The 54,360-nt window shown below is 44.2% G+C and carries 58 protein-coding genes, 3 tRNA genes and 4 pseudogenes; 10 read left to right on the top strand and 55 right to left on the bottom strand.

Going from position 1 to position 54,360, the window contains the following annotated elements:
• Window positions 1-30: 30 nt before the first annotated feature.
• From GCA01S_RS11935 to GCA01S_RS11895, 9 genes are all read right to left on the bottom strand, one after another.
• Window positions 31-615, bottom strand: a complete 585-nt coding sequence (locus GCA01S_RS11935; protein ID WP_042410220.1) for a TetR/AcrR family transcriptional regulator — start codon at window positions 613-615, stop codon at window positions 31-33.
• Window positions 616-637: 22 nt separating this feature from the next.
• Window positions 638-1,807 (bottom strand): thiolase family protein, encoded by a 1,170-nt coding sequence (locus tag GCA01S_RS11930; protein WP_042410217.1) that lies wholly within the window; start codon window positions 1,805-1,807, stop codon window positions 638-640.
• An 81-nt stretch (window positions 1,808-1,888) separates the two neighbouring features.
• Window positions 1,889-2,290, bottom strand: coding sequence for a MaoC family dehydratase (locus GCA01S_RS11925; RefSeq protein WP_017437190.1), 402 nt, complete (start codon window positions 2,288-2,290; stop codon window positions 1,889-1,891).
• Window positions 2,287-2,736, bottom strand: a complete 450-nt coding sequence (locus GCA01S_RS11920) for a MaoC family dehydratase N-terminal domain-containing protein (protein WP_017437189.1) — start codon at window positions 2,734-2,736, stop codon at window positions 2,287-2,289. The genes GCA01S_RS11925 and GCA01S_RS11920 overlap by 4 nt, the downstream gene beginning before the upstream one ends.
• 21 nt (window positions 2,737-2,757) lie before the next feature.
• A complete protein-coding gene (locus GCA01S_RS11915) occupies window positions 2,758-3,522 on the bottom strand; it encodes a beta-ketoacyl-ACP reductase (protein ID WP_017437188.1) in 765 nt (254 codons plus the stop codon).
• A 39-nt stretch (window positions 3,523-3,561) separates the two neighbouring features.
• A complete protein-coding gene (locus GCA01S_RS11910) occupies window positions 3,562-4,740 on the bottom strand; it encodes an acyl-CoA dehydrogenase family protein (RefSeq protein ID WP_017437187.1) in 1,179 nt (392 codons plus the stop codon).
• Window positions 4,741-4,955: 215 nt separating this feature from the next.
• Window positions 4,956-5,723, bottom strand: coding sequence for an NAD-dependent protein deacylase (locus tag GCA01S_RS11905; RefSeq protein WP_042410213.1), 768 nt, complete (start codon window positions 5,721-5,723; stop codon window positions 4,956-4,958).
• A gap of 61 nt (window positions 5,724-5,784) precedes the next feature.
• Window positions 5,785-6,441 carry a YcnI family copper-binding membrane protein gene (locus GCA01S_RS11900; protein WP_042410211.1) on the bottom strand — a complete coding sequence of 219 codons (657 nt, stop codon included), beginning with the start codon at window positions 6,439-6,441 and terminating at the stop codon, window positions 5,785-5,787.
• A 24-nt stretch (window positions 6,442-6,465) separates the two neighbouring features.
• The gene (locus GCA01S_RS11895) at window positions 6,466-8,115 is read right to left on the bottom strand and encodes a copper resistance protein CopC (RefSeq protein ID WP_042410209.1); all 1,650 of its coding nucleotides are present in this window, start codon (window positions 8,113-8,115) and stop codon (window positions 6,466-6,468) included.
• A gap of 279 nt (window positions 8,116-8,394) precedes the next feature.
• Here GCA01S_RS11895 and GCA01S_RS11890 point away from each other — a divergent pair, with 279 nt between their 5' ends.
• Entirely contained in the window at window positions 8,395-9,819 is a 1,425-nt protein-coding gene (locus GCA01S_RS11890; protein WP_042410207.1) for an amino acid permease, read from the top strand.
• A gap of 60 nt (window positions 9,820-9,879) precedes the next feature.
• On the opposite strand, the gene GCA01S_RS11885 is transcribed toward GCA01S_RS11890, so the two are convergent.
• From GCA01S_RS11885 to GCA01S_RS21335, 4 genes and pseudogenes are all read right to left on the bottom strand, one after another.
• A complete protein-coding gene (locus GCA01S_RS11885) occupies window positions 9,880-10,479 on the bottom strand; it encodes an HAD hydrolase-like protein (protein ID WP_311638406.1) in 600 nt (199 codons plus the stop codon).
• Complete coding sequence (locus GCA01S_RS11880) at window positions 10,454-10,753, bottom strand: hypothetical protein (protein ID WP_042410206.1); 300 nt, start codon at window positions 10,751-10,753, stop codon at window positions 10,454-10,456. The genes GCA01S_RS11885 and GCA01S_RS11880 overlap by 26 nt, the downstream gene beginning before the upstream one ends.
• 1 nt (window position 10,754) lies before the next feature.
• A complete protein-coding gene (locus GCA01S_RS11875) occupies window positions 10,755-11,048 on the bottom strand; it encodes a DUF350 domain-containing protein (protein ID WP_042410205.1) in 294 nt (97 codons plus the stop codon).
• Window positions 11,049-11,114: 66 nt separating this feature from the next.
• Window positions 11,115-11,329: pseudogene (locus GCA01S_RS21335) on the bottom strand (phage holin family protein).
• 157 nt (window positions 11,330-11,486) lie between these two features.
• On the opposite strand from GCA01S_RS21335, the pseudogene GCA01S_RS11870 reads away from it, so the two are divergent.
• Together GCA01S_RS11870 and GCA01S_RS11865 are read left to right on the top strand one after the other, a co-directional pair.
• Window positions 11,487-11,721 (top strand): annotated as a pseudogene (locus tag GCA01S_RS11870) (helix-turn-helix domain-containing protein).
• A gap of 8 nt (window positions 11,722-11,729) precedes the next feature.
• The gene (locus GCA01S_RS11865; protein WP_042410203.1) at window positions 11,730-12,611 is read left to right on the top strand and encodes an IS3 family transposase; all 882 of its coding nucleotides are present in this window, start codon (window positions 11,730-11,732) and stop codon (window positions 12,609-12,611) included.
• A 62-nt stretch (window positions 12,612-12,673) separates the two neighbouring features.
• Here GCA01S_RS11865 and copZ read toward each other — a convergent pair whose 3' ends face one another.
• Genes copZ through GCA01S_RS11850 form a run of 3 tightly spaced genes read right to left on the bottom strand, consistent with a single transcriptional unit; the run spans window position 12,674 to window position 15,619 of the window.
• On the bottom strand, window positions 12,674-12,877 hold the full coding sequence (gene copZ / locus GCA01S_RS11860) for a copper chaperone CopZ (protein WP_017436658.1): 204 nt from the start codon (window positions 12,875-12,877) through the stop codon (window positions 12,674-12,676).
• 20 nt (window positions 12,878-12,897) lie between these two features.
• Entirely contained in the window at window positions 12,898-15,294 is a 2,397-nt protein-coding gene (locus tag GCA01S_RS11855) for a heavy metal translocating P-type ATPase (RefSeq protein WP_042410200.1), read from the bottom strand.
• Between the two features lie 13 nt (window positions 15,295-15,307).
• Complete coding sequence (locus GCA01S_RS11850; RefSeq protein ID WP_042410197.1) at window positions 15,308-15,619, bottom strand: metal-sensing transcriptional repressor; 312 nt, start codon at window positions 15,617-15,619, stop codon at window positions 15,308-15,310.
• A 275-nt stretch (window positions 15,620-15,894) separates the two neighbouring features.
• Between GCA01S_RS11850 and GCA01S_RS11845 the strand changes: the two genes are divergently transcribed.
• Complete coding sequence (locus tag GCA01S_RS11845) at window positions 15,895-16,305, top strand: DUF3888 domain-containing protein (protein ID WP_255212289.1); 411 nt, start codon at window positions 15,895-15,897, stop codon at window positions 16,303-16,305.
• A gap of 417 nt (window positions 16,306-16,722) precedes the next feature.
• Here the strand turns inward: GCA01S_RS11845 and GCA01S_RS11840 are convergent, their stop codons facing one another.
• The 6 genes and pseudogenes from GCA01S_RS11840 to GCA01S_RS19015 all read right to left on the bottom strand — a co-directional run bounded on the left by GCA01S_RS11840 (window position 16,723) and on the right by GCA01S_RS19015 (window position 20,277).
• A complete protein-coding gene (locus GCA01S_RS11840) occupies window positions 16,723-17,631 on the bottom strand; it encodes a PhzF family phenazine biosynthesis protein (RefSeq protein WP_042410194.1) in 909 nt (302 codons plus the stop codon).
• Between the two features lie 18 nt (window positions 17,632-17,649).
• A complete protein-coding gene (locus GCA01S_RS11835; protein ID WP_017436661.1) occupies window positions 17,650-18,027 on the bottom strand; it encodes a YunG family protein in 378 nt (125 codons plus the stop codon).
• Window positions 18,028-18,211: 184 nt separating this feature from the next.
• Window positions 18,212-19,450: an MFS transporter gene (locus tag GCA01S_RS11830; RefSeq protein ID WP_042410191.1), complete on the bottom strand. Its 1,239-nt coding sequence runs from the start codon at window positions 19,448-19,450 to the stop codon at window positions 18,212-18,214.
• Between the two features lie 170 nt (window positions 19,451-19,620).
• Window positions 19,621-19,758: pseudogene (locus GCA01S_RS21460) on the bottom strand (ArsR/SmtB family transcription factor); the annotation flags it as partial.
• Window positions 19,759-19,936: 178 nt separating this feature from the next.
• Entirely contained in the window at window positions 19,937-20,026 is a 90-nt protein-coding gene (locus GCA01S_RS21010; RefSeq protein ID WP_252120592.1) for a hypothetical protein, read from the bottom strand.
• Complete coding sequence (locus GCA01S_RS19015) at window positions 20,008-20,277, bottom strand: DinB family protein (RefSeq protein ID WP_051018353.1); 270 nt, start codon at window positions 20,275-20,277, stop codon at window positions 20,008-20,010. Before GCA01S_RS19015 ends, GCA01S_RS21010 begins: the two co-directional genes overlap by 19 nt.
• A 110-nt stretch (window positions 20,278-20,387) precedes the next feature.
• Between GCA01S_RS19015 and GCA01S_RS11815 the strand changes: the two genes are divergently transcribed.
• Window positions 20,388-21,095 carry a polysaccharide deacetylase family protein gene (locus GCA01S_RS11815; RefSeq protein WP_017436664.1) on the top strand — a complete coding sequence of 236 codons (708 nt, stop codon included), beginning with the start codon at window positions 20,388-20,390 and terminating at the stop codon, window positions 21,093-21,095.
• Window positions 21,096-21,300: 205 nt separating this feature from the next.
• Here GCA01S_RS11815 and GCA01S_RS11810 read toward each other — a convergent pair whose 3' ends face one another.
• The 3 genes from GCA01S_RS11810 to GCA01S_RS11805 form a co-directional block, all read right to left on the bottom strand.
• Window positions 21,301-22,140, bottom strand: a complete 840-nt coding sequence (locus GCA01S_RS11810) for an RNA-guided endonuclease InsQ/TnpB family protein (protein ID WP_255212288.1) — start codon at window positions 22,138-22,140, stop codon at window positions 21,301-21,303.
• Window positions 22,133-22,477 (bottom strand): transposase, encoded by a 345-nt coding sequence (locus GCA01S_RS21005; RefSeq protein ID WP_255212287.1) that lies wholly within the window; start codon window positions 22,475-22,477, stop codon window positions 22,133-22,135. Before GCA01S_RS21005 ends, GCA01S_RS11810 begins: the two co-directional genes overlap by 8 nt.
• A gap of 448 nt (window positions 22,478-22,925) precedes the next feature.
• Window positions 22,926-23,516, bottom strand: coding sequence for a cell wall hydrolase (locus GCA01S_RS11805; protein WP_042410189.1), 591 nt, complete (start codon window positions 23,514-23,516; stop codon window positions 22,926-22,928).
• A 241-nt stretch (window positions 23,517-23,757) separates the two neighbouring features.
• Between GCA01S_RS11805 and GCA01S_RS11800 the strand changes: the two are divergent.
• A pseudogene (locus GCA01S_RS11800) lies at window positions 23,758-24,237 on the top strand (IS1595 family transposase); the annotation flags it as partial.
• A gap of 1,160 nt (window positions 24,238-25,397) precedes the next feature.
• Here GCA01S_RS11800 and nfsA read toward each other — a convergent pair.
• The 7 genes from nfsA to GCA01S_RS11765 all read right to left on the bottom strand — a co-directional run bounded on the left by nfsA (window position 25,398) and on the right by GCA01S_RS11765 (window position 29,737).
• On the bottom strand, window positions 25,398-26,147 hold the full coding sequence (gene nfsA / locus GCA01S_RS11790) for an oxygen-insensitive NADPH nitroreductase (RefSeq protein WP_017436669.1): 750 nt from the start codon (window positions 26,145-26,147) through the stop codon (window positions 25,398-25,400).
• Window positions 26,148-26,238: 91 nt separating this feature from the next.
• Window positions 26,239-26,595, bottom strand: coding sequence for an ArsR/SmtB family transcription factor (locus GCA01S_RS11785; RefSeq protein ID WP_017436670.1), 357 nt, complete (start codon window positions 26,593-26,595; stop codon window positions 26,239-26,241).
• Window position 26,596: 1 nt separating this feature from the next.
• Window positions 26,597-27,031: an SRPBCC family protein gene (locus tag GCA01S_RS11780; RefSeq protein WP_017436671.1), complete on the bottom strand. Its 435-nt coding sequence runs from the start codon at window positions 27,029-27,031 to the stop codon at window positions 26,597-26,599.
• 222 nt (window positions 27,032-27,253) lie between these two features.
• Window positions 27,254-27,898, bottom strand: a complete 645-nt coding sequence (locus tag GCA01S_RS11775) for an SdpI family protein (protein ID WP_017436672.1) — start codon at window positions 27,896-27,898, stop codon at window positions 27,254-27,256.
• Entirely contained in the window at window positions 27,895-28,167 is a 273-nt protein-coding gene (locus GCA01S_RS11770; RefSeq protein ID WP_026078594.1) for an autorepressor SdpR family transcription factor, read from the bottom strand. Before GCA01S_RS11770 ends, GCA01S_RS11775 begins: the two co-directional genes overlap by 4 nt.
• A gap of 143 nt (window positions 28,168-28,310) precedes the next feature.
• A complete protein-coding gene (locus GCA01S_RS21000) occupies window positions 28,311-28,433 on the bottom strand; it encodes a hypothetical protein (protein ID WP_017436674.1) in 123 nt (40 codons plus the stop codon).
• A gap of 470 nt (window positions 28,434-28,903) precedes the next feature.
• Window positions 28,904-29,737, bottom strand: a complete 834-nt coding sequence (locus GCA01S_RS11765) for a pirin family protein (protein ID WP_017436675.1) — start codon at window positions 29,735-29,737, stop codon at window positions 28,904-28,906.
• A 482-nt stretch (window positions 29,738-30,219) separates the two neighbouring features.
• Between GCA01S_RS11765 and GCA01S_RS11760 the strand changes: the two genes are divergently transcribed.
• On the top strand, window positions 30,220-30,855 hold the full coding sequence (locus GCA01S_RS11760) for an FMN-dependent NADH-azoreductase (RefSeq protein ID WP_017436676.1): 636 nt from the start codon (window positions 30,220-30,222) through the stop codon (window positions 30,853-30,855).
• A gap of 124 nt (window positions 30,856-30,979) precedes the next feature.
• Here GCA01S_RS11760 and GCA01S_RS11755 read toward each other — a convergent pair.
• From GCA01S_RS11755 to GCA01S_RS11695, 15 genes are all read right to left on the bottom strand, one after another.
• A tRNA-Ser gene (locus GCA01S_RS11755) sits at window positions 30,980-31,072 on the bottom strand.
• A gap of 12 nt (window positions 31,073-31,084) precedes the next feature.
• A tRNA-Ala gene (locus GCA01S_RS11750) sits at window positions 31,085-31,157 on the bottom strand.
• Window positions 31,158-31,169: 12 nt separating this feature from the next.
• Window positions 31,170-31,243 (bottom strand) — tRNA-Pro (locus tag GCA01S_RS11745).
• Window positions 31,244-31,425: 182 nt separating this feature from the next.
• A complete protein-coding gene (locus GCA01S_RS11740) occupies window positions 31,426-32,406 on the bottom strand; it encodes an ABC transporter permease (protein ID WP_042410182.1) in 981 nt (326 codons plus the stop codon).
• Entirely contained in the window at window positions 32,399-33,313 is a 915-nt protein-coding gene (locus tag GCA01S_RS11735; RefSeq protein ID WP_017436678.1) for an ABC transporter ATP-binding protein, read from the bottom strand. The genes GCA01S_RS11740 and GCA01S_RS11735 overlap by 8 nt, the downstream gene beginning before the upstream one ends.
• Window positions 33,310-34,104: an SGNH/GDSL hydrolase family protein gene (locus tag GCA01S_RS11730; RefSeq protein ID WP_017436679.1), complete on the bottom strand. Its 795-nt coding sequence runs from the start codon at window positions 34,102-34,104 to the stop codon at window positions 33,310-33,312. The genes GCA01S_RS11735 and GCA01S_RS11730 overlap by 4 nt, the downstream gene beginning before the upstream one ends.
• Before the next feature lie 295 nt (window positions 34,105-34,399).
• Window positions 34,400-35,365, bottom strand: a complete 966-nt coding sequence (locus GCA01S_RS11725; protein WP_042410181.1) for an MBL fold metallo-hydrolase — start codon at window positions 35,363-35,365, stop codon at window positions 34,400-34,402.
• A 322-nt stretch (window positions 35,366-35,687) separates the two neighbouring features.
• Complete coding sequence (locus tag GCA01S_RS11720) at window positions 35,688-36,572, bottom strand: sulfite exporter TauE/SafE family protein (protein WP_017436682.1); 885 nt, start codon at window positions 36,570-36,572, stop codon at window positions 35,688-35,690.
• Window positions 36,573-36,736: 164 nt separating this feature from the next.
• Window positions 36,737-36,862, bottom strand: a complete 126-nt coding sequence (locus GCA01S_RS21330) for a TipAS antibiotic-recognition domain-containing protein (protein WP_369492344.1) — start codon at window positions 36,860-36,862, stop codon at window positions 36,737-36,739.
• Window positions 36,863-37,272: 410 nt separating this feature from the next.
• A complete protein-coding gene (locus GCA01S_RS11715; protein WP_042410178.1) occupies window positions 37,273-38,637 on the bottom strand; it encodes a glutamine synthetase family protein in 1,365 nt (454 codons plus the stop codon).
• Between the two features lie 300 nt (window positions 38,638-38,937).
• A complete protein-coding gene (locus GCA01S_RS11710; protein WP_235605536.1) occupies window positions 38,938-39,624 on the bottom strand; it encodes an ABC transporter permease in 687 nt (228 codons plus the stop codon).
• Between the two features lie 27 nt (window positions 39,625-39,651).
• Window positions 39,652-40,038, bottom strand: coding sequence for a gamma-glutamylcyclotransferase family protein (locus GCA01S_RS11705; RefSeq protein WP_017436686.1), 387 nt, complete (start codon window positions 40,036-40,038; stop codon window positions 39,652-39,654).
• Window positions 40,039-40,080: 42 nt separating this feature from the next.
• The gene (locus GCA01S_RS20150) at window positions 40,081-40,248 is read right to left on the bottom strand and encodes a hypothetical protein (RefSeq protein WP_017436687.1); all 168 of its coding nucleotides are present in this window, start codon (window positions 40,246-40,248) and stop codon (window positions 40,081-40,083) included.
• Window positions 40,249-40,260: 12 nt separating this feature from the next.
• Window positions 40,261-40,461 (bottom strand): cold-shock protein, encoded by a 201-nt coding sequence (locus GCA01S_RS11700; RefSeq protein ID WP_017436688.1) that lies wholly within the window; start codon window positions 40,459-40,461, stop codon window positions 40,261-40,263.
• Between the two features lie 197 nt (window positions 40,462-40,658).
• On the bottom strand, window positions 40,659-41,216 hold the full coding sequence (locus tag GCA01S_RS11695) for a thioredoxin family protein (RefSeq protein ID WP_042410177.1): 558 nt from the start codon (window positions 41,214-41,216) through the stop codon (window positions 40,659-40,661).
• Window positions 41,217-41,358: 142 nt separating this feature from the next.
• On the opposite strand from GCA01S_RS11695, the gene GCA01S_RS11690 reads away from it, so the two are divergent.
• The 3 genes from GCA01S_RS11690 (at window position 41,359) to GCA01S_RS11680 (ending at window position 43,861) form a co-directional block, all read left to right on the top strand.
• Window positions 41,359-41,988 carry a hypothetical protein gene (locus tag GCA01S_RS11690; protein ID WP_052510040.1) on the top strand — a complete coding sequence of 210 codons (630 nt, stop codon included), beginning with the start codon at window positions 41,359-41,361 and terminating at the stop codon, window positions 41,986-41,988.
• A 210-nt stretch (window positions 41,989-42,198) separates the two neighbouring features.
• Complete coding sequence (locus GCA01S_RS11685; RefSeq protein WP_017436690.1) at window positions 42,199-43,293, top strand: LLM class flavin-dependent oxidoreductase; 1,095 nt, start codon at window positions 42,199-42,201, stop codon at window positions 43,291-43,293.
• Complete coding sequence (locus GCA01S_RS11680) at window positions 43,214-43,861, top strand: MOSC domain-containing protein (protein ID WP_042410174.1); 648 nt, start codon at window positions 43,214-43,216, stop codon at window positions 43,859-43,861. The genes GCA01S_RS11685 and GCA01S_RS11680 overlap by 80 nt, the downstream gene beginning before the upstream one ends.
• Window positions 43,862-43,897: 36 nt before the next feature.
• Here the strand turns inward: GCA01S_RS11680 and GCA01S_RS11675 are convergent, their stop codons facing one another.
• The 8 genes from GCA01S_RS11675 to GCA01S_RS11640 form a co-directional block, all read right to left on the bottom strand.
• Window positions 43,898-45,694 carry an ABC transporter ATP-binding protein gene (locus GCA01S_RS11675; protein ID WP_042410172.1) on the bottom strand — a complete coding sequence of 599 codons (1,797 nt, stop codon included), beginning with the start codon at window positions 45,692-45,694 and terminating at the stop codon, window positions 43,898-43,900.
• Window positions 45,675-47,414 carry an ABC transporter ATP-binding protein gene (locus GCA01S_RS11670; protein WP_042410168.1) on the bottom strand — a complete coding sequence of 580 codons (1,740 nt, stop codon included), beginning with the start codon at window positions 47,412-47,414 and terminating at the stop codon, window positions 45,675-45,677. The genes GCA01S_RS11675 and GCA01S_RS11670 overlap by 20 nt, the downstream gene beginning before the upstream one ends.
• Window positions 47,415-47,763: 349 nt before the next feature.
• Complete coding sequence (locus GCA01S_RS11665) at window positions 47,764-48,195, bottom strand: anti-sigma factor antagonist (RefSeq protein WP_042410167.1); 432 nt, start codon at window positions 48,193-48,195, stop codon at window positions 47,764-47,766.
• Window positions 48,170-48,619: an ATP-binding protein gene (locus GCA01S_RS11660; RefSeq protein WP_017436695.1), complete on the bottom strand. Its 450-nt coding sequence runs from the start codon at window positions 48,617-48,619 to the stop codon at window positions 48,170-48,172. Before GCA01S_RS11660 ends, GCA01S_RS11665 begins: the two co-directional genes overlap by 26 nt.
• 42 nt (window positions 48,620-48,661) lie before the next feature.
• A complete protein-coding gene (locus GCA01S_RS11655) occupies window positions 48,662-50,113 on the bottom strand; it encodes a SpoIIE family protein phosphatase (RefSeq protein WP_042410163.1) in 1,452 nt (483 codons plus the stop codon).
• Window positions 50,114-50,300: 187 nt separating this feature from the next.
• Window positions 50,301-51,404 carry a GerAB/ArcD/ProY family transporter gene (locus GCA01S_RS11650; RefSeq protein WP_042410159.1) on the bottom strand — a complete coding sequence of 368 codons (1,104 nt, stop codon included), beginning with the start codon at window positions 51,402-51,404 and terminating at the stop codon, window positions 50,301-50,303.
• On the bottom strand, window positions 51,392-52,627 hold the full coding sequence (locus tag GCA01S_RS11645; protein ID WP_017436699.1) for a Ger(x)C family spore germination protein: 1,236 nt from the start codon (window positions 52,625-52,627) through the stop codon (window positions 51,392-51,394). The genes GCA01S_RS11650 and GCA01S_RS11645 overlap by 13 nt, the downstream gene beginning before the upstream one ends.
• The gene (locus GCA01S_RS11640; protein ID WP_042410156.1) at window positions 52,624-54,249 is read right to left on the bottom strand and encodes a spore germination protein; all 1,626 of its coding nucleotides are present in this window, start codon (window positions 54,247-54,249) and stop codon (window positions 52,624-52,626) included. The genes GCA01S_RS11645 and GCA01S_RS11640 overlap by 4 nt, the downstream gene beginning before the upstream one ends.
• Window positions 54,250-54,360: the final 111 nt, after the last annotated feature.

Below are 54,360 nucleotides of genomic sequence, written 5' to 3'. Positions count from 1 at the left end.
GACGGAAAGAGAATGGGAAGCTTCTCTTTCCTATTTTTCCTTAAACGATTCGCGATTTTTGATTCCGTTTAAAATCAAATCGACGTAAATGTCTGCCAGCGCTTCTTCCGATATTTCTCCATCCGGTTGAAACCAGTAGTAGCTCCAGTTTGTAATGCCTAAAATGCCAAATGTAATCATATCCGGGGTCAGCGTCGGCTTAAATTCGCCGCGGGCGATTCCCGCTTCGATCAACTGCTGGTAATGTTCCCGGAACGCCCGCCGCTTTGCTTTAATTTCTTGCAAATGATCTTCATGCAAATGCCGCATTTCGCGGAAGAAAATGCGTGCGCTTTTCCGCCTTGCTTTAATATTGCGAATAAGCATATAGACGATTTCGTACAGTTTTTCCGTGCAGCTTTTCTCTTTATCTTGTAAAATGCGTTGTTGCTGCTGCAAAAGATCTTCCATATAGGAGATGCATATATCTTTTAGCAGCTCTTCTTTGCTTTTGTAATAATAATAGAATGCCCCTTTCGTTACGCCCATGACTTCGACAATTTCTTGCACTGATGTTTCTTTAAATCCTTTGCGGTCGAATAGTTCGATGCTTGTTTTAATAATTCTTTCTTTCATAATGTTGGCTCTCTCCAATGATTTATTCCCGTTCAATAATTGTGGCAATGCCTTGCCCGCCGCCGATGCATGCCGTAATGAGCGCGTATCTTCCGCCGGATCGCTGCAATTCATACACCGCTTTCGTGATTAAGATCGCACCGGTTGCACCGAGCGGATGGCCATGGGCGATCGCGCCGCCGTTGACGTTCACTTTTTCCGGATTCATATTTAATTCCCGGTCGCAGGCGATCACCTGGGCGGCAAACGCTTCATTGATTTCAATCAAATCCATATCATCTAATGTCAATCCGGCTTTTTTCAACACTTTTCTTGTCGCCGGCACCGGACCGATTCCCATAATATTCGGATCGACCCCGGCAACCGCATAAGCGCGAATAACTGCTAATGGCGTCAACCCCAGTTCTTCCGCTTTTTCTCTCGACATAATGACCAATGCCGATGCGCCGTCATTTAACCCCGAGCTATTTCCCGCTGTCACTGTTCCGCCTTCCAAAAACGCTGGCGGCAGTTTAGCCAATGCTTCCATCGTCGTATTTGGCCGCGGATGTTCATCTGTATCAAAGATGATTGGCTCTCCTTTTTTGACCGGAACGGTAATCGGGACGATTTGTTCTTTAAAACGTCCTTCCTGCATCGCCCGCGCCATTTTTTGCTGGCTTCTTAGCGCGAATTCGTCCTGTTCTTCTCTGCTGATCCCGTATTTTTTGACAAGGTTTTCCGCTGTAATTCCCATCGGCGGATCGCCGATTTCTTTTGGCGACAGCTGCGACTTGCGGAAACTCGGCGGCGTCGAGCTGTACGGTTTTTCCGGGCGGTCCATTAAGTACGGAGCGCGGCTCATGCTTTCCACTCCTCCGGCGATATACACATCGCCATCCCCCGCGCGGATCGCCTGTGCCGCCAGGTTTACCGCGTTAATGCCGGAACCGCATTGTCTATCCACGGTAAGACCGGTAAGCTCAAGCGACAACCCCGTTTGCAAGGCGGTAAGCCTCGCGATATTCCCCCCGCCGCTTAACACGTTGCCCATAATGACGTCGTCGACCATTTCCGGGACGATGTTAGCCCGTCGCATCGCTTCTTTGATGACTTCCGCGCCAAAAATATGCGCCGGCACGGTCGCCAATGCTCCGCCTTGTCTGGCAATCGCCGTGCGGACGGCGGAAACAATGACCGCATCCCGTTTCATTTATGTCACTCCCATTCATTTTTTATAAAAATCCCGGTAACAAAAGGGTTTTGCTGTTACCGGGACGAATGTTGCAGCCAATTAATAGACAGAAAACACGACTTCTCCCTTGACGACTTCTTTTCCGTCTTGATTGACAGCCGCCACATCAAAGCGCAATGCGTGATCCTCTTTTTCTTTCACCGTCGCTTTTAACGTGACGACGTCATTTAAAAACACCATTGATTTAAAACGGACGGAGTAGTCTTGCACAAATCCTTCTTCATAATAAGGGGTAAACAATTTGGCAAGATTGCCCATCGTCCACATTCCATGGGCGATAATGCCCGGCAGCCCCGCTTTTTTCGCCTCTTCGTCAATCGTATGAATCGGATTGTAATCGCCGGAAGCGCCGGCATATTTAATGAGATCGAGGCGGGAGACCGGAGGAAGTTTGACTTCTGGCAACGACTCTCCTACTTTTAATTCGCTGATTTTCGTCATACGACCATCGCCTTTCTCACTGCTTCCGTAATAATAATTGTCGAGGTGGACGTAAAAATCACGCTTCCGGATGGGTCTTCCCCGTAATTCGTGATGACTAAAAATCCGAGCTCGCCCATGCTGCTTTGCTTTTCATAGTAATCTTCCACTTTCGCATAACAATACAGCTCTTCCCCGACAAACAACGGTCTTTCGTAATGAAACCGCTGTTCGCCGTGAATCAGTCCTTTGCTTGGAAGCTTAAGCCCTTCAATCACGCCATAGTCAAACACCCTTGGAAATGTCGGAGGCGCAATGTTTCTTTGATAGCGTGATTTTTTCCCCGTTTCCTCATCCCAATAAATCGGATGTGGATCACCGATCGCTTCGGCAAACTTTTTCACCGCTCCCCGCTCAACGACGTTTTTTACTTTATTGGAGCATTTTCCGATATGTTCGGCAAACATGCGTCGTTTCCCCCTATTCCGTTAACATTTTGGACCTCCGGCTACGTATAGCACTTGTCCGTTAATAAAGGAAGATTTTTCATCGGCGAAAAACGCCACCGCCTGCGCGACATCTTCCGGCTTGCCGCTTCGTCCGACCGGAATGTTCGCGACGCTAGCCTGAATTAACTGTTCAAACGAAATGCCTAATCTTTCCGCCGTTGCTTTTGTCATATCGGTTTCAATAAATCCAGGAGCAACCGCGTTCGTGGTGATGCCAAACTTGCCCAGCTCGATCGCCAGCGTTTTTGTAAAACCTTGAATGCCTGCTTTCGCCGCCGCATAGTTCGCTTGCCCGCGGTTGCCAAGCGCGGAAGTGGAAGAAACATTAATAATGCGTCCGTACCGTTTTTCTACCATGTATTTTTGAACGGCGCGCGCACAGTAAAACGCCCCTTTGAGGTGAACATCCATGACCGTGTCCCAGTCCTCATCCGTCATTTTAAACAGCAAATTGTCGCGAATAACTCCGGCGTTATTGACGAGAATATCGATCGATCCGAATTGGTCGACAATCTCTTTTACCGTCGTTTCCACTTGTTCGCGATCGGTAACGCTCGCGACTTTTGCATATACTTCATAGCCTTTTTCGCGCAATTCACTTGCGGTGGCGTGCAACGCTTCTTCATTTAAGTCAATGAACGCCACTTTCGCTCCTTCTTCGGCAAAACGCGTAACAATCGCCTTGCCGATTCCGCGGCTTCCTCCTGTAACGAATGCGACTCTTCCTGTAAATCTTTGACTCATGCTTGCTTCCCCCTTCTATTCGATAGCGCTTTCAAATTTTTATAGGAATTGCCCCAATTTGACATGCCCTTTAAGCAAGTTTCTTGCAATAATCATGCGCTGAATTTCATCGGTGCCGTCATAAATGCGCCAAAGTCTGGCATCACGATACCAGCGCTCGATCGGCATTTCTTTCGTATAGCCCATGCCGCCGTGAATTTGCATGACGCGGTCGACGACGCGGTTGCCCATGTTGGCGCCAAACAGTTTGGCCATCGATGCTAAATGGCGGTTGTCTTCGCCTTGGTCGAGCGTAAACGCCGCGTTTAACACGAGCCATTTCGCCGCTTCAATTTCGACGGCCGAATCGGCGATCATCCATTGAATCGCTTGTCTTTCCGCAATTGGCTTGCCAAATGTCACGCGCTCTTTCGCATAGTCAATCGCCATTTGTAGCAGCCGTTCTGCCGCTCCGACCGCGCGGGCGCCGACAATCCAGCGGGCATATCCGATCCACTCCAACCCAAGTTTATAGCCGCCGTGCAGCTCCCCTAAAATGTTTTCTTCCGGAACGCGCACATTTTCAAAGATTAAGCTGGCAGGTGTCGACGGCCCCATCGTATGTATCGGTTCGGAACGCCAGCCCATCTCCCGGTCGACGATAAAACAAGTAACCCCTTCCCGTCCGTTTGTTGCTTGATGGCGTTCTTTGTCGGTAATGGCGATGACCATCACAAAATCGGCTTCGTTTCCTCCGGTGATAAACGTTTTTTCTCCGTTTAGCACCCATTCGTTTCCGTCTTTGACCGCGGTCATTTTAATGTTTCTGGTGTCTGATCCTGCGCCTGGCTCCGTCATGGCAAAGCATGATTTTTTCTCGCCGTTAATGGTCGGAATCAAATATTTTTTCTTTTGTTCTTCATTCGCGTAATAGAGAATGTTATCCGCCGACCCGCCAAACCGGAATGGAACAAACGTTTTTGACACTTCCATTGTCACAATCGCCTGCATGACGTGTCCGAGGTTGGCGCCGCCGTATTCTTCCGGTGTATTAATCCCCCAAAAACCCGCTTCTTTCGCTTTGAGCTGCAATTCTTTCAACTTCTCCTCAGACAGCCCCGGTTTTCCTTCCCGTTCGTTTCGCAATACTTCGTTTTCTAGCGGCATTAATTCTTTTTCGACGAATTTGCGAATGGCCTTTTGCACCATCCGTTGCTCATCAGTAAGACGCAAATACATGTATGTCCCCTCCATTTCCCTCTCTAGGCCACGTTTCCTCCATATTAAATCGATGCAAAACCCTGCAAATTATACCAACCGGTTGGTATGTTAATCCTATTATATTCTAAAGTTTTAAAAAATACAATATTTTTTGATTTTAATAGAAACCATTTTTTCGTTCTCCTATTCAGGACAGAAAGAATATAGAAAAAACAGGTGCGGCTGCCGATTATTCAGCTCGCACCTGTCATATGCGAACGCACTTTTGCCACCGTTTCTCCAATTCCGCCATGAATGACAAGATCAAATACGTCATCCATTCTTGTTGGTGTTTTATTAATGATCACTTTATACGTAACTGGAGACTGAGTAGCTACGTAAAAGGGAATTTGGTTGACCGGCGCTACTTCCAGGCTTGTTCCCATCGCAATAAGCAAATCGCTTTCTGCCGCCGCGGCGAACGCTTCCTCGATTCTTGGCACCAATCCGCCAAACAGCACCACATCCGGTTTTAAAATTTCATTGCACTTATTTCCATTTGCCGCTTTCCGCTCGCACCGCGGAACATCATGGCGGTTGATAAACGCTAAATCATGCTTTTCGCCGCATTCCGGACACGTTGCCGTCTGCAAAGTGCCGTGCAATTCGATGACGTTGGTGCTCCCTGCCTTTTTATGCAGTCCATCGATATTTTGCGTCAAAATAGTCACCTTTTTTCCCATTTCTTCTAATTGGCGAAGGAACCGGTGGCCGTCGTTTGGCGCAAAATTGCCCATTAGTTTTAACGAAAACATTCGTTTAAAGCGCCGCCAAAAATCAACAGGATCTTTTTCAAAATAGTATTCGGATAAATAGTATTCGACATTTTCTTCCTGCGCATAGATCCCATTTTCGCTGCGGAAATCGGGAATTCCCGATTCCGTACTCATTCCCGCACCAGTTAAAACCGCAATCACGTCGGCGCGAGCGATTCGTTGTGCGAGTTCTTTTATGACATCCACGTTTCTCTCCTCCTTCAACAAAAAAGTCCCCAAAAAATACGGGGACTTTTCTAAGTTCATTTTACGCTCTTTTTTTCAGAAAAGCAACGATCGAAACGATCAAAGCAATGACGGCAATCACTAAGGTAGCAATCGATAATCCATTTTCGTTTTGCTCGTTGTTGGTTTTATTTTCTGACTGAGCTTGATGCTGCGCCGCCTGTTCGCCGTGGCTGTGCATATCGTGTCCGCTTTGCGCCGCAGCCGCTTGGCTGATTTCCGTTACAGAATGAGGAGTTTGTGAGTTTTCCGTTCCCGTCCATTCAACAATGGTGCCATCTTTATAATATTGATACGCATCCCAAGTAACCTTTCTTTCCTTATCTGGGTTTTTCGCAACAAAGAAAAACTGTTGAAATTGTCCTGGCAACAGCCCTTCTCCTTCCGCTGTCCATGTGACCGTTTTTACCTTTCCGGACGCGTCTTTTTCCAGCGTCACTTCCCAGCCTTGCTCCGGTTGATAAGATACCAATTCCATGCCGTCCGGAATTTTTAATGTGACTTTCGTTGTCGGAACATCTTTTTCCACTGGGATTTTGACCGTATACGTTTCCCAAGCGCCAGGCGCGGAGATGTTCGGCTTTACCGTCACGTGAGCGCTGGCAATTCCTGTGCATAATAAAAAGGCTGTCACCATCAAAACAAGTACTTTGGAAGTTTGTGACCATATTTTTTTCATCGTTGGAATCTCCTCCTCATTTATTTATTGGCTTCCTACATAACAGGCAAAAGTGGCGTCCACGCTTTGCAGCGACGTTGTCAGGATATGCACATGAACGTTCCACCATCCGGCCATGCTAATCGTTTCCTTTGCCTGATACACACCGGAAGCAACTTTGAATGCTTGAAATGTCGTTTCTCCCATATCTATGTCTTTTGGCGTCAACGTAACCGTGACTTGCTCAATATCCTGAACAGCTCTTCCCTTCGCGTTTTTGATTTTTATTTGAAATTGATTCGTTCCTAATACATTAGGGGTAATATGCAGCGTCACTTGATAGCTCCCAGCTTCCTTCGTTTGCGTAAAAGGTCCCGGCGAAGCCGCTGCAGGCGGCAAATTCGTCAACATAGCGGCGAGCAGCATCGCTCCGATGCCGAGGCCAAATTCAGACCATACGGTTGCCCCTAATACGCTTTTCTGCTTGCGCTCCGAAATCCAGTTCACCGCCGCAAACATCAGCATAACGACAAGAAGGAGCACTTTACCGAGAAGCACTTTACCATATATCGTTTGAAACAGTGCATCAAACGTTGGAACTTGTTGTAAAGCAGCGTAAATGCCTGTCATCATTAGAATGGCGACCAATCCAGTTGCCCAACGTGAAAAACGGCGAACCGCCTCCCAATATTTACTTTTCTCGGTTCCCGGTATGCCAAAAGGCAAAATCGCTGCAATGATCACTAAGCATCCAACCCAAACGGAAGCGCTAAAAAGATGAAGAAAATCCATCACACGAGCAACAAGCGGATGAGATGAAGCTGCCGCGTGACCCGTCCACGCTTTGACGAAAAGAATGCTGGTCCCGAGTACGAATGAGACAATCGCCCATCGTTTCGAATGGCGCTCCCTTTTCCCGAACATTGCTGCATAACCAACGACAAATAATAAAAACAAGAGCACGCACTGAATCATCCATGCGACTCCAAAAGCCGTATGAAACAGCATCTTTTTCACAAACGCGCCCTCAAGCGCCTGAAGCCACGACACATTCGCCTCCACGGTAATTTGTAACGGCAAACTCAACAGCGTGGCCAGCACCGTTAGACTATACGCCGCCCAATACAGCACCTTATCCCGAGTCGAAAACCGCCATGCACCCAATGGAAGATCGATAAACAATTGAAACCAAAGCAAACTTAAAAATAGCGATAACCCTATGTAAAAAAGTCCGCGAATGATGATCATATCGAATTTGGGAACATAGCCGTTTCTTTCCGAATCGGACAGAGCGCCGTTATCGCTGCTTTGGCCGATTTGAAATGGAATCGTCCCTTCGACAGGATGGCCGTCGCTAGAGACAGCTTTCCATTTTATTACATATGTTCCGTTGGCCAACCGATTCGGTACATTCCCTTCCAGCACATGTGGATTGGTTGCATCGATGCGAACATCATGCAAGAGAATCTCGTGTCCAGTTTGATTGACAAGTGTGAGCGCATAAAAAGTAGATTGAATGTTTTCGTTAAATTCGATGCGAATGGTTTTCGGAGCTTCCATCAACTGTTCGTTTGCCGCCGGCGTCGCTGCGACAATGTAAGCATGGGCCAACGATCGGGCAGGAAGCGCTACCAACACTGCCAAACAGAAAATACATATCCATCCCCACCGTAACGCCTTTTGCCAATATAACAAATCATTACCCCTCTCTGGATAGTATTGAAACATCTGCACGTATATCATGACCGCACTGCATGGTCAGTATAGCAAAAGGATGTGAAAGAAGTGTGAGGAGACAATGAATAAAACGAGAAATGTCTCATATTACCGACAGAAAATAACTATTATTTGCAATTGATCAACTTCATTTCTTTATTATATTATCACTTTACCAAACTAAAATAATACGATATGATGAGAAAGGAATGAAAGCAACCATGACTCACAAGACATAGTAATTAAGGAGGACATACGATGGCTGCAAAAAAATGGGGACTATGGATTTTAACCGCCTTCGTCGTTGGAAACATGGTCGGCGGTGGCATATTTATGATTCCGGCAAGCCTGGCGCAAGTCGCAAGTCCAATGGGGGCAGCGCTCGCCTGGCTCGCAACCGGATTGGGCGTCTGGATGATTGCACTTGTATTTGGCAGTCTAGCAATAAGAAAACCAGATCTTAAAGCGGGACCGCAGAGCTACGCGCAAGCGATGTTTTCTTCACCAAAAGCAGGAAACATCGCAGGATACAGCATGGCGTGGGGATATTGGGCGGCAAACTGGGCGGCCACTGCGTCCGTCATTATTTCATTTGCCGGCTATTTAAGCACGTTTTTCCCAATCATGCAAAGCAAGCACATACTATTTACGATAGGAACGTTTCCATTGGAAGTCGGAAAAACGCTCACCTTTGCGGTATGTACAGCGGTATTGTGGGGAATTCACTGGATTCTCGCCCGCGATTTTCAACGCGCTGGGAACATTAACATTTTAGCGACAGGAGCGAAAGTGATCGGGTTCCTTCTTTATATTGTCGCAACCGTTTGGGTGTTTAACGCCGCGAACTTAGGCAGTGGATTTGCATTCATGGATGAAAAAGGACAAGCGGTATCCGTACCAAGCCAAATCAATGGAGCGGCGATTACAGCACTATGGGCGTTTATCGGCATTGAATCGGCTGTCATGCTGTCAAACCGTGCCAAATCGCCGAAAGACGTGAAAAAAGCCACATTGCTCGGACTCATCATTTCTGTTCTCATTTATATCGGAATTACGTTATTGACAATGGGAGCACTGCCACAGGAGGAATTAAAACAGTCGCAAAAACCGCTCGTGGATGCGCTGTATGCCGTTATCGGAAGCAACGGAGCGTACATCATGGCCATTTTGGCGCTCATTTCCCTATTCGGCTCGACAATCGGCTGGATTGTCGTCAGTTCGGAAGTTCCGTATCAAGCGGCAAGAGAAGGATTGTTCCCTGCTTTCTTTGCCAAAACAAACAAGAGCGGCAGCCCTACCCGTTCTTTGTTCATCACGAATTTCATGACGCAAATTTTTCTATTTTCGACTGTATCGGGAACAATGAACGAAGCGTACAATTTTGCCATTGTCGTCGCGACGCTTGCCTACTTAGTTCCGTATCTCGTCTCAGCCTTATATCATCTGAAATTAATCATTACGGGAGAAACGTATAAAAATACAAAGCAAATTCGCATGCGCGACGGTATCATTACATTGGCAGCGCTAGTTTACTCGATTTGGGTCATCAAAACGGGAACAGCGGATTGGTATACATTTTTCTTAGGAATCGGTCTATTTGTGGCAGGGTTAATCTTATATCCGCTGCTTATGAAACAAAAACCGCACAATGACCATAAACATGCTGAATTAAAAGAAGCGTAAAGGGACCAACGAAATCGCTGGTCCCTTTTGCTTTTACTTTCTTTACTCCTACGCTATCTTTTATATACATCGTAATCCCGCTTTTTCACTCAGGATCCGCCTCTCGATAAATATAGTTCCAAAAAATCGGTAAATCAGCTTAAATATCGAATGCATTTGAAATGGTCCTTTCCCATTTGTGATGATTCCTAACTTCAATGATTTTCTTTTTAACTCTTCTAACATCCACATAAGATTAGGAAATGGGACACAGCTTTGATGAAAATGCTTTAAATAATCTTCCAACAGGTCCTCCCAAGTAAGTCCATGAATCTCAAACTCTTTGACAATCTGCTGATAAACGGTATCTTTCCAAACATACCCTCGATCATCTAGTTCAATAAATCTAGCTATATACCATTCTTTTGAAATATGGCTTAACCAGTGCTGCAAGCGCTTATATTGGTATTTGATAAACTTTTGTATGGAATCGTCGCGATTTAGCAATGTGCCGTCCAAGTCAAACATAACCGCTTTTACCATCACCCATCGCTTCCTTTCTATCCATGAAAGAGAATGCCAATAAAAAATAACTCCGAAAACAGCTGTTCCGACCTTATAAACTTTTGAAAAAACTAGATGGATCAGATCCGGTTCATTCTTCAGCGGGAACGTTTCCATCCATCTGCTGACTCTTTACTTCTTCAATCGTTTTAAATACCCTCGAAAACACTTCCTCAATCGTTTTCTCATTTTCAACACCATTATACGGAGCATATTTCCAATATCGATGTCCATCCCCAGTGCAAAGATATCCCGTTACATAATAATGATTATATTCTCGTTTTACATCTTCCTCATATATTACTGATTCGTCGATAAAGGTTATGTAGTTTTCACAAAAATCTGGATAAAAATGGTAAAAAAGAGCCCGAAACAAATGCAACAGGCCCATATTAATAGGACATGCTCCCAGCCACAATCAAGCCGACAATAATAGAAACGGCAAATAAGCTAAACCCGACTGCGAGATTGCCTTCCTCTACTTTCTTGGCTAAGTTGGTCTTTGGCGTGAAGATGTACTCAAGCACAACATACACGAGAATTTGCGTCACAATGCCAATGACACCCCATAGAAGAACATCAGGCAAACTGACGCTGTTGCTCCAGGCGGCATAAATGACAATCGCCAATCCTGAGTAGGTGTTGCCAGAAGCACTTATGTAGGATACGAAAGTAACTATAGACAACCACCAATAGAGATATTAGCAAAATTAGCCGAAGTTCTAAAAACTAGCGCCGATTATTTGATCGGACTAACTGACAATCCGTATCCAAAGGAACCAACTCGAAACGCATATTTCTCCTCCCCTTCCTCGCTTTTTTTCATTCAAAACATGAATCGCTTTTTCAAGTACTCTAGGAATTGTGATTCCAATCCGCCCGACATTTTCAAAGATGCTCAATACTTCATTTGCGATATAGAATTTCGCAAAACGCTCATGTCGTTTCCTAATGCAACATCAAGCATATGAGCAACGGCGACAATGAAAAAGATTGCCACTTTCCTGATATGATCCCCTTATAGTAGACAGAAAAAAGAAAGCCAATTAATCTGTCTACTATGGAGGGGATTTTTCTATGGAAAAATACGAAAAACATATGATGCAAAGTTTAAAAAGAAAGCGGTGGATTTATATTGGAAGGAGGGCATGGGATACAAAACGGTGGCGAAAGAATTAGGGATTACGCCGATGGGTGAAACGCTATGAACAGGAAGGAATGAAAGGGCTAGAGGAAAAACGAGGAAAGGCAAAAGGACCAGGCAAAGGAAGACCGAGAACTCGTCCGGAAGATCCTGAAATGAAAATCAAGTGTCTTGAGGCGGAAGTAGAGATGCTAAAAAAGCTCTTAAAGAGGTGAAAGGGGGAATGGAAACAGTACCAGCTCACAAGAAGTTCGCGATCATTCAAGAAATGGCCGGGTATTATGGTTCGATTCAACCATTATGTGAGATAGCAGGCGTGTCTCGAAGCGGATATTACAAGTGGGTAAAACGACAGGAACGCCCTTCTCAGAAGCAATTGGAAGATGCGCAGTTAAAGAAAAAAATCAAGGAGTGCCATGAAGAACGGAAAGGAATTTATGGATATCGGAGAGTCAAAGTCTGGCTGAAACGGAAATACAAACTGGATATCAACCATAAACGAGTACAAAGGCTGATGAGGGAGATGGGAATCCGGGCGGTGATTCGGAAGAAACGGCCTTATTACGGAAAGAGAGAGCCTTATGTGATTTCAGACAACCATCTAAACCGAGATTTCCACGCGTCAAAGCCAAATGAGAAATGGATTACAGATATTACCTATTTAATTTTTAATGGGAAAAAGCTCTATTTGTCCGCCATTAAAGATCTATACAACAATGAAATCGTGGCCTGCCATATCAGCCAAAGAAATGACATCAAATTGGTCATCGACTCGCTAAAAAAGGCCATAAAAAAACGGAATGTAAATGGACTCCTCCTTCATAGTGATCAGGGGTTCCAGTATACATCCCGTCCATACAACAATCTACTAAAAAGATACAATATAAAGGCCAGTATGTCCAGGAAAGGAAACTGTTTGGACAATGCCTGCATGGAAAACTTCTTCAGCCATTTCAAGGCAGAGTGTTTTAATCTGTACTCTTTCCGCACGGCCGAAGAGGTGAAAGATGCCGTACACAAATATATTCGTTTTTATAACCATCAACGTTTCCAAAAGAAATTAAATAACCTGAGTCCTTATGAATATAGGACTCAGGCTGCTTAAATGTGCTTTTTTATTCCTGTCTACTTGACAGGGGTCACTTCAGAGAAAGAGGAGTCTTTCGTCTACTTCACATCATAACCTTGTTCTTCAATTGCTTCTTTTAATTTATCCAAGCTGACTTTCGTTTCATCGTAATCGACATCAACCGTGCCTTTTTCCAAATGCACTTCGACGCGATTGACTCCTTCTAGCTCTTGTAAAGCGTTCGTGACCGCCATTTTGCAATGGTTGCATGTCATTCCTTGCACTTGTAATGTTGTTGTCATGATGGATTCCTCCCTTGTTTTTATAGTTTTACGCGCTTCAAGCGAAGTGCGTTTGTCACTACCGATACAGAGCTAAACGCCATCGCCGCTCCGGCAATCCAAGGTTCCAACAGCCCGGCGGCGGCAACCGGTATGCCGATCGTATTGTAAAACAGCGCCCAAAACAAGTTTTGCCGGATGTTTGTCATCGTTTTGCGGCTTAACTCGACCGCTTTCGGAATATGCGCCAAATCACCGCCAACTAACGTGACATCGGCCGTTTCGATAGCAACATCCGTTCCCGTGCCGATCGCCATGCCGATATCGGCTTTCGCCAGCGCCGGAGCATCATTAATGCCATCGCCGACCATCGCCACCCGTTTGCCTTCCCGCTGCAGCTTTTCGACAATGTTTGCTTTGTCTTCTGGAAGCACCTCAGCATATACATGGTCGATTCCTGCTTGTTTGGCGATCGCTTTTGCCGTCCGTTCATTGTCTCCTGTCACCATGTACACATCTATCCCAAGTTGTTTCAATGCTTGAATCGCCGCTTTGGCATTTTCTTTGATCGTATCAGCGACGGCGATGATGCCGGCAAACTCTCCATCGATCGCAACGAGCATCGCCGTTTTTCCTTCCGTTTCTAATTGTACCATTTTCTCTTCATGCCGCGACATATCGACGTTGTTTTCTTTCATTAACTTCCTCGTTCCGACAAGAACACGTTTGCCATCAATTGTCGCTTCAATACCATGACCGGCCAGCGCCGCGAAATGCTCAAACGGCTTCACCGCGATTTGTTGTCGTTTTCCATATTCAACAATCGCCTGCGCGAGCGGATGCTCGGAACCTCTTTCTGCCGACACGGCATAAGCCAGCATCCCTTCTTGAAACTCAATAACATCCGTTACTTCCGGTTTTCCTTTTGTTACCGTCCCTGTTTTATCCAATAGCACCGCATTGATTTTATGCGTTTCCTCCAGGTACTCACCCCCTTTAAAGAGGATGCCGTGTTCCGCACCTTTTCCGGTGCCCACCATGATCGATGTCGGCGTGGCAAGACCGAGGGCGCACGGGCAGGCGATGACAAGCACCGCAATCGCCACTTCCAGCGCTTTTGGCAAATCGCCTGGTGCGACAAAAAAGTACCAGACAATAAACGCCAACACGGCAATGCCAGCAACAATCGGCACAAAAATTCCGGAAATCACATCGGCCATCCGCTGAATCGGCGCCTTTGAACCTTGAGCCTCTTCGACGATTTTCACGATATTCGCTAAAGCTGTATCTTTTCCGACCTTTTCCGCCCGAATCGTAAGAGTGCCTGTCGTGTTGATCGTTGCGCCAATAACGCGGTCGCCTTCTTTCTTATCAGCTGGAATCGATTCCCCCGTAATCATTGATTCGTCAACAGCGGACGCTCCCGCCATCACAATACCATCTACCGGTATTTTTTCGCCCGGCTTGACGACAATGGTGTCTCCGACTACCACTTGTTCAATCGGAACTTTGATTTCTTTGCCGTCGCGAAGAACGAGCGCTTCCTTCGCCTGCAAACTTAACAATTTCGAAATCGCTTCGGTTGTTCTCCCTTTCGCGTGCGCCTCAAAATATTTTCCGACAAGCACAAGCGTGATAAGCACCGCGCTTGTTTCAAAATATAAATTCGGCATATAGCGAGGGTTTCCAATCGTTTTGACCGCTTCCGCCAAGCTGTAAAAGTAAGCTGCGGACGTGCCGAGTGCGACAAGGACATCCATGTTCGCACTTTTGTTTCTTAACGCGCGATACGCGCCGACATAAAAAGGACCGCCGATATAAAACTGCACGGGCGTCGCGAACAGAAGCTGCACCCACGGATTCATCAGCCAATCTGGCACCGGCAGGCCAAGGTCAAACGGCAGATGGGCAATCATCGTATAAAGAAGAGGAAGAGAAAGTAAAATGGAAACCATCAACCTATGCTGTTTTCGCTTCAGCTCTTCTTCCTGCGCACCTGCGTGCGGTTCCTCTTCCTTCCGCACTTGTCCTTTATAGCCAAGCTTTTTTATTTTCTCTAAAATCGCTTCGACGGATGTGACGCCTTCCTTATATTCCACAACCGCGCTGTTCGTTGCCAAATTGACCGTGGCGCTTTCCACGCCTTCTATGCGCTGCAGTCCCTTTTCAATGCGCGCCGCACATGCAGCACACGTCATGCCTTCAATATCCAGCATCACCTTTTCGGTTGCCACACCGTATCCAAGCTTTTCAATTTTTTCTTGAATATCACGCAAGTTTACGATGGCTGGATCGTACGCAATCGTCGCTTTTTCCATCGCTAAATTGACGTTCGCCTCGACGCCGTCCATTTTATTGAGCACTTTTTCAATGCGGCTGGAACAGGCAGCGCACGTCATACCGGTAATAGGTAATGTCACATGCTTTTTCTCACTCATCGCGCTTCCCTCCCTATTTGGAGAATTGGCTGATGACGGTCATTAATTCCTGAATGGATTCGTCACCGTTTCCTTCGTGAATCGCCTTGGCGACGCAATGACGAACATGGCGCTCCAACAAGTGTAATCTGACTTTATGCAACGCCGCTTCAATCGCAGAAATTTGGATTAAAATATCGATGCAATACCGGTTGTCCTCGACCATTTTTTGCACGCCGCGCACTTGTCCTTCAATGCGCTTCAAGCGCTTCACAATGCTCTCTATTTCTTCTTTCGTGCGCGGAACCATTTTTGGATTGAGCTGATTCTCTTCACGATGATTCATACATTTCACCTCATTAAATCGTTCTATATACATTATACCGGTAATGGGTATAAATAACAATTAGAACGCCTTAATTTTCTTCTAACATAAAACTCCTTTAGCTGCTTCGCCGTTACACAAGAATGAACCGCTTGTCCTTGATAATCAGCGATACATGGCTGGACAATTACATGTTTTTTTCTTTTTGCGAGTTACAAGTTTTTATTTACATACATACACATTCGTTGGCTAAAAATAATATAACAAGCCATTATTATATGAAGAGAGGCCCTGTTATGCTTACCAAAAAATTATTGTTCCTCTTTTTTGGCATGTCCCTCATTGCGGGAATAGACAGTGCAGAATCCAAAGTGAGCCAAGCGGCGGTCACTGCCAAGCCATTAGAGGATCTCTCCATATACTTTTTAACCCCTTACATCACGAAATCCGTCCTAAATTATTATGGAGAAAAGTCGGGAAGCCAATGGTGGAAGGCGAAAATAATAAACGTGAAAAATTTAGAGCAAGGAGGCTATTACCACTTTCTGGTCACTGTTCAGGTGGAAACTTTTCAAGGGGCTCATAATCCCCCTTATGCCAAAGACGTAATGACATTTCATATTAAAAATGATCGCATCACATTGATTCGTTATCAACATTATAAAGAAAAATCGTCCCCTTCGCCACGGTCGCAAAGCCGGCATTGACTTTGTCGCCGGCTTTCTATGGCTGATAATTAATTCCGATAGGATAGGAAATGATGTTTTCGATGATGTTTGAGTGATTTTTTACTGCGTTTCGACTGCATTTTAGTGTTGATAAATGCGACTCCAATAATACGTGGTCATATGGTCAAATGGTGGTCGTATAGTCATGCCAATGTCATCACCGCGAACAAAAAAACGGGAGCAATCCCGTTTCAGCTTTTCGACAAATCCGACAAGCTGATCATTGATACATCAATGCACATAAAAAGCCTAACCACTTTGGGAATCATATAAACTACTAAGGGGGCGTTAGCATGATTCCAATTTGGTAGTTACAGAACATACATGAATTTCGGCATTGCTCCTCTTTTAGAAATACCTTATGTAATATGACGCCAGTAATTTTAAGAAAATTCTTTAAATTATTAAGTTAATATCAATGTTTTCCGTTTGTAAAATGGTTGCATATCCTCCTACTCGTGTTTTAGTTATACTTCCTTCTTTAGAAATATAGGAAGCAGCTTTGATCATACTCGGTTTTCCCATTGCATATCCCTGTCCGATCAGGTATTCATACCATCCCTCTTTTGGTTCTTGGAGTTTTGAATAATAAGTTAGATATGCTCCAAGTGCACAAGCTGCTACACCTGTAGCTGGATCTTCGTTATAACCTGCTCTTTTAGGAAATTGGCGAGCTTCGACATCATATTTCGAAGATTGTGTTGTCAACGTAAAAGGATAAAAGCCGGTTGTCTGGTATCTATCACAAAGTTCCCAAAGTAATCCAAAGTCAGGATCTAAGTTATGAAGTATTTCGTGACTACGAAGAGGAATCATCAATTTAGGACGTGAAGTGGAAACTGATTGAATGGGCCCCACAGATAAATCTAGTTCTTCTTCACTTATTTTTAAGGCCTGAGCAACTTCTGAAGGACTGGGATTTTCATTGCTAAAAGTCGGAGGGAATTGTTCTACGATAACATTTAATCTTCCGTCTTTTTCCTGGGCATTTACCGCTATTTCTCCCAGCGCGGTCTCCACTGTTCCATTTAGCTGTTTTATTTCATGAGACTGACACCAGTAACTTACCGCCCCTACAGTGGCATGAACGCACATCTCCATTTCGTGTTTTGGAACAAAGTATCTTAGTCTGAAAAGGGCATTTCGACTTTCAGGCTGTAGTATAAAGGCTGTTTCAACCCCATAATATGAAGCAATGCTTTGCATTTGCTTATTTGTTAATGAGTCACTGTTTAAGACTAAGGGACATGGATTTCCCCCGTCAGAAGAAATGTCAAATACTTTAGTTTGTACTACTGATAACATTTGATAACACCTCTTTTATTAATTCGAAATTATGATATTGTTAGTTTTTAAAAAGTTTTTATATACATTTGTTTTTAAATAATTGTATTGTCTTTCATTCGTATCTGAGAAAGCTTCTTCCCTATTAGAAGGGATATCCATATATTCAATAGCTTCCGAGAATTGGGATTCTGTTAAATCGTAACGCTGGCCATTTATTTTATTGTAAAAATGCCAACCTTCAGAAGTAGGTGTTTTCATTATTTCTCCACCGAACAGATCGTTTACCACTAACGCAGTGACTCCACATTGCCCTTTTGCCGGATTCTGAGGAGTCCATTTAGAGCTTGATTCGATGGACCAGACTTTCATTAAAACATTTTTGAGTTTAAATATTTTTTCTTCCAAACTATCCATTGGTTAACCTCCTTCTTTCTAAATTCAAAATGACTCTAAATAAAAATTTAACATCTTGGCTAGGTCTACTTAAGTACGGCCTTTTTCAGATTTTGTTCCTGTTAAGTTCTCACGGGAGTGAAAGAAGATAAATACCTATGTTTCTGTTATTTTTTGATCGTATATCCCAAAACTCATTATTAAATTATTCACGTAAAGTCGGTAATTCTTTTTCTTTTATAGAAGAATATACCACAAAGAGAAATAGTCCAGTTAATATAAAACCCATTCCTCCAATCAAACCAAGCATTCTATTATTGACTACTTCTAAAATGATGCCAGCCCCGAACATAGATATTCCAATTAATGTATTTGAAATGGTGGCCAATAAACCAAATACTAAGCCTTGATGGTCACTAGGCGTCTCCTTCATAACAATTGAATCGAAGCATGTATTGCAAATGCCTGATACAAAAGAAATGGAAATATATACAATAAAAGCAATGAATGCTAAGTGAACTCGACTTAAAATAATGAGAAACAATCCTTCCAATATTAGAGTCGCCAAACCAATTAATAAAAGATGTTGGTGAATACGTTGAGCTATTATAAAACTTAGCATTAAACCAATCCCGAGGGCTCCATAAAAAAGACCGACTCCTACATCACCTAGATTAAATTCTTGAACGGCATAGATGCTAATGAGTACGTTATCAATCCCATTAAAAAGAGGTACGATGAACTCAAATAGAAATGCAATATAAAGGGCACTAGATGCAATCATCAATTTTTTTATGTTTTTTATCGAATGGAAGATGTTAGATTCACTATTTTTCTTATCATTTTTCTGAATATGACGATTTTTATTTGTGAACGGAATAGGAAAGATGATCATAGCAGCTATTAAAAATGAAAGACCATTAAACCAAAATGCCATATCTGGTCCAAAGAAAAAGGTAACAATACCGCCAGAAAATGAACCTCCTATTAAGACCGCTCCAAGCATGACCTGTTCTAAGCTATTAATCTTTATGATGTTTTCTTTCTTAACGAGTAAAGGAATGAATGACTTTCGTGCGGGCGCATAGATCGCTTCCCCTGCGGCTAAAACAAATGTGCTCAGATAAACAATCCAAATATCAGACTCGTTATTTACCAATACAAAAGAGATAGCAAAAGTAATTCTTGATAAGTCAGTGATAATGAGTATTTTCTTTCTTGAAAACCGATCAGCTAAGAACCCTCCCAAGGGGCCGAATAATAAAAAAGGAACAACCCGAATCGCTAAAGCGACACCAACGGCAAATCCCGAACCGGTTAACTCTAACAGTAGGGCCAAAAGAGCAACTTGACTAAAACGGTCCCCGATACCATTAACGATCCCTGCCAAAAACAACCTTAAGTAATTTTTTTCTTGTCGAAATATATTTATCGCATTAGTCACCAAATCACCTCATTTATTTTTTACAAATATCTAATTAGATATACATCTAATTAGATTCACAAAAAAATATCTATAAATCAGTTTATGATCCAAAGTTCTGGGGGATTCAATTCATATTTATTATTTTCCCGATACATAAAGTGATTCATGACCAACTCTCTTCTTAAAATAATAGTTGGTGGTTTTAAGCCAAGTTTACCTGCTATCGCCTGGCCATGTAAAGGACCGTGCCGCAATAGTGCAATAATGCGAATTCTTGTAGGATCATCTAAATTCTTGTAGAAATTAACAAGCCTACTTAACTGCAATACAATCCCTCCAAATACAATCATTATCTAATTAGATAATAATCTAATTACAATGTTAAAACAATCTTTGATAAAATAAAAATTTATCATTTTTTCACGAATCACCATTCCAGAAAACAAAATAAAAAGCACTCGAAGGAACAAGTGCTTACCTTATACTGAAAATGGCCATAAATTATTAAATCGCAGGAGGTCCCTGTCCCATACGACTCCATTCTTCTTTTGCAGAATCATAAACTCCATGAACCTCTAGGCCGGCTTGACGCATGAGAACCGTCCTTTGTCCACGGCAATGAATGATATGCTTGATGAGCAGTGATGAACTTGCTTGGAGGATTCATCTGTCCACTGTTGCTTTACCGCTTCTGCTGCGTCGTCACTGATTTTCCGAAGGCTTTCAGCGATTTCATTCGCTGAGGATGGAACAGTGGTTAGGTCTTTTACCATTTCAATAGTAAGTCCGAAGTGGGAAAGAAATTCAGGGATACTGGTTACGATATGCCATGCAATTCTCCTCAAAGCGCGACCGTTCCTCCATGGGAGCACCATAACTGTTTTACTTGCTTTCATGAATATTAGCTGATAAAATGCCCAAGAAAAAATCGATTAAGATAGAGAGGAGACAAATGATGAAAAAAAGAATAGTCATATATGGGATAATTTCGCTAGTATTATTATTTTTTTTATTCGGTACATATAAGTTAATGAATTCAAGAACATACCAGTTATTTGGAGGATTAACTAGTCACGTAGATACAAACCAAAAAGTAGTTGCGTTGACTTTTGATGACGGGCCGACAAAAAATGTAGAGAAAATATTGCCTCTTTTGCATAAATACAATGCGAAGGCTACCTTTTTTGTCATTGGAAATGAACTGAAGAAAAATCTAAAGTTAGGAAAAGAGATCGCAGAATCTGGACATCAAATGGGAAATCATACGTATTCTCATCAACGAATGATTTTCAAAAAGCTTTCTTTTATCAAGCAGGAAATTGAAATGACCAACCAATTGATTCGAAAAACAGGTTATAAAGGTGAAATAGACTTTCGTCCACCTAATGGAAAAAAACTTATTGGTTTACCCTATTATTTGAAAAAACATCACATAGAAACCATTACATGGAGTCTTGAGCCCGACACCTATTATTCTTCGGTTTCTGACAAAGTGAACTATGTAAACAAAAATGTAAAACCAGGAGCCATCATTTTGTTACATCCAATGTATGATGATACTGGTAACGAACTAAAAACTATTGAAGGAATATTAGATTCTTTATCAAAAAAAGGTTATCAATTTGTCACGGTTAATGAACTACAGAAATTAAAGAATAAGTAATGAATAGGAAATTGCTATGAACCTCTCCCACCTTCATCCCATGAAGAGATGGGAGTTTCTTACCATCTCCACCAAAGAAGCTTCCGCGCGGAAGAAGGCGGTCTCCTTCCACTCGATGAATGCATCGGAAGCCTTCTGGATGGGTCCAGTAATCAACATCGGCACCACGCCGATGGGGCGGTCCAACCCTTCTACTACTTCTTGCTTACGCAATCCGTAGATACGTCAGATTCGTTTGTACGTTCCAATGCACAAAGGTACCATGCAGCGCCTTGCTTAATATATTTTTCGCGCCATGAACGTCCCGATGTTCTTCATACCCACACCGGCACACAAACAGGCGGGAAGACACTTTTTTTCTCTTTTGGCAGACAGGACATGTCTGGCTTGTATACGACTCCTCGATTTCATGCAAGCGAATGCCATGTGGAGCCAGTTTATAAGCGAGATACTTCTTCACTTTCCCAAATGACCAATTCGAGAGCTTTTGCGCTTGTTTGCGGCTCGTACGTGTTTTCTTTCTCGTGTTCCGCTCTACTCCTTCGACGTTTCCGATATACACATCGGGGGCGGATTGCTTCAAACACCAGTCGACAAACTGTTTCGTCGTTTTATGCAGCGCATCCCGCAGCTGCCTTTCCGATTTCGATAACACGTATTGTTTCGCCCGTTCATATTTTTTCCATAGGCGTGATCCTTTTTGACATTTCGATTGGCGCCGCTGAATCTCCGCCAGTTTTTTACTCCGCAATCGGTGAAGGGAGCGTATCTTTCTTCCCGTGATGAGGAGGGCTTGCCCGTTTTCGCAAAACGCGCCGATGGTGTGTACTTCTCCAAGATCAATTCCGATGGAGGAACCCGGTTTGTACGCTTTTTCCTTTTGTCCATCTTCATACGTCACGTCCAAATAAAGACCTTGATCAAAGCAGCATTCGATTTCTTTGATCATTCCTTTTGGCAGATGCGACGCATGCACGACAATTGGCTTTTCCCGTTTTCCATGATGAATGCCCATCGACAGTTCCATTTTTCCATTTTCATACACTTTGAAACCGTCTTTTTGTCCATTTCGTTGGGAAGTACTTCTTTTTCTTGTAGGGATAGCGGATAGGATATCCTTGTTGGATGGCGTGGTGTGCGGCTTGTCTTGCGAAGAGGTATTGGTGGCAGACGGCTTGAATCGATTGGCTGTGAAGATGGAATTTTCTTTTCGTTTGTTTTTGCATCTCGCTTTTGGTGATCCAGCAACCATGCTGGAGGAAGTGTTCTTTGGCTAAGCGGAGGCATTCATTCCAAACACGGGCGGATTCCCGATTGCAGGCATACAATCGGTCCAAATCCGCTTTCGATGCCCGGAAGAACACTTTTTGACCACGAAGCATGATCATTCCCTTCCTTCTTTGTTTGATAGATGGTTTAATTATAGCACATATGTTCGTTTTTTGAGAATCAAAAACTTCCCGATTCCTCTCCCTCCTTCACTCCGTTTAGAGGAAAGGAGACTTCTCGAGAAAAATGTTAAAAGCTTCATTTAACAACAAAAATGGAGTGACCAAACTGTTACCAGTTTGCACTCCATTTTTTATGTCATTTTTAGTTTTCAACCATTTCAAAAAGTCCTTTCCGCCGTGAAAGTGGTCAGTGAACATCTAGGACATTCCTCTGCCTCGATGGCATTAGACGTGTATTCTCCAGAACAAGCAACTCAAAAATTCGCCAAATCCCTACAGAAATAAAGCGTGATCAAGTGTAGTCACGCAAAAAAGCGGGATCAATCCCATAATGGAAGAAATAAGAGTGATAAAAAAAAGAGAGCATAAAGCTCTCCAATTATTTTTTAAATACGTGGTTTCCTATTACAACTGTTGTTGGTCTACTATCCAGCCAATGAGAATGTGAAGTTTTTGGATTATAGAAGAACAGTGAACCATAACCTTTTGAACGATCGTAAGCTAACGCTTCTTCAACTGCTTTAATACTTTCAACATCAGCAGGTTGATTGATTGCACCGTTACTAACTGGTGTGAACTGTCCAGGTTGATAGATTACTTCTTTAATAGAATTAGGAAATTGAGGATGGTCAACTCGGTTCAACACCACTATCGCAACAGCGACTTTTCCATCATATGGTTCACCTTCAGCTTCAGCTCGAACCAATCTTGCAAGTAAATCTTTTTCGTAAGGCGTCGCATTAGTTACTGGTTTATATTCATTTTTCCCTGGTATTACAATATTTTGACCAACATAAATCAAATTAACATTTTTGATTTGTGGGTTAGCCCTTGATAGTTCATACAGAGTTACTCCATGTTCCTCTGCAATTTCGCTCATTGTATCTCCACTTTTAACTTCATAAGCAAAAGCAGGAGGGGCAATTAGCATAGATAATCCTAATGCTGTAATCGCAATTAGTTTTCTCATAGGGTTTTGCACTCTCCTTCATTTTATATTTAGCTCGATTCTCTCTATCTCACGAACTATGTATTTTTTATATCCGAATAATATAAAACGTAAATTACGTAGAGGTTACATTACTATTACAAAAAAATAAAAAGAAGTAGGAACGAGCCTACTTCTTTATAACTCATTGATATAGTTTTCCATTTCACCTTCACCAATTTGGTCTATGGTCATTTTGTAAACCTTATCTCTGTAATTAAGCAAGTCCAAACATCGTGGCTTAAGCAAAGAACGGGTCTGCATTCTGGTGGCTAGTGATAGAACTAAAGCAACGATTGCAAAGGTTACTTGGGTGGGGCGTGTGGTCAAATCTAAAGTAGATAAAGTTATCGTCTCGAAACTCCGTAGCGAGAATATATTGGTTACAGACGCTTGGAGAGCTTACAAGACGTATGCCAAAGAAAAAGGATTGCAACATTATCGAATCAAATCTGATGATGGTACACATGTCATCAAAGGCATCTACCATAAACGATTTTCACAGCCGCTTAAAACAATGGATGGACCGATTCAAAGGTATGGCAAGTAAGCATCTTGACAACTATTGGCTTGGTTCTTATTCGTGGATAGTCGTGGTCACGAGAGCACCAAACAGAATATTAAAGATATGCTGTTATCTGCTTTCCCGTTTGAAATGAACGATACATATGAAAGCATTCGCCTCTCTAAATTTTCAATCTGATTATTAAGTTTGAAAAATGCAGTTTAATTTAGTTAGAAAATTAAAGTGATTTTAGACAAATAATGGTAATATAGAGTTAGACTTTTTGTGAGGGGGGAAACTTGTGAAAATAAATTCATATCTTATACGATTTGCCTTTCTAATAGTCTTAATATTTGGCGGAACTTTTACTTTTCACTATTTCAAAACGGGAGAACTGTTGCTGGACCAATTAATGGGGATTAGTGTAGGTGTCATCCTCTTATTCTTTTTGTTTATTTGGAGAATAAGGAAACAGCATGCGTCTTCTCAAAATAAAGAGAACAGTTAAAGGGTATGAATGAGCGTAGTAAGTAAAAAGACCATCCCTATAAAAGGTGGTCTTCATTTTGATTTACATATTTTTAGCGAAGACAAAAAGTGCCCCACTTTGAAAGAAACAGCCGAGAAAAAGAATTTTTCTCTTTACGCTCTTTCAAAATAGGACAAATGAGTCAAACATCAACAAGAAGCTTTAATATAGCCTTTTTTATTTACTTAATGACTCGCTTAGCACCTATACTCGCATCAAATCCTTTTGGTGTTGTACCCCCATATTTATAAGGGCTTCCTACATAACTTGCTGCTACTGCCGCAACTTCCTCCCCATAGTTAATCGTTGCTGATGCATTGGAAACTGTACCAAAGATAATGCCGCTGCTATAAACATGAAGTGAGCTTCATCACAGATGGTGGAAGTATGTATTGTTCTTCCATGGGAGTTCAACAAGTGATTTTTCGTTAAATTTAAAAACACTAATGAAATAGTTTTCTTCAGGAAAGTCACCTACATACTCTAAGCCATTATTGGAATAGAACTCTTTTAATTTTTCATTTTCAGCCCAAACAGTCTAAATAGATCGTCTTATTTAATCCTTGGGCAAATTTATATTTACGGCTTGTCCAATCTCGTTTAGATTTAAGCTTTTTAACCATTTCAAAAAGACCCTCTCCGGCGTGAAAGTGGTCAGCAAACGTCTAGGACATTCCTTTGCTCCCAATGACGTTAGACGTATATTCTCCCATAACGCCGGACACGCAAGAAGAAACAGTTCAAAAATTCACCAAAGCCATACAGAAATAAAGCGTGGTCAAATGTGGTCAATCAACCTAAAAAAAACTCGCTTCATGCCGAAGCGAGATTAACGAAGATTGAATCCTTTTCCTTCTACGAATTCTTTCATATACATGCGCACCTGGTTGCTGAGCATGTTGGCCATCTGCCCGGTCCATGTATCGCGGCGTTTGCCGTTTGTCCGTTTTTCGTAATACGCAGAAACGATGTCGTTATATTGTTTCAGCTGCTCTTCGAATTTACTGCGGTCTTGTTCATACGTTTCTTCATGGTATACGTGTTCAAACGGCAGGCGCGGTTTTTTGTCAGGCTGCTGCGCCGGGTAGCCGACGGCAAGCCCGAAGAGAGGAATGACCCGCTTCGGCACTTTCAACAGCTTGCACACTTCCGGCAAGTTGTTGCGCAGCCCGCCGATATAGCAAACGCCGAGCCCCATCGATTCGGCGGCGATGGCTGCGTTTTGCGCCGCCAGCGCTGTATCAACAAGCGCAACCATAAACTTTTCCGTGCTCTCGAGCGATGGCAGCACCTCTTTTTGTTCCACTTCGCCAATCACTTCGTGGCGGTGAAGATCGGCGCAAAACACGAAGAAATGGCCATTATGTTCGACATAAGATTGATTTCCCGCTAATTCCGCCAGCTTTCGTTTCATCTCTTTATCCTTAACACCAATGATCGAATACGCTTGAATAAAACTCGATGTCGACGCGGCTTGCGCGCACTCGACGATCGTACGAATTTGCTCGTCCGTTAACGGGCGGTCTTCAAATTGACGAATCGAACGGTGCCGCAAAATCGTTTCAATGACTGGATTCATAGCGAATGCCTCCCCTATCAATTGATGGCTTTGCTTTTTATAATACCAAAAAAAGAAAGAGCCAAAAAATGATTGGCTCTTTCCAAGACGTTTATTTATCATCACCATCAGCATCAACAATATGTCCTTTGCCATTTTCCACATAGTGTTTGAGCATCGCCATTTTGTTATCCCAAAATCGTTCATAAAAGGACAGCCATTCCTTTAATTCCAACAACGGAGTTGGTTCTAAACGGTATCGCGTTTCCCGCCCGACCTTTCTCTCCTTCACAAGTCCGGCATCCGCTAAAATCCGCAAATGTTTCGACACAGCCGTCCGGCTGATCGGAAAATGGCCGCAGATGACGGTAACGGGCATTTCCTTATCGGCCAACAATCGTAACAGCTTGCGGCGGGTAGGATCAGCGATGGCCTGAAAGACGTCATGCTTGCGTGATAAAGCAGCCATACTACGCCTCGACATACGCGCCTAAAGATTTGCAAAGCTTGGCCCATCCCTGATCCATCCGATTGCGTACGATGGTATGAGATTCGCCAAATTCCGTCACTTTATTCGCATCCCAGCCGGAATGAATAAGCGTAAACTCTGTTTGCTGCTTATTCAGCTCTTTTAGCTCAAAAGTAACGGTCCAGTCTTTCCCCCAGCGAAAAGACAAGCGATGAGGCGGATCGACTTCGATTACTTTACACGGGGACATTCCAAAAGGTCCGGCGTTTAGATGAAACTCATGACCGGCAACCGGCTGAAGATCATTGGGCATAAACCAAGCCGCAAGCCCCTCTGAAGTAGAAACCGCCTCCCAAACTTTTTGAATCGGCGCTTGAAAAACCATCGTGTGGCGAATATGTGGCAACATGCCGTTCGCTGTATTTTGTGTTGTCATTGTTTCAACCTCCACATTTTAGTTATGAAACTTTTTGGTTTCATTTTGATTATACGAAACCATTTGGTTTCATATCAATAGTAAAATGGCGAGTGTACTACTTATCCTCCTTCAACTTTTCACAACAAATTGGCAATAAAAAAGAGACGGTCAACGGAATTGGTTGCCACCTCTCCAAAAACGCCGAAAAGAGCGCTTGTCGATCACGACGCGCCGCTTTCCTTAATTATATTTATCAACCACCTTTTTATAAACGGCATAAGAATACACCATCGGTACGATTGCGATACAGACGATAGACGCAATAAGAAGCACAGCGCGAATGGAGGATGGGGCAAAAGCGGATACGATGATGATGATTCCGCCAATGAAAAATACTTTGCCGCCAAACCGGTGTGTGCGCGCCCAAACGGTCTCATTCGCCAGCGTCCACGGCGTGCGGATGCCTATGAAATAATTCGCTTTGATTTTTGGCATATAGTTTCCGAGAATGATAAAAAGCAGACCTAATCCTATATTTGCAATCCAATCGATATTGACATGATAGCCGAGCCCGCTGAAAATAATAGAAAGATGACCAGCGCCGAAAAAAGTCAGCGTTACATTCACGAAAATACGATACACTCCCTCAAATTTTTGGAAATTGTCTTTACGCGGATCAATTTTCGGCACGCCCATTAGTATTCCGTAAATCAACATCATTAAAACCGGAGTAGCGAAAACGGCAAAAAGCTTTGATGAATAGCCATCCACTTCCCCCGAAAAATTCCAATGAATCGGAACTTTCTCCGGCAGCTGCGGATATGCCCATAAGGAAAATCCTGCACTAATGATGATCAACAAGAAAAAATACCAATGCTTTTTCATTCCCTCTTCCCCTTTCCTTCTTGCAAAGATAAAAGCCACGTTAACACATCTTGCAAGACGGTCGTGTTAATCGAATAATGGATGTACTGCCCTTCTTTTTCGGCGTGCACTAAATCCGCCTGCTTTAATAAGTTAAGATGATGGGAAATGCTTGGTTTGGAGATGCGGAAATGGTCGGCGATTTCCCCCGCCGTCAAATCTCTGTTTTTTAACAAATTTAAAATGTCTCTTCGCGTTGGATCGGCTAGCGCTTTATAAACAAGGTTCATTTTCATATACGTTCACCGTGTTTATTTTGTTATTTAGAAAATTATCTAATTGTTTAATTATATTATATAAAATATTATGATTTTTGTTAATAACCTGAGAAAACAAAAAGAGAATATCATGTGTTCTCCCCATCAACGAAAAACTATACTTCTACCATCATCGCATCATAGGCGATTTCAATGGACAGTCCTTGTTTTTGCAACGGTTTTTCTGCTTCTTTGAGATCATCAAAGCCTAATCCGTTCATTTCTTCGATATGGGTCAATATGGTTTTTTTCGCCTTTCATTTGCGAATAATATCCAACGTTTCTGCTCTTCCGGCGTATCGATTAAGACGTCCGGACCGTGCACAAACAGCTTGGGCCACTCCGGCCGTAAGGGATTCCTTTCGCACGCGCCTCGACGCATACGCGGCATTGGGGAATCGTCACCGCTTCACCCGTTCCTAAAAATTCTATTTTATGTCCTTTCCTCGCTTCCATCATTATTCAGAAACAACACTGTATTTGTCCCCATCTAAACAAAACGTGATACGATGCTGAAATAACGGAAAACAACACAAGAAAAAAGAGCACTCAAAGGGTCAATAACATCACCAAAGCAAAATAAAATGGAGAGTTTTGCAACCATTTCCCTCCCTGTAGTATGAGTAATACAATTGTACCTATTTAATCTGAATTTTACAAATATTTTTGTCATAAAAGAGCGCTCCATATCGGAACGCTTTTTTTACGGTTACTCGACAAATTTTCCCTCTTGATAATCGCGGATCGCTTGGCGGATTTCTTCTTGCGTGTTCATGACAAACGGTCCGTAAGCGACTATCGGCTCGTTAACCGGCTCGCCGGCATAAAGGAGAACGCGCAGCTTTTCATTGGCGGTGACGGTAATTTCACTTTCCGACTCGCCTTCAGCGCGGCTTAAAAATAATACTTGCCCTGCTTTTCCTTCGGTGGCATCAGCGCCGAATGCACCGCTCCCTTCCAAAATGTAAAGAAATCCGTTGTAGCTTCCCGGTAAATCTTGCACGACGCTTGCTCCCGGCTCCAGCATCATTTCCACCATTGTTACAGGAACATGGTTGAGCGTCGGGGCTTTTACTCCTTTCGATGACCCGGAAAAGACGCGGATAAGCGCCCCTTCTTCTTGGCGGACCGGCATCTCTTCGGCCTTTAAATTTTGATAGCGCGGTTCGGTCATTTTTTTCTCGCTCGGCAAATTAATCCATAGTTGCAAACTATGCACGGTCGAGCCTGGCGCCGGATCTTCTTTATGAATTACTCCTCGGCCTGCCGTCATCCACTGCACATCCCCGGGACCAAGCGTACCGTGACCGGCTTTGCTATCAAAATGTTCCAGCTGTCCGTCAATCACATACGTTACTGTTTCAATGCCGCGATGCGGATGAAAGTCAAATGTCCCTCTTTGGAAAATATCCTCCATCAGCATCAAAAACGGATCGTACTCTTCCCAATTTCCCGGCTCTAGCACCGGCCCGCTGCGATGGATCGGGCTGTTTGTTTCGATTTGCACCGTTTTCACGCGGCGGATACGACGCTGTGCTGACATTCTATTGTCCCCCTTATGGTTGTTCGAAATCGAATTTTTCATCTGTATCGTACTCCACACAACGGATGAATGCAAACGATTTACTTTGTTACATCATGTATTCCTATATCATTCAAACGGATAGGAAATTGGCTTTTTTCATTTGTTGCTACTGCCTCATCATACTCCTCGCATTTGGAACACCATCAAGCGGAATTTCTTTGCGATATTCGAACATCGTTGCCAGGAGTGTGAACATGTCTGCGGCGCAGACAATTCACTCCTTTCTCTCCTTTATTTTACAATATTTTTCCCTGATAAGATGCTTATATTATTTACTGATGTATTATACTTTTATCTAAAAAGCATATTATTTTACAAAAGCAATCGAGTTGCATTATGATATCAACGTTAAAACACTATGCCATTTATTGCGATAGGCCATACATGGATGTACATATAGTGTTTGACAAACTATTCACAGCAGCGAAAGGAGAATGATCATGGCTAAATTACTGTACATTACAGCAAACCCAAAACGGGAAGAAGAATCTTACAGCTTATCCGTCGGCAGAGCGTTTCTTAACGCTTATAAACAACAACATCCACAAGACGAGATTGTCGAATTAGACCTTTATCGTACCGATATCCCTTTCATTGATACCGATGTATTAAACGGCTGGGGCAAACTGCAACAAGGACAGGCATTTGAACAGTTAAGCGAGGAAGAAAAACAAAAAATCAGCCGCATCAATCAGCTAACCGATCAATTTATCAATGCAGATAAATACGTGTTTGTCACACCGATGTGGAATTTTAGTTTTCCGCCGAAAATGAAAGCTTATATCGATACCATTTGTATCGCAGGAAAAACGTTCCGTTACACAGAAAATGGTCCGGTAGGGCTGTTAACAGGAAGAAAAGCCATGCACATTCAAGCCCGCGGTGGAATTTATTCAGAAGGACCAATGAAAGAAATGGAATTTGGAGACCGTTATTTACGGGCGGTGCTCAACTTTATCGGCATCACTGATGTTCAGTCCATTTTTGTCGAAGGAATGGCACAATTCCCGGATGAAGCCGAGGCAATTAAACAAAATGCAATCAAACAAGCTGAACAAGCGGCGAAAAATTTTTAACGAACTGATGACCTGTTCCTTTGATAAGGGGCGGGTCATTTCTATTTTAAAAAAATAAAAAAGCTTGCCGATTGTATCGGCAAGCTGTATGATTCCAAATTTTTTAGTATGTAGCCAATAATAATGGCGGAGGAGGAGGGATTCGAACCCCCGCGGGCTGTGACACCCCTATCGGTTTTCGAAACCGACCCCTTCAGCCAGGCTTGGGTACTCCTCCGTATGTAGATGATGGAGCCTATCGGATTCGAACCGACGACCTCCTGCGTGCGGGGCAGGCGCTCTCCCAGCTGAGCTAAGGCCCCATCACGAAATGATCGGGAAGACAGGATTTGAACCTGCGACCTCACGGACCCGAACCGTGTGCTCTACCAAGCTGAGCTACTTCCCGATTACAACCGCTAACGTTAACGGCAATTAGTATTCTATCTAAAAAAAATAATATAGTCAATACTTTTTTAAAAAAAATTTTTGCCTGGGCATGCAGGGATAGACAAATCACGTGTTCACAGCAGTCAAAGTGGCAGAGAGCATGCAAAAAAGGGACGAATCTGCTTCCAGCCGTCCCTTTTTTTAATATATATCTCTTTTTGTAAACACTATAAACGAGATTGCGAGCGCCGCAAGCCCCCACACCGCTAACACCGTCATGGAAAATCCGAGCGTCATTCCTTCAATCGGCGGCGCTGTTCCGCTAATGTAATCCGTAAGGCGAAGATTGACCATAAATAAATATTTCGCCGAATGCCAGGAAGATACCATATTGGACAAAATCGCGCCCGAAATCAATGCGGCAAGCATAATCCCCATCACCGCAGCGGTGCTGCGCACCAAGACGGAAAGCATAAACGTCAATGTCCCCACCACAATGCACACAAACCAGGCAAGCCCCAACTCAATAAGCACATACTTCCACTGCGGAAGCATATGAACATTTGCTGTATTCAGTTCTTCTCCTTGAGCGACAAATCCTGTCAATAATGGCAGCCGCCATCCTTCGTATCCGAACACCGCTCCAGAAATGAAATACGACAGAAAAGCAACCGTAAGCAAAATAAACGAAATCGACAATAACAGCGCGATGTATTTGCTGAGCAAAACCGCCCCTCTTTTAACCGGCCTTGTCAACAAGAGCTTAATCGTGCCCCCGCTCGCTTCCGACGATACTAAGTCAGCGGCGACGACCATGACAAGAAGCGGAAGAAACAAATCGATCGCGTTTTCGATAAACATGCGCATAAACGTTGGCGCACCAGGAGCGGATGGGTTGATGTCGTGCTCTAAATAGTATTGCTGCTGCTTTAGGCGAATTTGCAAATATTTTCGCCATTCGTCAGAAATACTGCTCGAATTGAGACGGTTTTGCGCGTCGATAATCTGCTGCTGCAGCTGCGTCCGCCAATCCGTCGTTCCGAGCCGTTCCTGCATTTCCTGCACCCGCTTATATTGCGCGTATGTAAAAAGGGCAACGAGCACGGCGACAATCGCCACAATGACCCATAACCGCTTTTTGCGGACAATTTTTAACATTTCGTTGTACACGAGGTTACTCAATCGTCTCCCCTCCCGTCAATTCAATGAACAAATCCTCGAGCGTCGGCAGTTTCGGCTGAATTTCATGGACGGCGACCCCTGCTTCGACAAGCTTTTTGTTCCAAACGGAGAGTTTTTTTGGTTCGTACGGAGTGATCAGCGTATCCCCATCAATTCGAAAAATCGACGTTTCCGCCGCTAATATCGCTTTCGCCATTTCCAGCGGCTCGACCTTCCATGCGACACGCGCTTGCTCTTTTAACAGATGTTCCACCGTATCAACCCGAAGCAACGTCCCTTTGGCCATAATCGCCACGCGGTCGCACATTAATTGAATTTCACTTAACAGATGTGAGGAGACAAGCACGCTCAATCCTTCCGTTTCCGCCAAAAAGCGGATAAATCCGCGCATTTCGCGAATGCCGACAGGATCAAGCCCGTTGGTCGGCTCGTCCAAAATCAGCACTTTCGGCTTTCCTAACAGCGCCTGTGCAATGCCAAGGCGCTGCCGCATTCCGAGCGAATACGTGCTAACACGATCATGGATGCGGTTTTGCAAGCCGACTAACTCCACCACTTCCACAATCCGTTCTTTTGGAATATCGCGAACCATGCGCGCGAAATGTTCGAGGTTTTCCCAGCCGCTTAAATACGGATATAATTCGGGATTTTCGACAATACAGCCGATGTGGCGGATCGCTTCGGTAAACTGGCGCTCCAGGTCATAGCCGCAGATGGAAATACGCCCCGCTGTCGGCTTGATGAGCCCGACGAGCATGCGGATGGTTGTCGTTTTTCCCGCGCCGTTTGGCCCTAAAAAGCCGAACACTTCCCCCTCTTTTAGTTCAAAGGAAATTCCTTTAATAATTTCTTTGCGGCGAATCGTTTTGCGCAAATTTTCAACGATTAAGGTTGCCTGCTTCGTCACTTTTTGTCCCCCTCTGTGAATGTAATTAAAGAAGCGACGCGTTCGCCAATCCGTTTGTATCCGTCTTTATTCGGATGAAAGTGGTCGCTGTATAAGTAATCATTCACATGCAACGCAAATAAATCGAAGGTCGGGACCGCAATAATATTCGGATAGCGAGCCGCCGTTTCTGCCGAAGCAAAGTTCCACTGCCTTACGATCGCTGATGTTTTCTTCGCATCGCCGAGGTCGCTAAACGGATTGTAAAGACCGATGTAAAAAACAACGGCATCTTTATTGACGCGGCGAATCGTTTGAAAAATGCGGTCTAAGTTGCGCAAGTACGAGTCTTTTGCCTGCTCGATTTGCTTTGGCGTAAGCCTGAGCGCTTCTCCACCTTGAAACAAATCGTTCCCGCCGATGGTCATCACAACGATATTGGCTAGTTTTAGCTGCCGCTGGATCTCGGTTTGCCCTAATTGCTTAAGAAGTCCATCAGACCGCTGTCCTTTAATGGCCAAATTAGTCACGCGAATCGGCTTCGTTGTTTTTTTGCGGAGCTGATCGACCATATAGCCGACATATCCTTTTCCGCTTTCGTCTCCCGTTCCTCTTGTCAGCGAATCGCCGAGGGCGACAATATAAATTTCACGGCTATCCGCTTTTTTCTCTTTTGTATATTTTGTCGTGTCTGCCGGCGGCATCGCGGTGGAAAAAAATTGATCTTGAATGGTCATGGCAAGACCGCTAATCCATAATATTCCTGCCAGCACCGATACAATCGTGATGGTGCTTACAATACCGCGTCGCATGCAATCATCCTTTCTGCTTTTCCTTTGTTTTTTTATCATACAACATTTTCACGGATGTTGACTAATCGGGGATTCGCGATGACATAAACGTTCTATCCAATAAAAACAGCTTGGTGATGTCACCAAGCCCATTATGTTCAAATCATTTTCACAGATGCTTGTTCGTTCAAACCGGCATCCCACACTCGATCGATTTCACCTGTTCATTGTTTAAAATACAATGGAAACCGTTCTCAAAAACAGCCTTGCATCGGCAATTGCAACGCATCAGAAATAGCATAACAATTCTCTTATTCTAACCTTGTTGGATTGTCTTTTGTAAATAATCGACAATTCCCATCGAACATACTTGAAGATCGAGACGGATGATATCGTACGCTTCGGATGTCGATGGAATATTTTTTTCTTGCAAAAAGGCGCTGACCTCTTGATATAGCGCTTGAAACACCGCTTTCGTCTTTTCTTGCATCGGCGCGTCGTGTTGTTCCGCCATCACCTTTTCCCCCGCTTCAACAAACTTCGGAAGCCAAAAACGAAGCTGTTCAAACGCTGCACGAGGGTTTTCCAACATGCCAAAATGACCGAAATAAATGCGTTCAGGCTGGAGCTGTTCGAGACGCTCAGCCGATTGCAGCATCGCCTCCGGCCGAAATTGGTTCGGAGAAGTGGACGGCAAACAGTATTCAAGCCCATCTTTCAGCAACTGCGGATAAAACACCCCGATCGTATCGCCGGTAAAAACGCCGCGGCTGCGCGAATCGTAAATCGAGAAATGATGGTTGGCATGGCCAGGCGTATCCAAAAACGTCAATGTGCGCTCATTGCTGAGCGTAAGCGTATCGCCATCTTCTTTTACAATGAGACGATCCTCTGGAACCGGCAAAACGGGAGAAAACAATTCATCAAAATTCTCCCTATACACCGCTTTCGCCCCAGCGATTAACCGTGACGGGTCCGCTAAATGGCGCTTCCCTTTCGGATGAACGATGACGCGGGCGTTCGGACATTTTTCAAGCAGCGCCCCAGCGCCGCCTGCGTGATCCAAATGAATATGTGTCACAATAATATAGCGGATATCCGCAGGATCAATCTGAAGCGTTTCCAACCCTTTTAATAAATACGGAACGGAAGGGCTTGGACCTGTCTCAATAATCGCGATCTCTTCTTCGTGAAGCACATATGTACCGGTGCGCTGTGCAACTCCTAAATCATACAAATCAATCATTGAAATGCCATGTCCTAAATCAACCGGTTTTTGCATAATGTCATCTCCCATTTTTTATACATTTTTATATTTATTTTAATATTCTAACAAATAAAGAAGAGAATCTCCACCAATAAACAAGACATAAACGATTTCCGATCATTGATCTTCCATCGCTTATGTCTTATATAAGTTAATCGTTAAATTTCTACCGCCCAGTGCGTTACGTCCATGCTGTCGGATAGGAGATATACTTGATATGCCTGATGAACAGGCTGTTCCGCTGTTTCTCAATCCCAGCATCAAGGTTACAGAACCCTTATATCCTCTATCCATCCGCCCCATTTTTCCAATCTGTGACATGTACTTTCGTTTATTTTTATGACGCAAGATCATTAGATAGCGATACTCTCCGATGATTGCGAACCGCCAACCATATCGAAACCGCCCAACCGAGCACGATAGCGCCGTATACGGCTGGATACCAGCTGTCGGGAGCTCCCCACGCATGAAGCAAGGTGCGAACATTAGTAAAAATGATTAATCCCCCGACTAATACCCCAAGCAAATGGGATGGCAGCTTGCGAACGAGCCACGCCGCAATCGGAGCAGCGATGATTCCCCCTAACATCAGCGTTCCTACCCAAAACCAGTTGACTTGTTCCCAGCCTAACGAAATGACAAATCCAATGGTAGCGGATAAAGCAATGGCAAACTCCGACGTATCGACTGTTCCTATCACTTTTCTCGCCTCTATTCCTTTATTCGCGAGAAGAACCGGTGTGGAAATCGGGCCCCATCCTCCTCCGCCAGTCGCATCGAGAAAACCAGCCACTAAACCAAGAGGAACAAGTTGCTTATTCGAAAATTTCTTTGGCGGCTGCGGATCTTGGCGGGCGGATAGAAATAAAAACCGATATATGATATAAACCCCAAGCGCTAACAAAAATAGAGAAACATATGGTTTAATGAAATCCCCTGGAAGATTGCTTAAAAAGCAGGCTCCGACAAACGCGCCAAGCGAGCCGGGAATAATCAATTTGACCAGCATGTCGCGGTCGACATTTCCAAATTTAATATGTGATGCGCCCGAAGCTGCGGTTGTGACCACTTCCGCTAAATGCACCGAGGCGGAAGCGACCGCCGGGGCAATCCCGAACGCAAGCAACAGCGTTGTTGACGTAACCCCATACGCCATTCCGAGTGAACCGTCAATAAGCTGCGCGATAAATCCAACAATCACAAACACGATTAACTTTTTCATTTCATCCCCTCCGTCTGAAATGGTCGAATATTTTTATTAATTAATACATTAATACCAAGTATTCATAGTTGTCAACTTCGAATTACAAAAAATAAAATAGAGTTTAGATTCATCATCTGAACCCCGTTTTATCTAACCAATAGAATTTTATCATGCATTTTTATTCATCTGACGATCGCAGCATACAGCATCGCCTCACGCAAAAATGCAGCTAGCCCCATTTGATAGCGGTCAATACATTTCGTAAAACGCTCATCGTTGACATATAAGCCGCCAAGTCGGCGGAAAATGTCAAAGGTGCAATCATAAATGTCTCCATTCCACTACCGCCTCTGCATCTGCTCGTCGTCCGGTCCGTATGCCTTGCGAGCGGTAATTTTTCCGTAAATATCATCCATCTTTGCTTTTATCGTTGCCCAATCTTCCTTCCTGTATGCCGACGTTCACCGTTTTACCTGTTCAACCATATCAGCGCCATATTTCTCTCGCGCTTCCTTGGCGTATTTCTGTGGATGCTCTTGCGTCCGTACACTCACATCCGCGATATCTGCTACTTCTTTGCTTTATACAAAGCGTTTTCACCTTCTAAGCAGAGCATACAGCATCACGCAACGTTAGATTCAACGCTATATTTCATTATTCACAAAAAAGGGCACTGGAAAAGACTGATAGAGCAATCTTTTCCGTGCCCCTTTTCTGTTTAAAACTTCGCTTGATATTGTTCAATTTCCCAAGCGTGCACAGCGGTGCGGTAGCTGTCCCACTCTGCTTTTTTCATAGCGACGTATTCCTGAAACACGTGTTCCCCGAACGTTTCGCGTCCGATTGTGCCGTTTGCGAATTCTTCCACTGCCGCTCCTAAGCTCGCCGGCAGATTTTCAATGCCAAGCAGAGCGCGGCGCTCTTCTGTCATATGGAAAATATCTTCGTCAATCGGCGCCGGAGCTTGCAAGCCTTTTTCCACTCCGTCCAAACCAGCGGCGGCAATGATGGCAAACGCAAGGTAAGGGTTGGCCGATGGATCTGGACTACGGAGCTCGACGCGGGTCGCCATGCCACGTTTGGCTGGGATGCGGATTAACGCCGAACGGTTTGATGCCGACCACGCGATATAACAAGGCGCCTCATATCCCGGAACAAGCCGTTTGTACGAGTTTACTAGCGGATTTGTAACGGCGGCAAAGCTTTTGACATGCGCGAGCAAGCCAGCGATAAATCGATAGGCCGTTTCTGATAATTGGTTTTCATCACTTGGATCAAAAAACGCATTTTCGCCGTCTTTAAATAGCGACATGTTCACATGCATACCGGAGCCATTAATGCCGAACACCGGCTTTGGCATAAACGTGGCGTGCAGTCCATATTTATTGGCGATCGTTTTTACGACCCACTTATATGTAGTTGCATTGTCTGCCGCCCCTAACACATCAGCATATTTGAAGTTGATTTCATGCTGTCCTTCCGCAACTTCGTGATGGGATGCTTCGATCGTAAAGCCCATCGCCTTCAACGCGCGGTAAATTTCTAAACGAACGCGCTCGCCAAGGTCCTTTGGAGACGGTTCGAAATATCCGCCGCTATCATGGAGTTCTGTCGTCGGGTTTCCGTTTTCGTCCGCTTTGAATAAAAAGAATTCCAATTCTGGGCCGACAGAAATCGTATATCCTTTTTCCGCGGCACGCTCAATTGTTTTCTTTAAAACGTTGCGTGGATCCCCTTCAAACAGCGTTCCATCAGGATTGAGAACAGAACAAAGGAAACGGGCTTCGGAATATCCTTCCTCTACTGTCCAAGGCAATACGGCAAATGTGTTTAAGTCAGGTAGAAGATAGAGATCGGATTTGTTGATGGGAGAAAACCCTTTAATTGAGGAACCGTCAAACATGATTTTTCCTTCCACAACATCATCAAGCTGCTCCGCCGTCACCGTAACGTGTTTCAAAATTCCTTCGATGTCGACAAATTGCAGATGCAAAAGCTCGACATGTTTTTGCTTGATTATTTCTTTGATTTGTTCAAGCACTGCTTCCCGATCGCTTGTAGGAGAAACCATCACCTTTGACATGTTACATTACCTCACATTCTGGCGTTTATTTTTATAACATGTCTTTATTATAGGGAAGGAGCGCGTATTTGGCAATACTTTTTTTATTAATTTTTCTGTATTTTTATAACACTAACTAGAAAACGTTTTCAAAGAACTGCCAAAATCGAACTATAAATAGTGATATATCTGTATATTTATGCGATTTCGTTAATAAAAAGGGCAGCTGCCTATAAAGGAGGATTCATCAACACCCTTTTAGACAGCCGCCGTGATAGACATATGCAGCCATTATCAAGAGAATTTGTTATGATCACCTTCTCAGTAATCGTTAGTTTGATAGAACGCTTGATAATTGAGAAAGCAAACGGCAATCGCCGAAATGGCCGCGACAACAAGAAGGGTAAATACGATAAAAATTTGATATTTGACTGCAGCAAATGGATCTGCTCCGGCCAAGATCATTCCCGTCATTGTTCCGGGAATTTGTACAAGCCCCATTGTTTTTAAGGAATCAATCGTTGGAATCATTGCAATTTTGATGGCGTGCTGTTTTATATTGTTACGTTGTTCCCGTTTCATCGTTTCTAATACGACGCTTGAGGCAACCATCGCTGTTCCTGAAAACATTCCAGCAACTGGGATAATGTATCGAGCTTGAAATGGAATAATGCGGCAAATTAGCCATAACATAATTGGAATCCCAACAGAAACAATCATGCTGAAAAAGACAAGAAAAAACGTACGTTTTGCATCGTTTCCCCGCTTCGAAACGTTGAACGAAGCAACAGCCACCATCAATAGCACATAACCAATAATAACATACCATTTTTTTAAAGAAAAAAGATAGGAAATGCAATATCCTAATATTAATAATTGAACAAATCCGCGCAATGAAGACCAAATAATGTCTTTTTCTAATTTTAATGACTGCCGGTATGATATAAATACCGGGACAAGAATAAACAGCCATATGACAAAAAGCGATGTATTATTGATTTCGTTCAATAAAAACACCTACTTTCTCATACGCCGCTAGTTCGTATGCCGATGCCGCCATGACCCCGACGGAATGAGCGGAAGGTGCGCCGCTTTACTTTTTAGGTATATATATACATACCCTTCGATCGGCTGTTCCAAATCTTTAATCCAAACCCGCTCGTATTCGTTATGTCGGCCCCCTTCTTCATATTCTTCGAGCTCATCCATCGCTTGCAGCCCTTCTTCCGTTACGGTAAACCATTCGCCGATTACTTCGCCTTCTTCTTCGACAACGAGCGCGGGGTATGCCCCGACGTCATATAAGCGCCCTTTCACTTTTCCCGGCTGAATATCGCGGATATAAGGAGCGGCGACAAAATGGTTTGCTTCCCCCACTAACAACGTTCCATACACAAACACACGGTATAGCAGCGGCCTCATTTCTTTCTCCCCTTTTTGTTTACATAATAAAATTTATGAAAACTATAAGCGGGATATATCTACATCTCTATCATACAACAAGACAAAAACAATGGAAGCCCTGCCTCTCATCCATCCTTGCAGCTCCGAAGCTGCGCCAGTGTGAATTTGTCCGTTCCGAAATGAGCCGCCTGCCGTAAAAAAAAGTGATACCGCCAGAAGCGATATCACCTTATTCCCTCCTTACGCTTTACGTACGTTTGCCGCTTGCGGACCGCGATTTCCTTCGACAACATCAAATGTAACGAATTGCCCTTCTTCTAACGTTTTAAACCCTTCACCCTCAATAGCGGTAAAATGAACGAAAACATCGCCGCCGCCATCCTTTTCGATAAACCCATACCCTTTTTCCGCATTAAACCATTTTACTTTTCCTGTACTCATTGTGATTCCTCCAAAAATAAGTATTGACCATCGCTACCGCTATAAAGAAAAAGCCGTGCGCTTGCGCAAGCAAGGGAACATATAAGCAGGCCCCCTATTCGCAAGGCACGACTTATGATGATCCTTTATACGACGAACGAAATGGTGCTTTGTTAATAATACTGGATGCGCAAAAGAAAGTCAAGAAATGATGGAAATTATTCCTTCCATTTGATGCTGCAACCAATGCTTGGTTTTTGTTTTTCCGGCACTGGCTCGCCATTCAATAATGCGTCTAATGCCGCGCGAATCGATTCCCCTGTAACCGGAATGCCATTGTTTGGCCGTGAATCGTCAAGCTGGCCGCGGTATACGCATTTTAAGTCGCGGTCAAAGATATAGAAGTCCGGCGTGCACGCCGCTTGGTACGCTTTTGCCACCTCTTGCGTTTCGTCAAACAAATATGGGAACGGATAGCCTAATTCTTCGGCTACTTTTTTCATATTTTCCGGCGAGTCTTCCGGATATTTTTCCACATCGTTCGAATTGATGGCGATAAACGTGACTCCTTTTGGCTGATAATCGTTGGCAAGACGGACAAGTTCATGCTGCACGTGTTTCACAAACGGACAATGATTGCAAATAAACATAATCACCGTTGCAACATCCGATTTTACGTCTTCCAAACGGACGGTTTTGCCATCAACTACGTTCACTAGTTCAAACGACGGCGCTTTTTGCCCTAATGGAAACATATTGGACTCGACTGCTGGCATACATCCACATCCTTTCCAAATTTTCTATTTATTTTATTATACCAAAGCATGAGACGGCATCACAAACTTGGTGCCTAACCGAAATAAGAATAGCTGCATATGATGTCACATAGGTATTTACAGATGGAAAGGAGTGTCGGGCATGTCTTTCATTTATACGAACAAGAAATTGACTCCGCGCGTCTATGAAGGAACCCCTCCCGCTTCATCACATTCTGTTTTCTATTACCGCCGGTCCGCCACCGAGCAAGTATTAGAGGGACAACAGCGGCTTTACAATGAACTTTCCGCTTTACTAGCAGAACTGCAGCGTTCCGTTTCCGCCCAACACCAGCAGCAACAACAGCTATATGAACGATGGAATGAACGAATAGAACAAGACGTAACGGCCAAGCATGCCATTAACGACTCCCTTGTTTTGCAAGAGGAGGCAACAAAAAAACTATCGCAGCAACTCGCCGCGTATGAACAATTATATCAAGGGCTGCTCACCCGTTTAGAAGGGCAAGAGAAACTATACCAAAAATTAATTGAAAAATTGGAGCTGCAGCACGTGTTTCAGGAAACGGTCATCAAGCGGCTGGAAGCACAGGAAGCGACACAATACAAAATGACGCGCCAGCTCGATAGCTTAAAAGAAGCGTTATACGAACGGTGCTCCTTTATCGTCGACACAATGAAGGAGCTGATGCGTTCGTTATTTTCACGCCATGAACGAAAGAAAGCAACAAAAGAACAACCGGAGCGGGAAGAAGAGCTCGTACATTTATAAATCAGCGCGCCCCAACAGCGGCCTAGCGGGGCGTGTTCTTCTTTTTTAGCTGCAACCGCTGAAATAAAATGAAAAGCAGCATCGATTCAACATAAAAATCCTTGCCTACTTACAGGCAAATCAATAGACAATTTTCCCCTAGCGGGGCATAATAAGAAATAATTAATCCCTCTTGGAACATGAAGCACGATAGCGAAAGGATGTTTTATCATGAGCCTTAAATTAAGCGTGTTAGACCAATCCCCAATCGCGGAGGGGATGACAGCGGAAGAAGCGCTCGCCAATACTGTCCGGCTCGCGCAATTTGTCGAGGAGCTTGGCTATGAACGTTTTTGGGTGTCGGAGCATCATGATACAAACAGCCTTGCAGGTTCATCTCCGGAAGTGCTCCTTGGCCATATTGGCGCGAAAACGTCGCGCATCCGCATCGGATCAGGCGGAGTAATGCTCCCGCATTATAGCGCTTATAAAGTGGCAGAAAACTTTAAAGTGCTCGAAGGGCTTCATCCCGGCCGGGTTGACTTAGGGATCGGGAGAGCGCCTGGCGGCATGCCGATTGCGACGATCGCCTTGCAAGAAGGAAAACGAAGAGATATAGACCGCTATCCAGAGCAGGTTGATGATTTGCTTGCTTATTTACATAACGACTTGCCGAAAGAACATCCATTGCACGGACTAAAGGCGACACCGAACGTACGGACAGCTCCCGATGTATGGCTGCTCGGCTCAAGCTCATCCTCCGCGCTCCTTGCCGCGCAAAAAGGGTTGCCGTATGTGTTTGCCCAATTTATTAACGGCGAAGGTGGGGAATATTATACGAAATTGTACCGTGAACGGTTTGTGCCATCGAAATATTTAGATAAACCGCGCAATATGGTCGCTGTGTTCGCCATTTGCGCCGAAACAGAAGAAAAAGCGGAATGGGTGGCATCAAGCCTTGATTTATCGCTGTTGATGATTGAACAAGGCATGGTGTCCAACGGCACGCCAAGCCCGGAAAAAGCAACGGCTTACCCGTACAGTCCGTATGAGCGCAAACGGGTTATCGAAAACCGCAAACGGATGATCGTCGGTTCGCCAAAACAAATAAAAGAACAGCTGTTTCGGCTCAGCGAGGCTTATGAAACAGAAGAAATTATGCTTGTAACGATTACCTATGATTTTGCAGATAAACTGGCGTCATTTCGGTTAATTGCCGAAGAATTATGGGGGGTAGAGGGAATAGATGAAAGTGATTTCCGTCAATGTCGGCGCACCAAAAACGGTGATGATCGGCGGAAAGCCGTTGACAACGGGAATTTATAAAGAACGGGTATTGGAACCAGTTCTTGTCACGAAGCTCAACTTTACTGGAGATCGACAGGCGGACTTAGTGCATCACGGCGGGTATGACAAAGCGATTTGCGCTTACCCGTCGGAACATTTTACGAAATGGACGAAACGGTATGAGCGTCCATTTTTTCCCGGTTCGTTTGGCGAAAACCTCACACTAGCAGGTTTGACGGAAAAGGAAGTATATATCGGCGATATTTTTTCCGTCGGAACGGCCGTCATTCAAGTATCCCAGCCAAGACAGCCATGCTTTAAGCTGGCCAAGCGGCACGGTCTGCCGGACCTTCCGCTTGTGGTGCAGCAAACGGGCCGAACCGGCTTTTATTTTCGCGTGCTGCAAGAAGGCGTTATTCAGCAAGGCGATCCGCTGATACTAGTCGAACGCAGTCTGTCCCGGTTATCCATTGACTATGTCAATCACATTTATTATATGGAAAAAACAAATGTGGAAGCGATGCGAAAAATCCTCGCCGAACCCGCCTTATCGAAAAGCTGGCGCGATGTGTTTGCGGCAAGGATTTCCGCCGCCGCTAATTCTTAAAAAGAAACACCTTGTACACGCGTGTACAAGGTGTTTTTATGATACTTCCTCTTTTTGCAGATGGCTATGGTACAACTCATAGTAAAACCCTTTTGCCTTCAGCAGTGATTCATGCGTCCCTTGTTCGACAATTTTTCCTTCATTCAACACAAGAATGCGGTCCGCATGTTGCACCGTGTTGAGCCGATGGGCAATGACAAAACAGGTCCGCCCTTTCATCAGTCGCTCGAGCGCCTCCTGAATTTTCATCTCAGTCACCGTATCGATATTGCTTGTCGCCTCATCTAAAATTAAAATCGACGGGTTTGCCACCATCGCGCGGGCGATTGCCAAGAGCTGTCTTTGACCTTGACTGATGCCGCTGCCATCTTGCTTTAACACCGTATCATAACCGTTTGGCAGCTTTGTAATAAACGAATGGGCGTTGGCCCATTTCGCCGCCTGCTCCACTTCCTCATCGCTTGCCTCTAACCTTCCGTAACGAATATTATCGCGAATCGTTCCTTCAAACAAAAACGTATCTTGCAAAACAAATGCCATATGGGCGCGCAAGTTTGCGCGCTTAATAGAACGGCCATCATGCCCATCGATGAAAATATGGCCGCGGTCAGGGTCGTAAAAACGGGTTAACAGCTGCAAAACCGTCGTTTTTCCTGCCCCGGTCGGGCCAACAAGCGCCACCGTTTCTCCAGGAGAGACAGAAAAGCTGACATCACGAAGGGCATCGCGTTTTTGATCATAAGAAAATACGACATGGTCAAATTCGACTTTCCCTTGCAGGTGTCCAAGAGAAATCGCTCCCGTTTCATCCCATTCTTCTTTAGGCGTATCTAAAATTTCAAACACCCGCTCCGCGCCGGCCAGTGCGGACAGCAGCGTATTCCATTGGTTGGCCAAATCATTGAGCGGACGGGTAAACTGGCGGGCATACTCGACAAAGACAACAATGACTCCAATCGAAATGATTCCTTTAAGCGCCAAAACTCCGCCGACGCCGGCAATCAGTGCAAAACTTAAGTTGTTTAAAAAGTTCATCAGCTTCGGAATAAAGCCGGAATACGTCTGCGCCCAAAAACCGGCGCGCTTTAACTGTTCGTTTTTTTGCAAAAAGTCGTTGATCATTCTCCGCTCCTGCGAAAACATTTTCACCACTTTTTGTCCGGAGATGACTTCTTCGATAAATCCGTTCATTTCCCCTAAACAGCGCTGTTGCTCGCGAAACCGTTTTTGCGTCCGGTTCGTGATCCACTTCATCCCCGCATACATCATCGGAACGATCAGCAAGGTCACCAGCGTAAGCAGCGGGCTAAGCCAAACCATCACGCCAATCGCCCCGGCAAGCGTGAGCGCGCTCGAGATCACCTGGATTGCCGTGCTGTTAAACGTTTGGCTCATATTATCAATGTCATTGGTGATGCGGCTCATCAATTCGCCTTGCTGGCGCTTATCAAAAAACGAAATCGGCAGTTCATGAAAATGGCGGAACAGCTGTTTGCGGATCGCATAAACCGTTTTTTGCGCGACACCGATCATCCAATAGTTCTGCAAAAATGTCGAGGCGGACAGGGCGACATAAATAAAAAGAAGAAGCGCAAGCACCATCCAGAAGCCGTCTGTCCGCCTTTCAACTATATACCTATCAATCGCTTTCCCGACGACATATGGACCAAGCAGGCTTAAGCCGGAACTGATGATGACTATTATTATTGCCGCCAAAAGCCAGCCTTTTTGCGGCGAAACAAATGACCAAAGCCGCTTTAACGTGCCAATACTATCCCTCGCTTTCCGTTTTTGGCCCATCGTCGCCAGCGTACTATGCCGTGGTCGTAACATCGTTAAGCCCCTTCTTTCCAAACTGCGATTCGACGATTTTTCGGTACAGTTCGCTCTTTTCTAGCAGCTCATCATGGCTTCCTTTTGCGAGCAGTTGGCCATCTTCTAGCAAGAAAATCACATCGGCTTCCATTGCCGTGCGGATTTTTTGCGTAACAATCAATGTCGTGCACGTATATTCTTTTAGCGCTTCGAGCAGTTTTGCCTCCGTTTTTAAATCAAGCGCGCTCGTACTATCATCGAGCAACAAAATTTTCGGATGGCCGACAAGCGCCCGGGCAATCGACAGGCGCTGCTTTTGTCCGCCCGACAAGTTCACTCCTTTTTGTCCGATCACTGTCTCGTACCCGTCGGGAAAGCTCATAATCGTATCATGAATTTGCGCGTGTTTCGCTGCTTTTATCACTTCTTCCATAGAAGCGTTGGCATTTCCAAAACGAATATTTTCCGCGATCGTGCCGGAAAAAAGCAGCACTTCCTGCGGAACAAAACGAATTGCGGTGCGCAGCTGTTCTTGATTCACTTGCCGAATATCAACGCCATCGATCAACACCCGCCCATCGGTCGGATCGTATAAACGGGGAATCAGCTGCAGCAGCGACGTCTTTCCTGAACCGGTCGCTCCTAAAATCGCCACTGTTTCGTGCGGACGGACGACAAACGAAATATCTTTTAACACAAGAGTGCGGCTGTTCGGATAGCGAAAAGACACGCGCTCAAACCGAATCTCTCCTTGCCGGATAGGCACGGCGCCGCCCTCATGCCCGTCTTTCATTTCCACCTCCGTTTGAAGTACATCCGCAATCCGTCCTGCTGATGCTTTGGCACGTGAAAATGCCATCGTAATAAACGTAAACATCGACAACGCTGCCGTAATACGGGTCGCATAATTGACAACAGCGACAACTTGACCCGCTGTGGCGCTCCCCGCTTTTATGTCGACTCGTCCAACAAAAAGAATAACAATAATCGCCATATTCATTACGAATAGCAATACAGGCGTAATGGTTTCCACTAAGCGCAAGACGTTCATCGTCCGCTGCATTAATGACTCGTTCACCGTCATAAACCGCTCTTGCTCGTATACTCCTCTCATCCACGCTTTAATGAGACGCATTCCCGCCAGATTTTCACGCATCACGCTATTGACTCGGTCGAGCGCTTGCTGGACGATGGAAAATGAGGCGGCCGCTTTATTCATCATCCATAACAAAAATGCCACTAATATCGGAACGGCAACAACGAACATGAGCGCAAGCTGCACATGAACAATTAATGACATCGCGACGCTAAACACAACAAGAAGCGGAGCACGCAAGGCGATGCGCAAGCTCATAAATACCATATTTTGCACTTGTGTCACATCATTTGTCAGTCTCGTAATGAGCGAAGCGGTCGAAAACCGTTCCACATTGGCGAACGAAAAGGACTGAATTTTTTCGAATAGATGCTTTCGCAGCGAAAATCCACACTCTTGACCGACGTAGGCGGCAGCAAAAGAGTTGGCAATCCCCGATGCAAACGCTAGAAGTGAAGCGCCGATCATCACCGCACCCCACGTCCAAACAACAGACAAGTTTTGTTTCATGACTCCATCGTCAATAATTTTTCCCATCAACAGCGGCTGCCATAATTCCACTAACAGCTCAATAAGCATCAGCATCCAAGCGATGATCATCCATTTGCGATATGGTTTTAAGTACAATAATATCTGCCGCATGTTGTCACTCCCCCGTGCCTATCATCTGAACCTCCACACGACTAAAGTCGGTGCGGTCTGACGTACTAAAGAGTTTTCCTACACCTGTGTGCAGGCACTCCATCTTGTTCTGTTAAGGATCATGGGCAAAATCTCACTGGTGTTTAGCGCTCTGCCGGCCCGGTTTAACATCGTTTTCCACTTCATTCCAAAACTCAAACCATGGACTTCGTGGCTATCTGCTTTTGTAACTTTTATTCTACTCGCCAAAAAAGCGTTTTACAATTTTTTGATCTTTTATGGAAAAAGACGACGGGCCGTAAATGAACGAGGGAGTGTTATACGAATACAACTGGATTTCCGTATATTTTCAATTTTGTATACAATGGTTCTGCCATATTTTCAGCAACATTTCCTGGCTGGCAATTTCTTTAGTGAGCGAAGCCAGCAACCGAGCGAGATCCTCTTCCCGCTCCACAATCGGAAACAATTTATCAAATTTTGCAATCGCCAATATCCTTTCTACCGTTTTATTAGTGGAAACGACCAATGCAATTTGTTTGTTTTGGCAAACCGCCTTTTTGAAAAAGTGAATCAATAACGCTAATCCTGTACTATCAATAAAAAGAAGTTGACTGACGTCCATTATGACGATGTTTCTGTCTATTTCTGCTAATGCCATTTCCATCTTTTGTCTTGCCGCCTGTTGCGTATGGTAAACCAAATTTCCTTTTAACCATATTTTCGCATACGTTTCTACCGATACCGTTACTAATTCAAAAGTGGATATCCGACGATCCATTCTGTCCTCTCCTCATTTTCATTACGATCGCACATTTGCCGCCTTCATGCGGCACGAATGACACCACATCCATCGTTTCCTTGATCAGTAAAAGACCGCGCCCGGATTCGGCAAGCAAGACATCTTCCAAGCTTTCCTGCCCCAATCGTTCGATCTCTTTTATCGGAATCCCTCCGCCTTCATCGGTTACCGTCACCGTTACCTCTTCCTCTGTAATTCGCCAGGATACGACCAACGCACCGTCATCTATTTTTCTTCCCAGCTGTTTTACTGCCTTTATGGAATTGACAACTGCTTCATGGACCGATAAGACAAACATATCGCGATCATGAAGGGAAAAGAAGCGGGCGATTTGCTTCGCCAGCAAATCGCAAAAATCAATGGCCTCCTCCGTCGCTTTGCATTGCATCGTTATTTCGTACATTGTTTTGCACCTACTGATACAGCTAATTTGGAAGTTATCCTGTCACTGAACTGTAATAGACAGCAAACATATATCATCGACAGGGCTTGTCGACGATTTTCCCTCTTCCATCAACATATGTAAAAACTGTTTGTCTGATAAATGGCTGTACATTTTTGTATACGTACGAATTTTATTCATGCTTTGTAAAATAGAGGAGTCGATTTCATCTAAAATCCCATCGGTATATAAAAATAGTCTTGTCCGCTTTCGGTAATGAATCACCTCTTTTTCAAACGGTACAGAAAACGGGCTGCCGATCGCCAATCCGCCCTTATCCAATTCAATGATTTCTCCGTCCTCGGAAACCAATAATCCGGCAGGGTGTCCGGCATTTGTATACTCGATCTGCTTCCTTTTCGTATCAATCACCAAATAAATCATGGAAAATAAATAGCGGATTTCATTTACCTCATCTGGAAACAAGTTTTGTACATGTTTCTCTAGTTCGGTAGCAACATACACTGGATCGATGACACGTACAATCAGTCCCCTCAGCAGTGAGCGAAGCAGCATGCTGACAAGCGAAGAAGAAATGCCATGCCCCATTACGTCAATAATAATGACGCCATAACGATCCCGATCAATTTGGTAACATGCATATATATCTCCAGATAAGTCGTCCGACGGGATATAAACCGCATCCATTGTTACTACATTGTTTTGGATCGGGGGCGTTAATAAACTTCGCTGAATTTTTTTCGCGAGCTCCACTTGCCGTTTGTGCTCGATGTCTTTTTGCCTCCGCCTTGTAATATCTTCAAACATCACAATATATCCGGTAACGTTTCCATCCGAATCGGTCACCGAAATGACTGCATATGCAACGTCGATTAATGTTCCGTCCTTTCGCTTAACCATGCACTCCCCGGCTTTTTTCTCTTTTAACGGATAGGAAAATACCTCATGATGGGGGTACTCATAAAACAGAGAAGATAAACTTTGACCAATGACTTCCTCCCGCTTCCAGCCAAATAACGCTTCAGCGGCATGTCCCCAGTCTTTTATCGTCATATTTTTGCATAACGGAATTACGGCCAGCGGGGCAGTTTGATATATGGCTCGCAACATTTGTTCCGATTCTGGCAAAGAAGCTGATGTTTCCGTATCGGTAAAACACCAGACGTAACATTCATCTGTCGCGCCGGAAAGCGCATATACTGTTAACATCTTTGTGCGCTTTTGGCCATTGTCCACGTAATGATCTATTTCCCCTTGCCAATAACCGCTTTCTAACACAGTTTCCCAAATCAATTCACACTTTTCAGCAATGCGTTCATCGGCAAGAAGAATATGAATAGATTGGCCGATTAATTGCTCCTTAGCATAACCGGTCAGTTCCGCTATCTCATCATTCACCGCTACAATTAATTGGTTTCGGTCAGTAATGATCATTCCACCACTGGCACGATGGTTAAACGTTTTTCCGATCACCTGTACATTTAGCTTCACCATTGTTCAACCCTTTTTCATCGTAATCTCTCATTATTGCCCCACTTCATGATAAAAGGTCACCTTTTGAACACAAGGCAACCATTGCTTCGAAACGGAAAGGTTTTCTTTTTTGATTTATTAAATTCGCTTCCCCCCCTCCTTTTCCTGCTTTTTCTTTGGAAAAAAAGATAGCCATTTTTTCCTATTTTCATGATTGCTGATTGAAATAACGGTGACGAATAGCTGCAATCACGAGTAAACAAATAGGAATAATAACTTGCAGCGGCAAGTGCAAATAGACCGTGACAATCCGTAATCCTTCCTTAATATGTTCGGAATAATTGTCAGCGATCGCAACGGATAATAACAACACAATGAACCCAAGAGAATAAATGAGACGGTGATGATTTTGCACTCCAAATAACTCGCTCGCTCCTACCACTCCAGCATAAAAAAAGAGCGAGATTTTAAAAAAGCCGCCAATAATAAGGGCAATCATGAAAAAGACATCGAGGCGTTCCAAAAAATTAGCAACTTGAATGTTTCGGATCGTGTCTAAAAGCGGGAACGTCGAACGGGACACAAGCTCTGGGCCAAGCACCGCCACATTAATCGCCATGGTAATGGCTAAATTGATGCCGCTTAGTCCCATACCGATAATAGTCGCTTGTTTTGCTTTTTCCGGATTGTTTAAATACGGAAATATCATCGCAAATACGATCATTTCCCCAAACGGCACATAAAGTGTTTCCGTAAACACTACTTTCCACACAGGCTTCCAGCCATCCGCCAGTACCGGCTCCAAGTTATATAAATGCACTAACCCTGCACTTATGACCAAAATAAACCCGCCGATTGCCAGTACATAAAGAAACGTCAAAAACAGCTCCCCTGTCCGTGCTAATACCTCAATGCCTTTATACACACCATACATCACCGTCAATATCATAATCGCATTTAAACTAAAGAGAGGCGTTTCCGGATAAGCAAACGTCAAAAGCAGCTCTCCGAAGTCCCTGAGCACCCGGGAGGCAAGAAAAAGAAAATAAACGGTATACACAAACGCAAGCGCTTTGCCAAACCAAGGTCCGATAATGTGTTGCACATAGGATGTTAAGGGAATATCCGGATAATAACGGTAGAGGCGATAATAAACCAAAAACAGCAATATGCCGCCTACCATTCCTAACAAGATCGCCAGCCACACATCCTGCTTCGCCCGCACTCCAAGCGGAATGACGAGCGCACTGCCATGTTCAAACAGTATGATGAGCACAAACAATTGCCGTGCGCTAATTTTTACTTTTTCCATTCCAGTTTCCCGCCTTGCTGTTGAAATATATATGGTTTATTCCGCAGTCCCGTCCGGCGGATAAAAGACTCAACTTTTACATTGACCTCCAAATAAGGGAAATATGATTCATTCCAATTTTTTGCTATTTTCCTCCATTCGTGTGGATAGGAACGATACACGGTTTGACCAAATCCAAAAATATCTGTCCTCTTTTCTTTTGCTCTTTCAACGGCGTCAAGGACTTCCCTTTTTATGGCCTGTTCTATCGCCGTTTTCAGCATTAAAAGCTGCTTTGGATCGTTTAAGTCAAGAGGCACCAGCACTTCACCGATGTCTCCTTCTGTCTGAATATGAACGGAAACAGACGGCTTCCCATTTTTGATATGGGCGGCCACACTCGTTTGGGACCGATCTACTTTATAGCTAATTGCCTCTTTTTTCCCTTTCCATCCTGTTGTGATATTGGTTTGTTTAATCTTATCTAATACCCATAACACCCCGCGGGATGCTTCCCCATTAATCCATCCGACAAGTTTTCCGTCTTTAAACATCGCCAATCCATCTACATACAAGCGCGCATCCGGCTCGGAAGCTTGTATGCTTAATTGACGTTTTCCTTTTCGTACGTTCCCTTCAATTCCAACACCGCTAATAACAGGAGCTTTTCCTTGTGAAGAAAGATCTCTAATGATGTCTCCTACATGAATATTGATGGTTTCCCCCCACATTTTTTCTGAAAATTGCAATGTTTTGATAATTTGATTGGCAGAAATTTTATCAATGGGTGTTAATATTTTTAATACATCCTCCGCTGAATGATGGCGGGCAATGACCACCATGGAAGTCGCGCGAAACTGGCTGTTGCGCTCCATCGCGTCAAATAGCCCATCCAATCCTTCTCTGGCTACCTCCTCCCCAATCACTACCAAGTTCGTATGGGCATAATACGGAATCCGCGATACCTTTTGCGATGTTTTTCGGCTTGCCTCGACAAGGTTATTGCCTGTTGCTTTATAAATAGAAACCGGCACTCCACCGCTTCCTCCTCCTCTTTGCGTTGCCCCGGCCACATTTCCAGGGTTGACGACTTGGTAGATCATCATGTATTTTCCATCTTTGGTTTTATCCAACCCAACTGCGATGATAAAAGCCAAATCGGTAAGCTCTTTTCTGCTCCAGCATCCCGCAAGGATGATTCCACATAGCAAAATAGAAACGACCGTTGCGATTATTCGTTTCATGACGTTTCTCCCCTGTTTGAATCGTTTGAACTATTCGAGCCAGGCGGTTGTGGCTTCTGATTGTTCCCTTGGCGCTCAATATTTTTTTGGCTGATGAGATGCGGCCGATCTTTAAACGCCCATGTCGGCACACGGAAGAGCGTATCACCCATGTTAGCTGGAATGGATGGAGCCAATGGCGACATATATGGAACACCAAATGAACGAAGGCTGCATAAGTGAATGGTCATCACTAAAATTCCCATGATAATTCCGTAAAACCCAAACATGGCCGCAAGAACCATAAGCAAAAACCGAATGAGGCGGGCAGAAATAGCAATCGCAACTGCCGGCGTTGCAAAACTAGCCACCGCTGTAATCGAAACAACGATGACCATCGCCGAAGAAACAAATCCCGCCTCGACTGCCGACTGTCCAATGACAAGCGCGCCGACGATCGATACCGCATGACCGACCGCACGCGGCAGACGCACCCCAGCTTCTCGCAAAATTTCGAAAGTGACTTCCATCACCAATGCTTCGACAAACGCTGGAAATGGAACTGCCTCCCGTTGCGCAGCGATCGCAATAACCAGCGGCGTCGGGATCATTTCTTGGTGAAATGTTGTCGCTGCAATATACAACGCAGGAGCAATTAAGGAAATAAAGAAAATAAGCACACGCAAAAAGCGAAGTGCCGTCGAAATATCAAAACGGGAATAATAATCTTCGACCGCCTGAAAAAATTGGATAAACACAGCTGGAACAACCAGGACAAATGGAGTTCCCTCCATAAAAATGGCGACTCTTCCCTCTAACAGATTTGCGGCAACCGTATCCGGCCGTTCCGTATGATATACCGTAGGAAACGTAGTATATGTTTGATCTTCAATTAATTGTTCGATATAGCCAGATTCCAAAATACTGTCAATATTGATGCGGTTAAGCCGTTGTTTTACTTCTTGTACAATTTCCTCATTGGCGATTCCTTTTATGTACATAATGGCGACGTCTGTTTGCGTTACTTTGCCGATTTTCATTGTTTCCATCCAAAGATTTGGATTTTGAATGCGGCGGCGAATCAGTGAGGTATTGATGCGCAGCGATTCGGTAAACCCGTCGCGAGAACCGCGGATCGCTATTTGTGTTTGCGGCTCCTCAATTTGGCGATATTGTCCCCCTTTTGTGCTCGCGCATAAGGCCAACGGAATTCCATCAAGGAGAATAATCGTCCTTCCGGACATTAGTTCTGTAAATAACTCGGACCATTGAGAAATTTGCCGAATCCCGCCGACAGCGGCCAGTTTCTTTTCCATCCAGATAAATAGGTCTGCCGGCAATAAAGAAATTGGAAACGTCGCGGTCATGAGAGGTTCAAGTAAAAATTGGCACACATTTTTTTCGTCAACAAGACCATCGACAAAAATCATAGCTGCGCGAATCGTACGTTCATGGCCAACATCAAAGCGACGAATGACAATATCAGGACTGTCTCCCGTCGTATGACGGACAATATCGATATTCATTTCTAGTTGTGAATGAATGGGTTCCTCTGGAATATCCTGCGCTTGGCCGCTTTGATCTTTTCCTTCTTTCCCCTGAATTTCCTGCTTTTTTTTCTGTAATCCCCACTGAAACAACATTTACTTTCCCCCTTGCTCCGAACTCATGCATTTTTCATTATGGGCAACGAAAAAAGTGGATATACAAAATCAAAACAAGAAAGAAAATAAAACAAGAGAGAAAGGTTTTAC

The organism is Parageobacillus caldoxylosilyticus NBRC 107762 (assembly GCF_000632715.1).
Taxonomy (GTDB): domain Bacteria; phylum Bacillota; class Bacilli; order Bacillales; family Anoxybacillaceae; genus Saccharococcus; species Saccharococcus caldoxylosilyticus.
The sequence above is the reverse complement of the archived record's forward strand: the minus strand, read 5'-3'. Positions and strand labels throughout refer to the sequence as shown.

Coding starts and splice junctions, on each gene's coding strand:
- GCA01S_RS11705 (WP_017436686.1), bottom strand. CDS start 40,038: ATGAGGCCGCTGCTATACCGTGTGTTTGTGTATGGAACGTTGTTAGTG.
- GCA01S_RS21010 (WP_252120592.1), bottom strand. CDS start 20,026: ATGCGTCAAGCCGGCCTAGAGGTTCATGGAGTTTATGATTCTGCAAAA.
- GCA01S_RS11645 (WP_017436699.1), bottom strand. CDS start 52,627: ATGAAACGAATAATCGCAACGGTCGTTTCTATTTTGCTATGTGGAATC.
- GCA01S_RS11805 (WP_042410189.1), bottom strand. CDS start 23,516: ATGAGAAAACTAATTGCGATTACAGCATTAGGATTATCTATGCTAATT.
- GCA01S_RS11935 (WP_042410220.1), bottom strand. CDS start 615: ATGAAAGAAAGAATTATTAAAACAAGCATCGAACTATTCGACCGCAAA.
- GCA01S_RS11835 (WP_017436661.1), bottom strand. CDS start 18,027: ATGGATAGTTTGGAAGAAAAAATATTTAAACTCAAAAATGTTTTAATG.
- GCA01S_RS11650 (WP_042410159.1), bottom strand. CDS start 51,404: ATGGAAAAAGTAAAAATTAGCGCACGGCAATTGTTTGTGCTCATCATA.
- GCA01S_RS11930 (WP_042410217.1), bottom strand. CDS start 1,807: ATGAAACGGGATGCGGTCATTGTTTCCGCCGTCCGCACGGCGATTGCC.
- GCA01S_RS11665 (WP_042410167.1), bottom strand. CDS start 48,195: ATGGATCGTCGGATATCCACTTTTGAATTAGTAACGGTATCGGTAGAA.
- GCA01S_RS11915 (WP_017437188.1), bottom strand. CDS start 3,522: ATGAGTCAAAGATTTACAGGAAGAGTCGCATTCGTTACAGGAGGAAGC.
- GCA01S_RS11690 (WP_052510040.1), top strand. CDS start 41,359: ATGTCTTTCATTTATACGAACAAGAAATTGACTCCGCGCGTCTATGAA.
- GCA01S_RS11880 (WP_042410206.1), bottom strand. CDS start 10,753: ATGGGCCTGTTGCATTTGTTTCGGGCTCTTTTTTACCATTTTTATCCA.
- GCA01S_RS11910 (WP_017437187.1), bottom strand. CDS start 4,740: ATGTATTTGCGTCTTACTGATGAGCAACGGATGGTGCAAAAGGCCATT.
- GCA01S_RS11660 (WP_017436695.1), bottom strand. CDS start 48,619: ATGTACGAAATAACGATGCAATGCAAAGCGACGGAGGAGGCCATTGAT.
- GCA01S_RS11670 (WP_042410168.1), bottom strand. CDS start 47,414: ATGCGGCAGATATTATTGTACTTAAAACCATATCGCAAATGGATGATC.
- GCA01S_RS11890 (WP_042410207.1), top strand. CDS start 8,395: ATGGCTGCAAAAAAATGGGGACTATGGATTTTAACCGCCTTCGTCGTT.
- GCA01S_RS11655 (WP_042410163.1), bottom strand. CDS start 50,113: ATGGTGAAGCTAAATGTACAGGTGATCGGAAAAACGTTTAACCATCGT.
- GCA01S_RS11855 (WP_042410200.1), bottom strand. CDS start 15,294: ATGAGTGAGAAAAAGCATGTGACATTACCTATTACCGGTATGACGTGC.
- GCA01S_RS11720 (WP_017436682.1), bottom strand. CDS start 36,572: ATGAAAAAGTTAATCGTGTTTGTGATTGTTGGATTTATCGCGCAGCTT.
- GCA01S_RS11845 (WP_255212289.1), top strand. CDS start 15,895: ATGCTTACCAAAAAATTATTGTTCCTCTTTTTTGGCATGTCCCTCATT.
- GCA01S_RS11725 (WP_042410181.1), bottom strand. CDS start 35,365: ATGCAAAAACCGGTTGATTTAGGACATGGCATTTCAATGATTGATTTG.
- nfsA (WP_017436669.1), bottom strand. CDS start 26,147: ATGAATCCAGTCATTGAAACGATTTTGCGGCACCGTTCGATTCGTCAA.
- GCA01S_RS11900 (WP_042410211.1), bottom strand. CDS start 6,441: ATGAAAAAAATATGGTCACAAACTTCCAAAGTACTTGTTTTGATGGTG.
- GCA01S_RS11680 (WP_042410174.1), top strand. CDS start 43,214: ATGAAAGTGATTTCCGTCAATGTCGGCGCACCAAAAACGGTGATGATC.
- GCA01S_RS11815 (WP_017436664.1), top strand. CDS start 20,388: ATGAAAAAAAGAATAGTCATATATGGGATAATTTCGCTAGTATTATTA.
- GCA01S_RS21005 (WP_255212287.1), bottom strand. CDS start 22,477: ATGCTTCGTGGTCAAAAAGTGTTCTTCCGGGCATCGAAAGCGGATTTG.
- GCA01S_RS11675 (WP_042410172.1), bottom strand. CDS start 45,694: ATGTTACGACCACGGCATAGTACGCTGGCGACGATGGGCCAAAAACGG.
- GCA01S_RS11700 (WP_017436688.1), bottom strand. CDS start 40,461: ATGAGTACAGGAAAAGTAAAATGGTTTAATGCGGAAAAAGGGTATGGG.
- GCA01S_RS11775 (WP_017436672.1), bottom strand. CDS start 27,898: ATGAAAAAGCATTGGTATTTTTTCTTGTTGATCATCATTAGTGCAGGA.
- GCA01S_RS11865 (WP_042410203.1), top strand. CDS start 11,730: ATGGAAACAGTACCAGCTCACAAGAAGTTCGCGATCATTCAAGAAATG.
- GCA01S_RS11730 (WP_017436679.1), bottom strand. CDS start 34,104: ATGCGACGCGGTATTGTAAGCACCATCACGATTGTATCGGTGCTGGCA.
- GCA01S_RS11685 (WP_017436690.1), top strand. CDS start 42,199: ATGAGCCTTAAATTAAGCGTGTTAGACCAATCCCCAATCGCGGAGGGG.
- GCA01S_RS11640 (WP_042410156.1), bottom strand. CDS start 54,249: ATGTTGTTTCAGTGGGGATTACAGAAAAAAAAGCAGGAAATTCAGGGG.
- GCA01S_RS11885 (WP_311638406.1), bottom strand. CDS start 10,479: ATGGAAACGTTCCCGCTGAAGAATGAACCGGATCTGATCCATCTAGTT.
- GCA01S_RS11695 (WP_042410177.1), bottom strand. CDS start 41,216: ATGCCAGCAGTCGAGTCCAATATGTTTCCATTAGGGCAAAAAGCGCCG.
- GCA01S_RS11780 (WP_017436671.1), bottom strand. CDS start 27,031: ATGACAACACAAAATACAGCGAACGGCATGTTGCCACATATTCGCCAC.
- GCA01S_RS11850 (WP_042410197.1), bottom strand. CDS start 15,619: ATGAATCATCGTGAAGAGAATCAGCTCAATCCAAAAATGGTTCCGCGC.
- GCA01S_RS11770 (WP_026078594.1), bottom strand. CDS start 28,167: ATGAACCTTGTTTATAAAGCGCTAGCCGATCCAACGCGAAGAGACATT.
- GCA01S_RS11715 (WP_042410178.1), bottom strand. CDS start 38,637: ATGTCAAAGGTGATGGTTTCTCCTACAAGCGATCGGGAAGCAGTGCTT.
- GCA01S_RS11785 (WP_017436670.1), bottom strand. CDS start 26,595: ATGGCTGCTTTATCACGCAAGCATGACGTCTTTCAGGCCATCGCTGAT.
- GCA01S_RS11765 (WP_017436675.1), bottom strand. CDS start 29,737: ATGTCAGCACAGCGTCGTATCCGCCGCGTGAAAACGGTGCAAATCGAA.
- copZ (WP_017436658.1), bottom strand. CDS start 12,877: ATGACAACAACATTACAAGTGCAAGGAATGACATGCAACCATTGCAAA.
- GCA01S_RS11925 (WP_017437190.1), bottom strand. CDS start 2,290: ATGACGAAAATCAGCGAATTAAAAGTAGGAGAGTCGTTGCCAGAAGTC.
- GCA01S_RS11920 (WP_017437189.1), bottom strand. CDS start 2,736: ATGTTTGCCGAACATATCGGAAAATGCTCCAATAAAGTAAAAAACGTC.
- GCA01S_RS11760 (WP_017436676.1), top strand. CDS start 30,220: ATGGCTAAATTACTGTACATTACAGCAAACCCAAAACGGGAAGAAGAA.
- GCA01S_RS11840 (WP_042410194.1), bottom strand. CDS start 17,631: ATGTTATCAGTAGTACAAACTAAAGTATTTGACATTTCTTCTGACGGG.